Below are 56115 nucleotides of genomic sequence, written 5' to 3' on the forward strand. Positions count from 1 at the left end.
TTGCGAAGAAGCCCAGCCCAAGCGCTGCACTCGAAAGCAATCCTTGATTGGCTTCAGCCCATGGCCAGGCACCATTGGCGTCGCAGATCCGCTCCCAGATCCATTTTAAGAACAGCGACAGATGCATGGCGCGTGACTACATCCGATGTCGCTGTTGCTTCCAGCAAGCGAAAGGCGAGGCTAAATAATTCTAGCTTTTCGCCTCATGCTCACTTTTCTTATTTTCCACTATCCGATGAAGTTCTTCAAGCAATCGCGCTTGATTGCGCTCATCAGAAGATGGCGCTCCAGTCTTTCCAAAGAAAGCAGCCTTTAGGTCATCTTCTGTAATTAATGCGCGCGCCCGATCAAGAGAGATCTGAGTGGAAGTTTCCTGCTTAAATGCTCCAAGCTCGTGCTCAATATATACATCTGCGAATTTGCGAGCCTCATCGAGATCCTTCACTTGATGCAGCGCGGACCTCGCTTCAGCCTCAAATCCCAATCTCTGGAAAAGCGGATAGTTATAGTTGCGGAGATTATCGGCGCCGCGAGCTGTAGAGCCCGAGACGATCATTAGAGAATATCCGGAGTTCTGGCCGAATGCTTCGTCAAACAAATATCGAACGTCTTGCAAAAATGACTGCACGCGAGCAACGGGAACGCCGCTGGAAAAAATCGCCTCAACCTCGTCTAAGCAAATCATGACGCCGTTGAACAATTTTTGCTGGCGGGCGAGCGCGAACAGCTCGGTCATTACGCGGATCATTAGAGAGCCGCTAGAGAGGCGACCTGAAACTCGGAGATAGCGCCGATCAGTTGAGGTAAGCGTTTCTCCAACTATCCAGCGACGGCAGACATCTAGTAAATTGGCGAAGTCGTAGCGCTGGCTCTGATCTTGGGGGACGTAACCGTCTTTCCCAGCCTCCACAAGTTTTAGAAGCGCATTCCGAAGGTCGATCTGGCGAATAGGTCCGAGTTCACCGTTCTCGATGCGATTTACGATAGCAGACAAAAGATCGTGCTCTCCAACAAGCTTTACGTGCTCATCAGCAGCTCGGAAAATCTCTTTAACCAACACTATCGCGGAGCCAGTCCCAGCGAGGAACTCCACCGTCACGATTGGCAGGTTATTTTGTTTAACTTCGTATTGGCAATGGCGCTGGAAGTGCGACTTTCCCTGGCCCGTTCCGCCTAAGACGGCGAGGCTACGGCGCGCAATCTCCGGGCCGGCAATAGCGGTAACGCCAGCGGCGAATTTTTTGATCGCCTCTTCCTGATTGTAGATGACCTCGGGATAGATCGTTCGAGCGGGCGGGAATGGATTTCTCCGCATTCCATAGCTCGCAAGAAATTCGTTTTTCTGGGGCTCGCCGCTGACGACGCCCTTCAGCAGGTTGCCTAGCGTAGAAGTCATCGCGCGGGCCCTTCTACGGTCAAGACTGGGCGCTCTCCAAGGTACAGACGATCAATCACTACCGGTTCTGTCCGAACTTTGTCCAATGGGCCAGTGATCGCTTCGTCGCGCGAAACCGGCTTGCCGCCCGCGGCCGGCTGGAACGTGTAGTCTGGCAACGATCTGGCCGCTACAAACTTTTCGAGCCGCTGCTTGGCCGCCCACGGGCTCATACGTGACAGCTCGCAAAAGCGAGGTAGGAGGTCGATGACCTTCGCGATCCCGACGGACGAAACTTCGACAAAAGCCTGCTCGAACGCATCCGTGGCGTCTCGATCTGTCGGCCGGTTCGAGCCATCAAAGATCGCGTCGCCGTTCGACCAGGCTTGGCCCAGCAAAATATGGAAACGCGGGAGGCGCTCGCTTTCTTCGAGCCCGGCGCGACCAACGATCTCGTGGACGAGCGGGACAATTTCTTGTCGCGCCACCGTTCCTCGCTCCTTCAAGACCGTGAGGAACGACCTGTAGGCCTCCCATCGTTCCAGGATCGAGCTAACCGCGTCGAGATCATCCGTCACCAGCGCCGTCTCAACGGTGTCGACGTCTTTGGTGGGGCGAAACATCGTGCCAGACTGATCCAATAGGCCAATGCGCCGCAAAATTTCGACCGGCCGTTTCGCCTTGTCCAATGAGATCGAGTCTTGATCGAGGGCGGCGACTATCTCCTCAACCGTGCCACCACCGATGCGGCGAGCAGCGGCCAGCATGCGCAACGTTTGAGGCAGCGAGGCCCTCGGAATCGGTGTCGCAATTGGAGCCGACGCCTTCGGCGCGGCGGATCGTGAGCGCTTCCCGTCGGCCGCAGGATTCGCGCGACCGATGGTAGGCGTCGCGCTAACAACGGCCTCAACCACCGGCACCGAACCGCCCCTTGCGTTCGCTTCGCCTTCAGCCGCAACAGAGGGCACATTGTCCGGTATCGTCGCGACTACTTCGTGAACGACAGGTTCAAACGAGCAAGTGAGAGTTTCGCCCGCCCATTCTGTTGGCGTCTTTCCAGGCCAGTAGCATTCCAATGTGGCCACAGGGTTCTTCGCAATCGAAATTCTGACCGTGCCGAACGCGTGTGTAAGCTCCCACGCCAAAGCGCGTAGTGGCGCCCCCACGAAACCGCGTGCTAGTGCGTCATATCGCAGACATTCAACCGGTGCATCGCCCAGAACCAGGCTCGGGACAAACAGAGTTTCGATGCCCTCGGCCGAAAGGACGCGAGCAATATTTACGTCAGAGGTGACTACTCGCCGTGCCGTCCGCGAACGCATCGACCGCAGCACGTTGTGGATCGCCTCAATTATCAGTCGATCTTCAAGTACATCACTTTGGTCCGGATCACTGCCCGAAGAAGAAGCCATTTTTTGGTAGCGAAGCAGCGACGGGTCAATTTCGACGACCTGGCAGCGTCCTTTGTTTCGCTCAAGAAGCCCTAAGGCACCGTTTACCAATCCACGTGATCTAAGAACTTTACTTATATTGGTGATATTGAATTTATTAACTAACGATTTGATCGTTGCGTCACGTGCCTGAATGGTCGTGAGTGAGGCAACAACAGGCATAAGCCAAATAGATGGCCGATGCAGAACCCTGAGAAGCCAATGCACTGAACCATTGTGCAGAGCATTTGTATCAGGGACGATTACGACACCATCCTGCTCGTCCAATTTTATAAGTTGCTCAAGAAGTTCGAGCGGAACCTCCGGCTTCAATAGGCCAACTCGGCCTAAAACTAGAGCCAACGTGTCTTCAATCGTTCTGACGCGACGGGCTGCGTCTTCAGCTTCGGTTTTTCCCGTGCCTTTCGGCACGCCTGAAATCAGCTTTGAAAACGTATAGAACTGTTCCGACGAACTGTCTTCAGTCGGAATGTTCGCCGCATGTACTTGGAGTAATCCAAGTTGCACCCACTCGCTTGGCTGGAGGTGAGTTGAATCATTATAGGCGACGGAATACGATCCGGCCGGCAGGTTTTGCAGGTGCCGGCCTTTACCGCACTGATCAAGAGTTAGGCGAACTCGAGTCATTCGACTCTGATCCAGATGCTGCTGTCCAACTGCAATTGCTCAATGTGGTCGATAACGGAACCACAAACCATTAACGCCGCCTTTGGCTCCGCAATTTCAATCGTCGCAATCCAGGGCTTGCCAACGCCGGGCTGAGGAGCACTAACGGCGCTGAACACGCCATATTCGTTTGCGTTCGCAGCCCCGCCTACGAGCGACTTGAAGTCTTCTAGCCGATACCATTCACCCGGATCCACGAGTACGCCAGCGGCATGCAATGCGGCTGCGGAGAGATCGTCCACGTTGGCGGCCCACAACTCGCGCCCCTTTGGCTCCAGTAGCCCGTCACCGTCGGGTTGCCCTTGCGGGTCAAAAATCCCCTCGCGCACTTTTATGAGCATCGTTCTACCAAGTGTATTCCCCCCATGGCCTTACGTAAGCCACGCCGCATCTTTGCACACCGTGCAAGCTTCACAACCTTTAGGTTCTTTGCGGCGTGAGCAAGATCGTCAAGCGATGGTGAGCGCTAAGCGCGTCGCCCATCCATGCTGACCAAGGTGTAGGAGAGTTTTTAGGTGGAATGCTCCTGAGGGATCGACGGCCAGATAAAAGCACCGCCGTCGGTCTACGTCCGAGGCGTTGCGGGGGTTGGGCTGGCGCGTGGCTGAACCGACGGCGCTCATTTTGCGCGTCTGGCGCTTTTTCCCCGATGATCAAGGTTTTCAAGACCCGCCGCGCCGTCGGTGTGCCCTGGCGTATTTTGGGGGGCCGGCCGGCGTGGAAGGGCCAGCCGTTCGCCAGGCCCTCAAGGGCGGCTTCGCCGTCGCCTGCGGCGATGGCCTAGCGGCCCCCCTTGACCGCCTGTCGCCCGGCCGGCTGTGGCTCGGCGTGCGGCTTAAGCCGCGAGAGGTCACCAAGTGACCTACGGCTGTCCGGTTGAACTTGGCGCGCCAGATCAATGGTCCGGGTGATCATGCCGAGCGCCGCCGCGAGGTGCGCCTCGACGGCGGCGGGTTCGATCTTCAGGCGGCGTGCGATGTCGCTGTAAGTCAGGCCCCTGAAGCGGCTCAGCACGAAGACGTCACGTTCCCTCTCGGGTAGACGCAGGATCGCATATCGGCACAGGTCAATCTCGTCATCAGGGTCGAAGCTGGGTCCAGCCCACAGAGACGGATGACGAAGGCGCCAGAGTTGCGCCGGCTCCAACGGCCAGAGATTCAAAGTCCCGTACATCCGCCATGCCTCCCGGTCCGCAAGGCTGCGTCGCCCCATCCCTGATCGCCAGTCGCGCGGGTGACGGCAGCGATTAGCGCTCGAACCGTTTCGCAGGCTTCGGGCCAGGATGCCGACGCTATCGCATCCGGGGGCATCACCGCGATGGCGTGGACCTGATAGTAAGGGCTGAGAAGCGCAGCAAGCGCTGGAAGCTCAGCGGGCGCGCCGTCAAAACCGGCTCGCCGGGCGCACCTCAGCGCCCTGGCCAGATCGTGGCGGATGTGAACCCGGTTCCAGTCGTCGCTGATCCCGCGATGGAGCAGATAGGCCTTGAGCGCCAGTTCGATCGCTATCGCCAGGAAGTAGCGGGTCGCCTCTGGGTGACGGTCCAGCGCCGCCACGGCCGCCTCGTGGAAGCCCGCAGCATTCCGGCGGAAGGTGTGCGCCAACGGGCGATCGGCGCCGTCGCGCCGCCTGGGAGCGCGGCGGATCATAGCCGACCGGAAAGAACCGCAAGGTCACGAACGGCTCGGACGATCAGTCCATGGGCCTCCGGGTGATCCTCCTCGAAGATCAGGCCGCCCGCTACCGACAGGTTGGCGACAACCGCCTCGACACTCTTAGCCGGAGCCGGCCGCATCGCCTTGAGAAGGGTTTGGTTCTCTTCCTCCAGCACATCCAACCGCGCGTCGATCTCGGCGAGTCTGGCGCCCTCGGGGATGGCGGCCCGTTCATCGCCTGACAGGCGATACCACCTGCGCTTTTTGATCAGCCAACCTTCAAGGTTGCCCCACTCGGTTTGAAGGCGCTTGCGCTCGTCATCCACGGCGAGCCAACGCTGACAAATGGCAAGGGCGGGATCACCCTGCGCGCTGGCCGACGCGAGACCGGCGACCAACGGCGTCGCAGACCCGCCGGCCAGCACGGTACGCCTTGACGGTTCAAACAGGCGCGCAGGCGCGCTTCCCGCCTTTCGACGTGAGCTCATGGCGATAACCTTGTATGTTGATTGCTTAGCTTCTGTGAATCATCTCATACAAGTCGAAACGTATCACATGAGTCGTAACGTATCAATTAGCGCCGCGCAAATTCGAGCGGCACGGGCGCTTGTTGATTGGAGTGGTCCGAAATTGGCCCAGGCGTCGGGCGTTTCGATTCCAACCATTCGTCGCATGGAAAGCGCGGTCGGACCTGAACGTAGCTCGGTGGTCAACGTTGAGGCCGTGCGGCGCGCTCTTGAAGAAGCTGGGGTAGTGTTTCAAGCGGCGGATGACGTCGCTGGCGCAGGTGTACGGTTGAAGAAGTAAGGGTACCACCCAGCACACTCAGCACACCGGCCTTCGCGCGCAGCGGCTAGGACCTAAGCGACCTATTGGGGTCAGGTCGGCGGCTCAGCTTGCTTCCGGATTTGCCGATTCCACGAAATTTCACGCCAAAATAGCCGTATATCGTGCTTCCGTATTGCTTCCGGGCAGCTGAAAATCGTCCGCCATCAGACGGTATAAAATATCAACTTATTGATTTTATTGAGGTTTTTGGCGCACCCGACACGATTCGAACGTGTGACCTTTGCCTTCGGAGGGCAACGCTCTATCCAGCTGAGCTACGGGTGCTTCCGCCTTGCGGAAGCGCGGTCTTAGCCGAAAGGCCGCGCCGGCGCAAACGGGTCTTGTCAGCCTTTCGCCAGATAAACGAAGCGCAGGATGAACAGGGCCGCCAGGACCAGTAGCAGCCAGTCGCCCTTGCCGATCTTGCCGGTCAGCAGCCGCAGCGCCGCGTAGCTGGTGATGCCGAACGCCAGGCCGTTGGCGATCGAGAAGGTCAGCGGGATGGTGATCAGGGTCAGGAAGGCCGGGATCGCCACCGTCGGATCGGCCCAGTCGATGTCGGTCAGGCTGCCGACCATCATCGCGCCGACCAGGATCAGGGCCGGGGCGGTGGCGGCGGCCGGGATGGCCTGGACCAGGGGGGCGAAGAACAGGGTGGCCAGGAACAGCAGGCCGACGACGACGGCCGTCAGGCCGGTGCGGCCGCCGGCCGTGACCCCCGAAGCGCTCTCGATATAGCTGACCACCGTGCTGGTGCCGGCCGCGGCCCCGACCATGGTCGCCGCCGAATCGGCCAGCAGGATGCGGTTGAGGCGGGGGATCGAGCCGTCCGGCGCTTGCAGGCCGGCCTTCTTGGTCACCGCCACCAGGGTGCCGACATTGTCGAACAGGTCGACGAACAGGAAGACGAAGATGATCTCGAGCATGGCCAGTCCAAGGCCACCCTTGAGGTTGAACGCGCCCATGACGTCCATCTTGAAGGCCGTGGCGGTCAGGTCGGCGAGGCTGGAGGTGGCCGGGACGATCTTGGCCAGGCCCAGGGCCCAGCCGGCCGCGGTGGCCAGCAGGATGCCGATCAGGATCGCGCCCTTGACCCGCCAGGCCTGCAGTACGGCGATCAGGACCAGGCCCATGATGGCGACGGCGGCGGTCGGGGTGGTCAGGTCGCCCAGGGCCACGGTGGTGGCGGGACTGGCGACGATGATTCCCGCCTCCTTCAGACCGATGAAGGCGATGAACAGCCCAACTCCGGCGGCGACGGCCGAGAACAGCGGCTTGGGGATCGCTCCGACGATCATCTGGCGCACCCCGGCCAGGGTGAGGATCAGGAAGGCGACGCCCGACAGGAAGACGCAGCCCAGCGCCACCTCCCACGGCACGCCCATGCCCTTGACCACCGTGTAGGTGAAATAGGCGTTCAGCCCCATGCCCGGGGCCAGGGCCAGCGGGTAGTTGGCGATCAGCCCCATCAGGATCGAGCCGAAGCCGGCCGCCAGGCAGGTGGCGGCGGCCACGGCGGCCACCGGCATGCCGGCCTCGCCGAGGATCGCCGGGTTGACCACCACGATATAGGCCATGGTCATGAAGGTGGTGACGCCGGCCAGCACCTCGGTGCGGACGTCGGTGCCCTGGGCCTTGAGGCCGAAGAAGCGATCGAGCATGGCTATTGGCTCCGGCCGGGGGCTTGGGTGTTGGTGGAAGCGGGGGCGGTGGGAAGGGCGATCGCGTAGCGGTCCCAGTGGGTGATCAGTTCGTGCGCCACCACGCCGCCGACCCGGAAGGTGGCGGCAAAGGCCGCGGCCGCGCCCTCGTCGTGGAACACGCGCGGGAAGGTCGGCTGGTCGAGCGGCGGGCGCGAATAGTTGCTGGCCGTGCGCAGCACCAGCACGCGGCGTCGGTCGATCCGGCCGCCGGCGGCATGGGCGTCGAGCACGTCGAGGATCCCCTGGTCTTCGCAGTCGGTCATGGTGAAGGTTCCCGCCCCGTCGGTCCACAGCTTGACCCAGTCGCGGGCCCACTGGGTGCGGCGGGCGCCGTGCCAGAACCGCACCGTGCCCAGGGCGTCGCCCACCAGCACGAACGGCGGCCGTTGCGCCAGGGGCTCGCCCGCATAGCCGCCGCGCAGGCCTTGCAGCGCAGCGGAATCGGGCAGCTTGACGTCGCGGGTCAGGCCGTAGGCCCAGTCGACCAGGCCGGCGTCCAGCGTCCAGACCATGGCGCTGGAGCCCTCGGCCTTGCCCTTGACGTTCGGGCGCTCGGCGTCGTTCGCATAGAGGCCGTAGGGCCAGTCGGCCGGAATCTCGCGGTCGTCGACCTCGTAGATCGGATCGGCGTCGACCACGTATTTCGCCCAGGCGGCGCTGCCGACCGAGGCGGCGGCGGGATCGACCCCGGCGATGCCGCTGACGATCCAGTAGGCCTTCGACAGGTCGAACTGGTCCGAGAGGATCAGGGCGGCGACACTCTCGCGAGTCCGGCCGCGCATGTCGCTGACGATGGCCAGCACGCCGTCGTCGGAATAGCGGGCGAGGTGGCGAACGCCGGGAATGGCGATCTCATGTTTCAGCGGCCAGCCCTCGACCCAGGGCTGGAACTCGCCGGCGAAGTCGCCGGTGTCGGCTCCGATCTCGAAGGTGGTGACGATCACCACCTTGATCGGCAGCGGCTTGGCCTGGGCGACGACGCCCAGGCCCAATGCGACGGCCAGGGCCATGAGAAGCGAAAACCACCGTGCGCGCATGCCGACCCCAACTCGAAAACCGGCGGAGAAAATTGACCGGCGCGGCGCGCGGCGCAATCGGCAAACTTGACCGACGCCTGGACGGGGCCTCGCGGCGCCCGATCCCGGGCGTTCCGGCGGGGTCTGACGGGGAAAGGCGCAGCGGGCTCGCCTCGACGCCCGGGTCGCCGCTAGGGTGGCGGCGAATCGCCACCGCTTCGAAAGTCCGCCATGCGCCTGTTCCTGACGCTCCTGCTGCTGGCGCTCGCGCCCGCCCCCGTCCAGGCCGCCGAACTGCTGGACCCGTCGCCGCGCACGGCGGTGATCAGCGCCTTCCCGCCCGAGATGGCGGCCCTGGAGGCGGCGACCACCGACAAGCAGGAATTCACCGCCGGCGGTACGCGCTTCGTGACCGGCGCGCTGGAGGGCAAGCCGGTGGTGCTGTTCCTCAGCGGCATCAGCATGGTCAACGCCGCCATGACCACCCAGGCAGGCCTGGACCGCTTCAGGATCGAGCGCATCGTGTTCTCTGGCGTGGCCGGCGGGGCCGATCCCGAACTGGAGGTCGGCGATGTGGTGGCGCCCGACAGCTGGGTGCAGTCGTCGGAGATGGCCTATGCCCGCGAGGTCCCCGGCGGCTTCGCCCCGACGCCTGGCCTGACGGATGGAAGGCAAAGCTTCGGCATGATGTATCCGCGCGAGGTCACGGTGCATCGCGACCCGGCCACGCCCGAGCACCTGAAGATCTTTCCGGTCGACGCGGCGATGCTGGAGGTGGCGCGGACGAGCGTCGCCGGGCTGAAGCTGCGACGCTGCGCCGCCGACCAGTGTCTGACCAAGCCGCCCAAGGTGGTGGTCGGCGGTGTGGGCGGCTCGGGCCCGGTGTTCGTCGACAACGCCGCCTTCCGCCAATACGCCCACGAGGTGTTCGGGGCCCGGGTGCTGGACATGGAAAGCGCCGCCGTGGCCCAGGTGGCCTATGTCAACAAGACGCCGTTCATCGCCTTCCGCAGCCTGTCGGACCTAGCCGGCGGCGACCCGGCGGGAAACCAGTTCCCGATCTTCCTGCGCTTCGCGGCGGACAACAGCGCCACCGTCGTCAGAGCGTTCGTGAAGGCTTTGCCTTAGCGGCTAGGTCCTCCCCCTCTGGGGGAGGTGTCGGCGAAGCCGACGGAGGGGGGAAGTGATCCGCCGCCCGACGTCTCCCCCCACCGGCCCATTCGGGCCGCCTCCCCCACAGGGGGAGGGCTTTCGCGCCTCTAGGTCTTCAGCGGATCCTTGGCGTTCGGATCGCCATAGGTCAGCGACACGAACACGTCCTCCAGATCCGGGTCCTCGGTCGCGATGTCCTTGATCTTCAGCCCCTCGGCGCGCACCGCCGCCAGCACCTGCTCGACGCTGGACTGGCCCGTGCGGTAGGACACGGAGAACGCTCCAGCCCCGCGCAGCCTGGTCTCGAAGCCCGGCAGCAGCGGGGCGGCGGTCACCGGCTCTTCCGGCGTCACCACCACGTTGCGGATGTCCATGCGCTTGAGCAGGGTCGCCGTCGGCTCGTTGACCACCACCTCGCCGCGATTGACGATGGCGATCTGGTCGCACAGCTCCTGGGCTTCCTCCAGGTAGTGAGTGGTCAGGACGATGGTCACGCCCAGCTGGTTGAGGCCGGTGACATAGCTCCACAGCTGGCGGCGCAGCTCGACGTCGACCCCGGCGGTCGGCTCGTCGAGGATCAGCACCGGCGGCATGTGGACCATGGCCTTGGCCACCATCAGCCGGCGCTTCATGCCGCCCGACAGCTGGCGGACATAGGCGTCGGCCTTGTCGCCCAGGCCCAGGGCGTTGAGCAGCTCGTCGGTGCGGCGCTCGTTCTTGGGCACGCCGTAGAAGCCGGCCTGGACCTCCAGCGACTCTCGGGGGGTGAAGAACACGTCGGCGGCCAGTTCCTGCGGCACCACGCCGATCGCGGCGCGGGCGTCGCGCGGGCGCTCGTCGATGTCGCGGCCCCAGATCCGGACCGTGCCGCTGCTCTTGCGGGTCAGGCCGGCCAGGATGTTGATGAAGGTCGACTTGCCCGCGCCGTTCGGGCCCAGCAGGCCGAAGATCGAGCCGCGCGGCACCTTCAGGTCGATGCCGTTCAGCGCCAGCTTTTGCGGCGCGGTCTTGCTGGCCGGGTAGGTCTTGAACAGGCCTTCGGCCTCGATCGCGTAGGCGGGCAGGTCCATGGAACGTCCAGATGGGTCCCCCAACGCAGGGATGGCGGGACAATAGAGAAAGGAACGCGCGGCGTGAATTGACGGCGGCGCGACAGGTCGCATAGGTATGCCTGCATCGCCGCCACGCCAAGGCCGCGTCTGGAATTCAAGGGTTTTACCAACATGGCGCGCAAGGCCAAGACCGCGGTGTCCACCGCTCCCACCGCCATGGAACCCGTCGTCACGGAGGTTGGCGCCGGTCCCGCGCTCGAGACCATCATGGTCCGCTCGCACCGCATCGCCTGCGACGGCGTCGGCGGGGCCCTGGGCCATCCGCGCGTCTGGCTGGAGATGGGCGCGGCCGGTTTCGTCGACTGCCCCTATTGCGACCGCCGCTTCGTCGCCACCACCGCCGCCGGTCACGACGAGAGCGAACGGTTGGCCCCGGGGGTCTACGAAGGCTCCGGCGGCCACTAGATGGGCGACGAGCTCTCGCCCCTGCAACGCGCCGAATCCCTGGCCAAGGCCTGGGAAGCCGCCGAATGGCCGCACGAGGCCCCGGTGCTGCGGGCCATCGCCATGCCGTCCGACACCAATCCCGAGGGCGACATCTTCGGCGGCTGGCTGCTGTCGCAGATGGACCTGGCGGCGGCGTCGATCGCCTTCCACCGCGCGGCCGGCCGCTGCGCCACCATCGCCGTCGACGGCATGACCTTCATCAGCCCGGTGTTCGTCGGCGACGAGGTCAGCCTGTTCGCCCGCGTCGTCCATGTCGGCCGCACCTCGCTGAAGGTCGAGGTCGAGGCCTGGCGCCGCCGCCGCGACGGCGAGCAGGCCCACAAGGTGACCCAGGGCGTCTTCACCTTCGTGGCGATCGGCGAGGACCGGAAGCCCCGGCCGCTGCCTTAGGCGACGCCTCCGCCCCCTCGCCGCGACAGACCGCGAAGCGGTCAGGTGGGGGCAAGTGTTCGCGGGCACGATGTTGGCGGACATGACTCTACGACCTCGGGCTTTCGCGACGAGCGGATGGGGAGGCGCGGAGCGGTCCGGGCCGAGCCCGGATGACCGTGGGTTTGTGTATGCGTTTCGGCTAGACCTGACCGCTCCGCCGAACCGTTGTTCTCAAGGGACGGCGACTGAGGGCTTGTTTCATCCCGGTCGACGTTCCCCCTCGGACGGGCAGGATCAAAGTCGCCCGGAAGGGGCCGTCAGCGACTCCGACAGATCCTGGAACAGGCCGGTTCGCCCGCCCCAGGCCTTGGATCCTTCTGAGACCCGCCGCCCAAGCCGATCCGCCCGCCAGGCCAGCCAGGCCCCGCTCGGTTCGATCCCCATCGCCTGCTTGGGCCGGTACCAAGAGCCCTCCCCCGCGATGGGGACAGCCATGATTGTGCGGGAGGTTTGAGCGCCGAGGACTTGTGACGCTGATTATTTTTCAGGAGGCTGGAAAGGTTGGAGTTCTTCGTGGCGCCGGCGGGGATGGACGCTGCTGGATCCCCGCCGGGGACATGCTCTCACGGCAAGGTCTCGACCAATCAACCACGAACCATGGGGTGAGTGCGTGTCCCCAATGACATCCACGGCGTTGCAATGACGGCCCGATACCAAGCTCAACGGATCGGTTGGGGACACGCACTCACCCTGACCGCCCCGCGAACCGGGCCGGCGTCCGACCGTGAGAGCGCGTCCCCGGCCACGTACGGCCACCACCCCTGACGTTATCCGCCAGCGGCGAGGCCGCGCCTTGAAACCTTGATGGCGAGCCTGCTCCGGCGTCTGGCTATGAGGAATGTGTCCTGAGCCCTAAGGGGCGTCATGAACCCCCAGCAGGGTGGAGGCAGACAGTTCCGGCGCCACAACGGCGAGGTCGTAGCCGCGGATGAGCGCGCGCCATTCAGGCGTCAGGGCTTCCAGATCGGCGCTGCGCAAACGGCGCAGATCCACCAGGAACCAATCGCCCGGCGGCGTGCCCGACGGGCGGGCCAGCATCACATCCTTGGACCAGTCGCTGTCCTTGCCCGTGGTCGCATCGAAGTTGTGCACGGCCACTTGGCGGCCGACCCCGTTGTATCCGGCTTCCACGCCTCTCGCGCCGGCGACGATGAGGTTGAGGGACTTCACGCCCTCTCCGTCGGCATGTTCAGCGACGAAATTGCCCAGGTCGCGCTGGCCGAGTGGATTGTAGCCCTTGTAGAGATGGTAGGCGCCGAACTTCATCAGTAGGCGTGCCCGCGGCGCCTCGGCAAAATGCGTCACCAGCGTCCGCTTCATCAGCCGCGCCCTGCGCCCGTTCGGATCGCCACTGCGGGACTGCGAGGCCTGATAGATGGCGCGTGTTTCGCGCAAGGCGGCGAACAGCGCCTTGGCCCGGTCGCCGCCGTCCTGGTCGATGGCTGTCCCCGCCTGATCTAGCGTCGCATCGGTGGCCTTGAGCAGGAACAGGTCCATGGGTGAACCGGAGGTGAGCGCGGCCTGCATCGCCGTCCGCTCCTGTTCGGCCAGCGCTTCGATCTGGGCGCGGGCGAGCGGTCCTGGACCGGCCGCCAGCATCTGTTCGAACAGATAGCCGCTCGTGCCGAGGAACTCCTGGTCCAGCCCCCACAGCTTGAAGTCCGGCCCGGCGAAACCCGCGCAATCGGCCGCCGTCTGACCCTCGTCGCGGCTGTTGAGGAAGGCCATGGCGTCGGGATGGGAGCTCATGAAGTCAGAAATCTGCTGTTCCCGGTTCGGCGCTCTCAGCCGTGCGTTGACCACTCCGGCGGCCTCCGGCCCGATCTCGACGACCATGGCCGTCAGGCCGCCGGGCGCCATCAATCGACAGACGTTCGTGGTGAAGGCGGGGATCTCGCGCGAAAAATGGCTCTCGCCGACGAGGACGTACCGGCTGGCGTCTATAGCCTCCGATAGTATCGCGGCTCCCGGACCCGAGAAGCCCTCCGGCCGGACGGTTAGCGGCGACCCTGCCTGCGCCAGCCGGTCCGCGAACGAGAGCGACGCAACGGGTTCGGCGTGGGCGGAAGCCGCGCACAGGGTTGCGAGCGCCAAGGCCGCCGCAATCGATTTCAGCTTCATATCAATCACCCCTGTTATGTGAAGCTTCCTTGCGGCGGTCTCTGAAAACCACAAGTGAAATCGTGGTCACAAGTCTCCTCGCGGCCTGAAATCGGGCGCGCACCGAATGAGTGCGAAGGGCCGGAGCAGTCTTCGACCGGACTAGACACCGCCCCCTCGCCAGCGCCATATCCGCCCATGCGCGACCACGACGCCGACGTCATCATCGCCGGAGCCGGCATGGCCGGAACCACCCTGGCGCTCGCCCTGGCCTCGGCCGGGGTCCGGCCGCTGCTGGTCGATCCGCAGCCGTTCGACGCCCAGCTGGCCGAGACCTTCGACGGGCGGTCCTCGGCCATCGCCTATTCGTCGTTCCGCCAGTGGCGGACGATCGGGGCCGGCGAGGCCTTGGCGCCGCACGCCCAGCGCATCGAGCAGATCCTGGTCACCGACGGCAAGGCGCCGGGCCCGAGCACCGGCGGGCCGTCGCCGTTCTTCCTGCGCTTCGACAGCGCCGAGATCGCCGACCGTTCGGACGGCGAGCCGCTGGGCTATCTGATCGAGAACCACCAGATCCGCGCCGCCCTGGCCCGGACCGTGCTCGACAAGAACATCACCGTGCTGGCCCCGGCCGGCGCCACGGGGCTGGAGGTCACCGCCGCCGGCGCGACCCTGGCCCTGACCGACGGTCGCACGCTGTCGGCCCCGCTGGTGGTCAGCGCCGAGGGCCGCAACGGCGTGCTGCGCAAGGCCGCGGGCATCGGCGACATCGGCTGGAGCTATGGCCAGAGCGGGGTGGTGGCCACGGTGCGCATGCAGCACCCGCACCAGGGCGTGGCCCACGAATATTTCCTGCCCGGCGGTCCGTTCGCTATCCTTCCGCTGACGGACAATCGCGCCAGCCTGGTGTGGACCGAGAGCACCGACCGGGCCGAGGCGCTGCGCAACGCCTCGCCGGAGGCCTTCCACGCCCATCTGATGCGGCGGTTCGGCGAGTTCCTGGGGACGGTCGAGATGGCCGGCCCGACCTTCGTCTACCCACTGTCGCTGTCGCTGGCCGAGCGGCTGGTCGCCCCGCGCCTGGCCCTGATCGGCGACGCCGCCCACGGCGTGCACCCGATCGCCGGCCAGGGCTTGAACCTGGGCCTCAAGGACGCCGCCGCCCTGGCCGAGGTGGTGGTGGAAGCCCTGCGCAACGGCGAGGACATCGGGGCCGAGGCGACCCTGGAGCGCTACGCCCGCTGGCGGCGGTTCGACAACGTCTCCAACGCCCTGGCCTTCGACGGCTTCGTGCGCCTGTTTTCCAACGACAACCCGTTGCTGCGCCTGGCGCGTGGCGTCGGCATGGCGGCGGTCAACCGCATCGCCCCGGCCCGCCGGTTCTTCATGCACGAGGCCGGCGGCGGAGTAGGCGACCTGCCCAAGCTGCTGCGCGGCGTGGCGATTTAACAGTCCTCCCCCTGTGGGGGAGGACCTGCGTCAAACCTTCACCACCCTTGGACGCGGATCCATCGGCTAGTCTTCCAGGCTGCGGGCTTCCTCGGGCAGCATGATCGGCACGCCGTCGCGGATCGGATAGGCCAGCTTGGCGGCGTTGCTGATCAGTTCGCCCCGGGCGCGGTCATAGAACAGCGGCGCGCGGGTGACGGGACAGACCAGCACCTCCAGCAGACGCGGGTCGAGATCGGCGGGCGGGGGCGGGGGAGCGGCGGTCATGGCGGCAGTTGTAGGCGGTTTTCCGGCTGATGAGAACTCCCTCCCCTTCATGGGGAGGGTGGCGGCGAAGCCGACGGGTGGGGCTTGATGAGTCAGCAGACCCCACCCACCAGCTTCGCTGGTCCCCCCTTCCCCGCAAGGGGGAGGGAAAGGGGTTTTCACTGCAGCATCGTTGGGTCTTCGTCGTCGCCCTTCGCCGCGTCGATCTCCAGCAGGGCCACCAGGGTCTCTCGGCGATCCGTCAGGGTCGGCGCTTCCAGCAGGGCCTGTTTCTCGACCGGTTCGAACGGCAGGGCCATGGCCAGGCTGTTGATCAGGGCGTCGGAGGGGGCGGCCTCGGCGCTGCTCCAGTCGATGGCCAGGCCGCGGTGGTCGAGGTAGCGGCGCAGGGCCCCGAGCAGGGCCTCCCCGTCGCCGCCCGAGGTCGCGCCTTCGGCCCCCTCGCGCAGGTCGGCCTCGAAGGGCGTGAAGTCGGCGCGCACCTGGCGATAGGGCCCGCGGCTGGGCAGCTCGGCCCCGACCCGGAACCGGCAGACCCCGGTCAGGGTGACCAGATAGCGGCCGTCGCTGGTCTCGGCGAAGCTGGTCACCCGACCGGCGCACCCGACCGGCGCCAGGTTGGGCCGTTCGGGATCGCCGCCCGTCCGGGTCTGGACCATGCCGATGACCCGTTCGCCCGACATGGCGTCGTCGAACATGTTGAGGTAGCGCGGTTCGAAGATGTTGAGCGGCAGCTGGCCGCCGGGCAGCAGCAGGGCGCCGTCCAGCGGGAACACCGGGATCACCAGCGGCAGGTCGTCGGCCTTTCGATAGACGCCCGGCATGGGCAGGCTCCTTGGCTGCGGCCTAGCTAAACAGGATAGACGACAATCGCTTACGACCCGACTTCGCCACTTCCGAGGCGTAGCCGGCGGCTTCGAACACGGTCAGCAGCTGCTTGCGCGCCGCTTCATCGCTCCAGGTCCGGTCGCGCTCGATGATGGTCAGCAGGTGGTCGGAAGCCTCCTGCAGGCGGCCGACGCCCGCCAGGGCCTTGGCCAGTTCGAAGCGGGCCTCGTGGTCGCCGTCGTCGGCGGCCAGGCGCTTCTCGAACGGCGCGGTCTCGGACGGCGCGTCCTGGGCCAGGGTCAGGGCCGCGCGGACGATCTCCAGGTCTGGATCCTTGGCGCCGGCCGGGGCGGTGGCCGCGACCTCGGCCGCGCCCTCCAGGTCGCCGCCGTCCAGGTAGCAGCGGGCCAGGCCGCCGATCGCCTTCACGTTGGTGGGATCCATCTGCAGGGCCTGGGCGAAGGCCTGGGCCGCGCCACCGAGATCGCCCAGGTCCAGCGACTCCTTGGCCATGGCCAGCAGGGCGTCGATGTCGCTCTCCGGCGGCGGGCCGGCCAGGCGCTCGATGAATTGCTTGATCTGGCTTTCAGGAACGGCGCCCTGGAAGGCGTCGACCGGCTGGCCATCGACGAAGGCGTAGACGGAGGGGATCGACTGCACCCGAAGTTGGCCCGAATAGCCGGGGTTCTTGTCGACGTCGATCTTGACCAGCTTGACCGCGCCGCCGGCAGCCGCGACCGCCTTTTCCAGGGCCGGGGTCAGCTGGCGGCACGGGCCGCACCAAGTGGCCCAGAAGTCGACGATCACCGGCTGGACCTTGGAGGCCTCGATCACGTCGGCCAGGAAGCTGGCGTCCGTGCCGTCCTTGATGTGCTCGCTCTTGGCCGCGCCGCCGGCGGGGATGGGAGCGGGTTTTTCGCCGATCAGGGTCATCTCGTCTCTCGTCACGTGGGGTCTTCAACGCATGGGGCGGCGATTGGATCGGACCGGGCGCCCGTCTTGTGCGTCAGTCCCAGGCGGCCAAGATGGTCTTTCGGACGCGGCTTCGCAATCGGCGCGGGCCGCTTATTGGACCACGCTCATGGCCGCGAAGTCCACGACCAGGGGCTCGATCCCCAGCGCCGCCAGGAACCGCCGGAAGCCGTCCTGCGAGACGGTCGTGGTGGCGTCGTTGTTCAAGGGGTGGAAGTTGACCGGATCGGCCTTGGCCAGGGCGGCGTCGAGCACGAAGCGCACGCGGCGTCCCGTGTCGTTGATCAGGCCGAAGGCCGTGACCGAACCCGGCGTCACGCCCAGGGTCTCCTCCATCAACCCGGCGGCGCCGAACGACAGCCGGGCCGAGCCGATCACCGTGTGCAGGCGCTTGAGGTCGATCATCGTCTCGCCCAGGGCCGAGATCAGCCACAGCTGGCCCTTGGCGTCCTTGAGGAACAGGTTCTTGGTGTGGCCGCCGGGCAGGGCCGCCTTGATCTCCAACCCCTCCTCCACCCGGAACACCGGCGGATGATCGAGGGTGGAATGGGCGACGCCGTAGGCGTCGAGGAAGGCGAAGAGGTCGGCGCGGGTCTTCATGCGGGCCTTTTAGGATAGGCCGAAGATGCGTTCGAGCACGAAATCCACGCGGTCCTCGACACGGGCGCGGGGCAGATCGACCAGGGTGTAGCCCAGCTCCGCATAGACCTGGGCCATGACGGCGTGGGTCCGCACCGCCTCGGCGAAATCTTGCTTGCGCTCGGCGTCGTTGGTGAAGATCTCCGGCCAGGGCGGGGCGATGAACACCAGCGGGTCATAGCGCAAGGTCAGGGCCGCGGCGGCGAGATCCTCCGGGATCGACAGGCCGCACAGTCGCAGATAGCCGACGATGTCCGGCACGCCTCGGTCGAAGAACACCGGCCCGGCGAGCAGCGCGGCATGGTCATGGACGCGGCTGTCCAGCGACAGCATCAGGCGGGCATAGGCCTTTCGGTCGGCCCACGGCAGCGCCGTCCCGCCGGTTTGCACCTGGTCCTGGATGATGGCCCTCCCGGCTTCGAAGGCGCGAGGAAGGCCTCGTCGCTCGAGGCCGTCGATCAGCGAGGTCTTGCCCGCCCCCGGTCCTCCGGTGACGACAATGCGGCGGGTTGGCGAAGGTTTCATGGGAACGCCTTTCGGTCGTGATGGGATCGGCGTGCTGGACGGGCTCGCCCCTGGGGCGCTAGAGCAGAAGCAACAGGGAGAACAGACGGGCATGGAACTGGAGTGCTACCCCACCGAGAACCGCCCGCCCGAGATCGTGCCGGGTCGGCCGCAGCGGGCCTGGATGGACCATTTCGCCGACCGTCATCCCTATCGCTGCCTGCCGCTGACCATGGCCAACACCACCGGCTGGGAAATTCTCTGTCCGGTCGGCTTCTCCGCCACCTGGGACGGCGGCGCGCACCAGAACTGCATCACCTTCAAGGCCGACCACCCGCATCCGGGGTTCAATGACTTCGTCAAGTCGCACTTCTCGCGCGGCACCGTCACCTTCCACACCGGCTACCTGTTCCGCACCCCGCCGGGCTGGTCGATCTGGACCATGGGTCCGCCCAACCACATCAAGGACGGCATCCAGCCGCTGGCCGGGCTGGTCGAGACCGACTGGCTGCCCTTTCCCTTCACGATGAACTGGCTGTTCACCCGCCCGGGCACGGTCCGCTTCGAGAAGGGCGAGCCGTTCTGCTTCTTCATGATGATCCAGGACAAGCCCCTGGAGCAGGTGCAGCCGGTGATCCGGTCGATGAACTCCAACGTCGACCTGCGCAAGCAGTACGACGCCTGGGCCGCGCAACGCGGCGAGTTCAACGCCCGGATCTTCAAGCGCGAGCCCGAGGCCATGAAGGAAGCCTGGCAGCGCTTCTACTTCAAGGGCGAATATCCCGAGGAGGTCGAGGCTCCGGCCCCGCAGGCCCACGTCAACAAGCGCCGGCTGAAGGCCCCGAAACTGGGCAGCTGAAGCCCTAGAGCGCCCGGCCTGATGGCATCAGGCCGGGCGCTCTAGCCTTTTTCTTGGCGCGTTTTCTTCACGCGAACCGGTATCCACTTCGCTTGAAAACGCTCTAGCGTCCCGTCGGCGAGGGCGGCGGGCGCGGCGAGGACCTCGCCGGTCCGCCCTGCCGGTACAGCGACACCCGAACGGTCTCGTCGGGCTGGCGCCAGACGCCGTCGATGCGGCCGGAATTGGTCAGCCGTCCCTCGAACACGCCAGAGATCTGGCGGAACTCGATGTGGACGGTGTCGCCCTCGACGCGCAGGGCGCTGGGCTTGAGCCGTTCGCCGCCGAGGGCCTGGTTGACGGGGCGGGTTTTCACCCGGGCGCGCGGGCCCGGCTCGAACACCAGCTCCACCCAGACGGGTTCGGCGGTTTCGAGCACGCCGGTCCAGGCTCCGGCGAAGGCGGACTGCGACTGCGACCAGGCGGCCGGGGCGACGGCCAGGGTCGTCACGGTCAGGCCGGCGGCCAGCCAGGGGCGGATCGTCATGAGCACTCTCTTTAAGGTGTCGATGGGGAGACGTCGATGGCCGCGACACGCGCGGCCGTCGCGCGCGGACCTGGAGCCTCCGACCTGATTGCATCAGGCCGGGGGCTCTAGCCTTCTGTTTTGGCGCGCTTTCTTCACGCGAACCGGTGTCCACTTCGCTTGAAAACGCTCTAGAAGTGGACGACGCCGCCGATCGACAGGCGGGTTTCCTTGGAGTCGATCTTCAGCTTGTCGCCACCCTTGAAGGTCGCGGTCTTGTCGCCGTAGCTCACCCGGGTGAGTTCGCCGCGCAGGCCGAAGGTTTCGCTGAGCTTCTGCTCGTAACCGACGCCGTAGACCATGCCCTGCTGGGTCAGGGTCTTCTTCGAGCCCGGAACCGAGGCTTCCAGCTTGCGGCGCTCCAGTCCGACCTTGCCGTAGAGCAGGCCGCTCTCGCCGAGCGCCATGCCGACCCGCGCGGCGCCGCTGTAGCGGAACTTGGGGTCCAGATGGACCTTGGTCGCGCCGAAGGTCTTCGAGGACTCACCGCCGCCGCCGCTCAGCGCGCCCTCGGCGCCCAGATAGAGGTTGCCGCCCAGAACCGTGCCGTAGCCCGCGAAGCCGCCGAAGTTGAAGCCGGTCTTGTCGGACGAGCCCTTCAGGGCCGGGCCGGTGGTCGGGGTGTAGATCAGTTCGTTCTTGGGCTTGGCGTAGCCGACTTCGCCGCCGACGTAGAAGCCGCCCTGGTCCTGGGCCAGGGCCGGGGTGATCGCGACCGCGGCGAGGGCGGCGGCGAGGCAGAGGGTCTTCATCATTTGAAACTCCATGCATTTGCGGAGGCCGACGACACCGCCAACCCGAAGCCAGGCCTTGGTGAAGGCTGCGCGTGGAGGGATTGCGCGCGAAGCGTGGAGATCGCGTGGGGATGACCTTAAGAGTTATTCATTTGCCAGAGGGGCGCTCGGAGGGCCTGCATCCCCCCTTGCCCGCGGTGTTTCACCGAGCCTCGGCGCGATCTCCACGATCTCTCGACACTCGCGGCCTAGAACTTCTTGTTTTTACGCATTTTCTTCACGCGGACCGGTAGCCGCTTCGCTCGAAAATGCTCTAGCCGCCCCTGTTTCAGGAACCGACGATGGAAAACGCCCTGATCTGCGTGGTCGAGGACGACCCCGATATCGCCCACATCCTGCAGACCTATCTCGAGCGCGAGGGCTTGCGCGTGGTCTGCGCCGCCGATGGCGAGGCCGCCCTGCTGCAGCACCGCAGCCTGAGCCCAGCCCTGATGCTGCTGGACGTCAACATCCCCAAGAAGGACGGCTTCGCGGTGATGAACGAGGTGCGCCGGCGCGGCGACACGCCGGTGATCTTCACCACCGCCATGGCCGAGGACATCGACAAGCTGACGGCCCTGCGCATGGGGGCCGACGACTATGTGGTCAAGCCGTTCAACCCGGCCGAGGTGGTGGCCCGGGTCAAGGCGGTGCTGCGCCGGGCCAATGGCGGCGGGCGCTCGGGCCTGCTGCGCCAGGGCGTGGTCGAGGCGGACCTGGCGGCCCACGTGGCGCGGGTCATCGACGGGGAAGGCGGCCATACCGTCCTGACCCTGACGCTGAGCGAGTTCCGCATCCTGGTCCAGTTCCTGAACGCCCCGATGCGGGTCTGCAGCCGCGGCGAGATCCTCGACGCCTGCCTGCCCGACAGCGAGGCCCTGGAGCGCACGGTCGACAGCCACGTCAGCAACCTGCGCCGCAAGCTCGAGGCGGCCGGCGCCGTGGGCTACATCATCAACGTGCGCGGCGTCGGCTATCGCCTGGCGGTCCCGCAATGAAGCCGGCTCCGACCCTGGCCCGCCAGCTGGGCTTCGCCATCGGCGGCATGCTGACCTGCGCCGTGATCTTCATCGCCAGCGCTTCGGCGGGCGTCGACTACTTGATCGAGCTCGAGCTGAAGAGCCGCCAGCCGGCGAACCTGCTCCGGGCCATCGAGGCTCTGGACCAGAACCGCCTGCCGGCCAACGAGGACATGCTGGCCCTGATCAAGCTGACGTCCGAAGAGGGGCCACGGGTCGTCGCACTCAGCTACACCGGGGTCGCCCTGCTGACGCTGGTCTGCATCGCTCTGAGCGTGTTCATCGCCCGCCACATCGCCCGCCGGCTGGCCGCCTCGGTCAATCTGGTCGCCGACGGGGCCCAGCGGATCGCGGCCGGCGATTTCGCCCACCGCATCGTCGCCCCACCCAAGCTGACCCGCGAACTGCGGAGCCTGATCGACAGCTTCAACACCCAGGCCGAGGCCCTGGAGCGTTCCGAACGCCAGATGCGGTTCAGCACCGCCTCGGTCGCCCACGAACTGCGCACGCCGTTGACCGTGTTGAGCGGCTACATCCACGGCGCCCTGGATGGGGTGTTTCCGCGCGACGACAACCACATGCGCGCTCTGCTGACCCAGGTGGAGGACCTGTCGCGGATCATCGACGACCTGCGCACGGTCAGCCTGGCCTCGTCGGGCGCCCTGGTCCTGGAGATCGGGTCCTGCGACCTGGCGGCCGAGGCGCGCTCGGTGCTGGAGATGACCCGGCCGCAGTTCCTGGTCGCCGACATGGTCGTCGACGCGGCGCTGCCCGAGACCTGGGTCCGCGCCGATCCGGCCCGGGTGCGGCAGATGCTGCTGGCCGTGCTCGACAACGCCCGGCGCTACGCCGCCGACGGGCGATCGCTGAGCCTGCGCGTCCAGCGCCAGGGCGAAACCGGCGTCCTACTGATCGCCGACCGCGGGCCGGGGTTCCCGCCGGACGGCGAGCAGCGGGCCTTCGAATGGTTCTGGCGGGCCGACCTGTCGCGCACCCGCGCCACAGGCGGATCAGGGCTGGGCCTGGCGGTGGTCAAGGCCCTGGCCGACGCCCATGGCGGCAGCGTCGGGGTCGGCAACCGGTCGAGCGGCGGGGCGGTGATCGAGCTGCGCTTCCCGCTCGATCCCGCCGCTTTGGACGGGTGCGAGGACGGCCCCGACGGACATGGCGTCCTCGAACTGGCCTCGACCCCTCACTTGATCGCGCCCCTCACTTGATCGCGCCCCTCACTTGATCGCGTAAGCGATTACCTGGTCGCCGATCGGCGTTCCCATGAAGTGATGGCCGCCGGTCATGATCACCACGTACTGCTTGCCGCCGACCGCGTAGGTCATCGGGGTGGCCTGGCCACCGGCCGGCAGCACGTCCTGCCAGACGGTCCGGCCGGTCTTCAGGTCGATGGCCCGGATCAGGTTGTCGGTGGCGGCCGCCACGAACACCAGGCCGCCGGCCGTGACCACCGCCCCGCCGTTGTTGGGCGTGCCGATGGTCAGCGGCAGGCGCGAGGGCACGCCGAACGGGCCGTTGGTGCGGGCCGTGCCGAATGGGCGGTCCCACAGGGTCTTGCCGGTCCGCAGGTCGATGGCCCGGATGCCGCCATAAGGGGGCTCCTTGCACAGCAGGCCGGTCAGCGGCAGGCGCCAGCCGGCGTTGACGTCGATGGCGTAGGGCGTGCCGACCTGCGGGTCGCCCGCACCCTCGGCGCCCGTCTTCATCGAGCCGCCGCGAGCCTCGCCGCGCGGGGCCCAGCCCTTGGCGTCGGCCTCCTTGCGAGGGACCAGGCGGTTGTAGTTGGGCATGTCGTTGTAGTTGGCGACGATCACGCCGCGGCTGGAATCGATGGCGATCCCGCCCCAGTCCGAACCGCCGTTGTAGCCGGGATACTGGATGTAGCGCCGGTCGGCGACGGGCGGGGTGTAGAAGCCGTCATACTTGGCGCGCTTGAACTGGATGCGGCAGACCATCTGGTCGATCGGCGACATACCCCACATCTGGCGCTCGGTCAGGTCGGGCTTGCGCAGGGTGTGATAGGTCGAGAACGGCTGGGTCGGCGAGCGTTGCTCGGGCTCCAGCCCGCCCTGCGGCACGGCCCGCTCCTCCACCGGAACCAGCGGCTGGCCGGTGCGGCGGTCGAGCACATAGATGTCGCCCTTCTTGCTGGGCAGCACCACGGCCGGGACCGGGCCGGCCGCGGTCGGGAAGTCGACCAGGGAGCCTTGCGAGCCGAGGTCATAGTCCCAGACGTCGTTGTGCACGGTCTGAAAGCTCCAGCGCGGCTTGCCGGTGGTCACGTCCAGGGCGACCAGCGAGGTCGAATATTGCTTCTCCAGCGGCGAGCGGCCGCTGCTCCAGTAATCGGCGGCCGAGACGCCCAGTGGCAGGTAGACCAGGCCCAGGGCCTCGTCGCCGGTCGCCGTGGTCCACATGTTGGGCGTGCCCTTGGTGTAGGTCTCGCCAGGCGGCGGCCGGTCGGGGCGGTCGGGGCGGGCCATGTCCCAGGCCCAGCGCAGGGCGCCGGTCGTGGCGTCGAAGCCCTGGATCACGCCGGACGGCGCGTCGCGCCGCTGGCCGTCCAGCACCTGGTGGCCGACGACGATCACTCCGCGCACGATGGTCGGGGCCGAGGTGATCGACAGCATGCCGGGCGCGCTGGGGCCGATGCCGTCGGCGGTCAGGATCTGGCCGTCCTGGCCGAAGTCGGCGCAAGGGACGCCGGTGCGGGCGTCGACGGCGATCAGCCGGGCGTCCAGCGTGCCCTCGATGATCCGCGTCGCGCAGGCCTGGCCGGGCTTGGCGTCGGGCGCGGCGTAGTAGCTCACGCCCCGGCAGGCGGCGGTATAGGGGATGGCTTCGTCCTGGACCTTGGGGTCGTGGCGCCAGCGGGTCTGGCCGGTGGCCGCGTCGATGGCGATCATGATGTTCTTGGGCGTGCAGACATAGAGGGTGTCGCCGACCTTCAGCGGGGTGTTCTCGGCCCCGTACTTGCCGTCGGCGGCGGCGCTGGGCATGTCGCCGGTGCGGATCATCCACAGCCGCTCCAGCTTGCGGACATTGATCGGGTTGAGCTGGCCGAGCGGCGAATAGCGCTGGCCGGCATAGGTGCCGCCATAGGCCGGCCAGTCGACGCCGACCCGCAGCAGGGAGGGGTCGTTGTCGGTCATGGCGGCGACGGCCGGCAGGGGGCCGTCGACCTTGGCCTGGTTGGCCTTGGCCACCACCACGCCGCCAACGACCAGGAACACCACAAGGCCCGCGAGGCCGACCAGGGCCTTGCGTCGTCCGGGCGGGCCGGGGTCGAGCACCGGCAGGGCGGCCAGCACCAGGACCAGCAGCACGGTGGGGGCGACGACCCGCGGCGCCAGGGCCCAGCCGTTCAGCCCGACCTCCCACAGCGCCCACGCCACCGTGGCGACATAGACGCCGACATAGATCCAGGCGCCCAGCGCCCTGCGCCGCACCAGCATCGCCCCGGAAGCCAACAGGCCCAGACCCGCCAGGACATAGTAGGGCGAGCCGCCCAGCACCGCCAGCCAGGCGCCGCCGATCGTCAGGGTCAGGCCGATCAGGGCCAGTACGACGCCCAGGAGCCCGACGACCCAGCCGCCCGCCCCCCTTCTGGGTGATGCCACGGACGCCATGCGGTGCTCCAAGCTGAACAGTCTTGTGAGGCACAACAGTGCGTTCGCCGCGATGGTTCCGTGGGTGGTGATCCGGAAGCTGGATCTCTGCAGAATACTCTGCTTGACAGAGTGAATGATCCGGAACACTCTGTGCTACAGAGCGGCTCACCGCTCCTGCCATGGAGGCCCCGATGGGCATTTCGAGAACCGAGGCGGCGTCGGCCCTGACCGACATCGAACGCACCGCCGGCCGCAGTCGCGAACTGAGAGGCTATCAGATCGCCGGGCCGATCCTGATGGTCTGGGGCGTGGTCTGGGCGATCGGCTACAGCGCCATGGGCCTGCTGCCGGTCGAACGGTGGGGCCTGGTCTGGCTGCCGCTCGACGTGGTCGGCCTGACGGCCACCGTCCTGCTGTCGCGGCGGCCCCGGACGAACGGCCAGGCCGGCAAGACCGGCATGGGTTGGCGCATCGGCGTCGGCTCGATGGCCGTCGCGGCCTTCTTCGTCGGCACTTATACGGTTTTCCAACCGACCACGATCGAGCCCGCCATCGTCTATCCCGGACTGGTCACCGGCCTCGTCTATACGATGGTTGGCGTCGCCTTCATGCCGCGCTTCTTGTGGATCGGCGCCGCGGTGTTCGTGGCCAGCCTCGTCGGACACTTCTTGTTTCAGCCGTGGCTGGCCTTCTGGATGGCGGCGGTGGGCGGCGGGGGCCTGATCCTGGCCGGCCTGTGGCTGCGGAGGGCGTGAGCGTGGCGGAACTGGACGAGCTGATCCACCAGCCCCTGCGGCTGAAGATCATGGCCGCTCTGCATGCCGAACACGGCGAGCCGCTGGAGTTCTCGCGGCTGAAGGCCATCACCCTGGCCACCGACGGCAACCTGGGCAGCCACCTGACCACCCTGGAAAAGGCCGGCTATGTCGAGATCGCCAAGGATTTCGTCGGCAAGAAGCCCCGCACGCGGGTGGCGATGACCCCGGCGGGGCGCCAGGCGTTTCGCCGCCATGTCGACTATCTGCGCGAGGTGGTCGAAGGGGTGAGCGGGGACTAGGTTTCCGCCCAGTCATCCCCTCACGTCTGTCATCCCGGAAACGGCGAAGCCGTTATCCGGGACCGCCGGAAGCGCTTGCGTTCACGCGTCGGTCCCGGATCTTCGCGCTGCGCGCTCGTCCGGGATGACAGCTGAGATCAAACCGCCTTCACCGCCGAGACGATCGACTTCACCACCTTCTTGACCAGGGCCAGGTCGTCGCCCTCGGCCATGATGCGGATCAGCGGCTCGGTGCCCGACGGGCGCACCACGATGCGGCCCGTGCCGTTCAGCTGGGCCTCGCCGTCGGCGATGGCTTCCTTGACCGTCTTGGCCTCCAGCGGCTTGCCGCCGGCGAAGCGGACATTTTCCAGCAACTGCGGCAGGGGCTCGAACTGGCGGCCCAGGGCGCTCATCGGCTTGCCGGACTGGATCATCACCGCCAGCACCTGCAGGGCCGCGATCAGGCCGTCGCCCGTGGTCGAGAAGTCCGACAGGATGACGTGGCCCGACTGTTCGCCGCCCAGGTTGAAGCCGCCTTCGCGCATGCGGGCCATCACGTAGCGATCGCCGACGCTGGTGCGCTCCAGCTTCAGGCCGTTATCGGCCATCAACCGCTCGAGGCCGAGGTTGGACATCACCGTGGCCACCACGCCGCCGGCGTTCAGCCTGCCGGCCTTGGCGAAGGCCAGGGCGATGATCGCCATGATCTGGTCGCCGTCGACCACCACGCCCTTCTCGTCGCAGATCACCAGCCGGTCGGCGTCGCCGTCCAGGGCGATGCCGATGTCGGCGCGGTACTCGCGCACCAGCTTGGCCATCGCCTCGGGATGGGTGGAGCCGCATTCGGCGTTGATGTTGGTCCCGTCCGGCGAGACGCCGATCTCGATCACCTCGGCGCCCAGTTCGTAGAGGGCCGTGGGGGCCACCTTGTAGGCCGCGCCGTGCGCGCAATCGATGACGATGCGCAGGCCGGCCAGGCTCATCTGGCGCGGGAAGGTGGCCTTGACGATCTCGACATAGCGGGCCTGGGCGTCGTCGATGCGCTTGACGCGCCCGAGGCCGCGCGGCGGCGCCAGGCCCTCCTGCAGGCCCTCGTCCATCAGGGCCTCGATCTTCAGTTCCTGGTCGTCCGACAGCTTGTAGCCGTCGGGGCCGAACAGCTTGATGCCGTTGTCGGCGAAATCGTTGTGCGAGGCGCTGATCATCACGCCCAGGTCGGCGCGCATCGAGCGGGTCATCATCGCCACGGCCGGGGTTGGCAGGGGACCAAACAGCCGCACGTCCATGCCGACGCTGGCGAAGCCGGCGACCAGGGCCGGCTCGATCATGTAGCCCGACAGCCGGGTGTCCTTGCCGATCACCACCAGGTGGCGGCGGTCGTCCTGCGAGCGGAACAGCTTGCCGGCCGCCAGGCCGACCCGCAGGGCGACCTCGGCGGTCATCGGATGCTTGTTGGCCTGGCCGCGGATGCCGTCGGTGCCGAAATAGGCGCGCTTGCTCATGGTCGTCTTCCGGATCGCTCGGTTAGGCCGTCTTCGGAGCGCGAAACGATCCGAAATGCAGATTTATGAGGGCAGGGTCTGCACGAATGCTAAAGCCCGGCCATGAAATATCCGCTTCGACAGCAATAGTCTGGTCGACGCGTTCTACAAAGGATCATGGCCCATGTGCGGCATCATCGGCATCGTCGGAACCAAGCCCGTCACGGAGCGCCTGATCGACAGCCTCAAGCGGTTGGAATATCGCGGCTACGACTCGGCCGGCGTCGCCGCCGTCGTGGACGGGAAGGTCGAGCGCCGGCGGGCCCAGGGCAAGATCAAGAACCTGGAGGCGGTGCTGGTCGAACAGCCCCTGGTCGCCCAGAACGGCATCGGCCACGTGCGCTGGGCCACCCACGGCGCGCCCAATGTCGGCAACGCCCACCCCCACACCGCCGGCCGCGTCACCCTGGTGCACAACGGCATCATCGAGAACTTCGCCGAGCTGAAGGCCGAGCTGAAGGCCGCCGGCCGCGCCTTCGAGAGCGACACCGATACCGAGGTCATCGCCCACCTGGTCGACGCCGAGCTGGCCACCGGCCTGGCGCCGCTAGACGCCTTCAAGGCCACGCTGGACCGCCTGACCGGGGCTTACGCCCTGGCGGTGCTGATCGAGGGCGCCGACAACCTGATCCTCGGCGCCCGGCGCGGCAGTCCGCTGGTGGTCGGCGAGGGCCAGGGCGAGATGTTCCTGGGCTCCGACGCCCTGGCCGTCGGCCCGTTCACCAACCGGGTGATCTATCTGGAGGAGGGCGACTTCGTGGCCCTCGACCATGACGGCGCCCAGATTTTCGACGTCACGGGCGCGTCGGTCCAGCGCCCCGTGAAGGTCGTCCCCGCCTCGGCGGTGATGATGGAGAAGGGCAACTACCGGCACTTCATGGAAAAGGAGATCCACGACCAGCCGGAGGGCTGCCAGCGGACGATCGCCGCCTATGTCGACGCCCTGACCGCTCGCACCGCCATGCCCGGCGGCCTCGACTTCAAGGCCCTGGAGCGCATCCAGATCGTCGCCTGCGGCACCTCCTACATCGCCGGGGTGATCGGCAAGTACCTGATCGAGCAACTGGCCGATCTGCCGGTCGACGTCGAGATCGCCTCGGAGTTCCGCTATCGCCAGCCCGCCCTGCGGCCGGGCTCGCTGGTCATCGCCATGTCGCAGTCGGGCGAGACCGCCGACACCCTGGCCGCCCTGCGCTACTGCAAGGCCAAGGGCATGAAGAGCGCCGTGGTGGTCAACGCCCAGGAGTCCACCATGGCCCGCGAGGTCGACGTGGTCTGGCCGATCCATTGCGGACCCGAGATCGGCGTGGCCTCGACCAAGGCCTTTACCGCCCAGGTCAGCGTGATGATCGCCCTGGCCGTCGCCGCCGCCAAGGCGCGCGGGACGATCGACGCCGCCGAGGAGCAGCGCCTGGTCAGGGTGATGCTCGAGGCCCCGCGGCTGATCGCCGAGGCCATCGGCCTGGAGGACAGTCTCAAGGAGATCGCCGCCGAGATCGCCAAGGCCCGCGACGTGCTCTATCTGGGTCGCGGCCCGATGTCGGCCCTGGCCCTGGAAGGCGCGCTGAAGCTCAAGGAGATCAGCTACATCCACGCCGAGGGCTACGCCGCCGGCGAGCTGAAGCACGGTCCGATCGCCCTGGTCGACGACCAGACCCCGATCATCATTCTCGCGCCCTATGACAGCTGGTTTGAAAAGTCGGCCTCGAACATGAGCGAGGTGATGGCGCGCGGCGGCCAGGTGGTGTTCGTCACCGACCCGCAAGGCGCCAAGCACGCCCCGGCCGGGGCCCGGGTGGTGGTCACGGCCCCGGCCAGCGACCCGCTGGTCTCGGCCCTGGTGATGTCGGCCCCGATCCAGCTGCTGGCCTACCACGTCGCCGTGCTGAAGGGCGCGGACGTCGACCAGCCGCGGAATTTGGCCAAGTCGGTGACGGTGGAATGATCCTTGGAGCCGCTCATCCCCGCGAAAGCGGGGACCCAAGCTGAGTGTCCGTCTGATCGCAAGACGACTGCCGATCAGCAGTTCAAGGTTTCGTAGAGGTCAGCCCACGTCGGATTGACCGCCTCGATCATCTGGATTTTCCAGGCGCGATTCCATTTCTTGATCTGCCGTTCGCGGATGAGCACGCCTTCGCGCGTCTCGCACAGCTCGTACCAGACCAGTCGGCCGACGCCGTACTTGGACGTGAAGCCCTTGCGGACCTTTTCCCGATGCTCCCAGATCCGCCGCGCGAGGTCGTCGGTGTGACCGCAATAGAGGGTGCCGTAGGGCTTGCTGGCGAGCAGGTAGACGGCAAACATTCTGTCCATAATGCGCTTCCCGAGTAGGAACATATCATGAACAATACTCAACTCCACCACAACCCGACTATCCCCGCGAAAGCGGGGACCCAAGCTGAATTGGCCGGGCAACTCCTGTCCGCAGATGTTCTTGAGGCTGAAGGTCCGCTTGGATCCCCGCTTTCGCGGGGATGATCGGATTTGGGGTGCGTCTAGCTGGCGCTACGCCAGCTTCGAGTTCCGCGCCGAATAGCCGAAGTACAGCACGCACGCCGCCGCCACCCAGACGCCGAACAGGATCCAGGTGTCGAGCGGCAGTCCCACGATCAGGTAGCCGCAGAACGCCACGCTGAGCGCCGGGACCACGGGATAGAACGGCACGCGGTAGCCGCGCGGCAGGTCCGGCTGGGTGCGGCGCAGGATGATCACCCCCAGCGAGACGATGGCGAAGGCGATCAGCGTGCCCATGCTGGTCAGGTTGACCAGGGTGTCGAGCGGCACGAAGGCGGCCAGCACGGCGATGAAGGCCGCGACGATATAGGTGTTGAGGTCCGGCGTCTGGGTCCTGGGGTTGACCCGCTGGAACAGCTTCGGCAGCAGGCCGTCGCGGCTCATGGCGTAAAGGATGCGGGTCTGGCCGTACATCACCACCAGGGTGATGCTGAAGATCGAGACGATGGCCCCGACGCAGAGGATCAGTGAGGTCCAGGCCTGGCCGGTCAGGTTGCGCAGGATCACCGCCAGCCCGGCCTCCTGGCCGGCGAAGGCGGTCCAGGGTTGGGCCCCGACGGCGGCCAGGGCGACCAGGATATAGACCGCCGTGACGATCAACAGGCTGAGGATGATGCCCAGCGGCAGGGTGCGGCGCGGGTCCTTGACCTCGTCGCCGGCCGTCGAGACGGCGTCGATGCCGATGTAGGAGAAGAAGATCGACGAGGCCGCCGCCCCGATCCCGGCCACGCCCATCGGCGCGAACGGCTTGAGGTTCTCGGCGTGGAAGCCGCTGAAGGCGATGACCACGAAGAACAGCAGCACCAGCAGCTTGAGCACCACCAGCACGGCGTTGACCGTCACCGACTCCTTCACTCCGCGCAGCAGCAGCACCAGGCAGGCCCCGACCAGCACCACGGCCGGCAGGTTGAACACCCCGCCCGCCCCCGGGGCCTTGGCGATGGCGTCGGGCATCCGCCAGCCGATCAGGTCGGAGAACATCTCGTTCAGGTATTGCCCCCAGCCTACGGCGATCGCCGAGGCCGACACCGCGTATTCCAGCAGCAGGCAGGCCCCGACGATGAAGGCCACGAACTCGCCCAGGGTGGCGTAGGCGTAGGAATAGGACGAGCCCGACACCGGGATTGTCGAGGCCAGCTCGGCGTAGCACAGGGCGGTCAGGGCCGCGGTGATCCCGGCGATCACGAACGACACCACCACCGCCGGGCCGGCGGCGGGCACGGCGGTGGTCAGGGCCACGAAGATGCCGGTGCCGATGGTGGCCCCGACCCCGAGCATGGTCAGCTGGAACAGGCCGATCGAACGGTGCAGGCCTTCCTCGGGCAAATGTTCGCCGCCCTCGGCGATGACCCGCCCGACCGGTTTGCGCCGAAACAGGTCGGCGGCGCGAAACTGACCCATGGATACCGGCCCCAGCCTTGGGGTCCCAGGATGCGACCGCCTTTGCGGCGGCTAACTACCCTCGGGCGGCGTCGAACATCAACCGTGCAGACCGTCCTTGATCGCCTGCTTGACCCTCAGGCCAGGAACCTCGGTGAACACCAGGTCGTCGCGGCCGAAATAGCCCTTCTGCCGCCTGGCGCACCAGTCGGTGGTGACGATCACGTAGTGGTCCTTGGCGGGCGGCCGCGTCGGGGCGCCGTAGACGAAGTCGCCGGTGCGGCGTGCCAGCGGCAGGTCGCCGTCCTGATTGGCGCGCGACAGGATGTCGGCCAGCACGGCGGCGCTGACCTGCGCCTTCATCATCGCGCCGTCGAAACGGACCACGGCGTCGTAAGCGTACTGGGTCAGGTCGCCGGCCGGCAGGCCCGTGCCCAGCGTGGTGTGGCCCATGAAGCCGACGTCGGCTCCGGCCGCCCCGGCCATGAGCGTCGCCACCGTCCGGCCGGTGTCGCCCAGCGACAGGGCCTTGGGGATATGGGCGACCACCGCCGTCTCGGCCGGGGTCAGCTGAGCCTTCAGGGTCGCGGCGACCAGGGCGGCCAGGGCCGGGTCGGCGGGTCCGGCCGGATCGACATGGACGCGCTCGATGCGGATCGGCGCGGCCCTGTCCGCCAGGTCGATCGTCGCCACGCTCAGCGGCTCGCCCCAGGCGCCGGTGTGGACATAGCGGGTGCGGCCCTGGGCGTGGTCGAAGGCCAGGTGGTCGTGGCCGCCCAGGACCAGGGTCCCGTCCGGAATGGCCGGCAGGATCAGTTTGTCGGCCGGCAGGCCCGCATGGCTCATGACGATCAGGAAGCCATCGTCGGGCGCGGCCTTGGGCAGGTTGGCCGCCGCCCAGGCGGTCGGGTCCTGAACGGACAGGGTCGGGCGGATGTCCTTGGGATAGGTGTCGAGCGAGTTGGTGGCGATGCCGACCAGGTGGACCGGGAAACCGAGGTCGAGGGTGGCCCGCGACGTGGCGGCCGGCCGGCCGGTGCGGGCGTCGACGATGTTGCTCAGCACGGTAATGCCCAGGGCCCGGGCCCGGTCGATGGTCTTGGCCTGGTCGTCCACCAGGTCTGCGTCGTGGTTGCCCAGGTTGATGACCACCGGCGCCAGTTGGGTCAGGGCCTCCAGGAACGCCCAGTCCAGCGCGCCGCCGGTGCGCTGGGCCACGACGTTGCCGTGCTCGAACAGGTCGCCGTCCAGCAGGATCAGGCTGGGCGCGCGGTCGCGGTGGACCACCCGGCGCATGGTCTCCAGCAGCGGCGCCAGGCGGCCATAGGCCGAGTGCAGGTCCGACAGCATCAGGATGCGGGCCTTGCCGCGCTGTCCCGCCGCCAGGGCCGGTCCGCCGGCCAGGCTCGCCAGCCCGACACCGGCCAGGACCCGCAGGAGAAGTCGCCGCGAGGCCGCGTTCGAACCGGTCATGCCAGCCGTCGCTCGCCGTCGACCATGTAGTCGCGCGTCACCGGCAGGGCGCCGACCTTCTTGGCCACCTGGATCTGGAAGACCATGTGGCCGCCGTAGCGGAAGCCCAGCTCGGCCCCGCACAGGTAGAATTCCCACATCCGCCGGAACCGCGCGTCGAACATCGCCGGGATGTCCGGATCGGCCAGGAACCGCATCCGCCAGTGCTTGCAGGTCTCGGCGTAGTGCAGGCGCAGGATCTCGATGTCGGTGATCCACAGGCCGGCCTCCTCGACCGCCTTGACGATCTCCGACAGGCCCGGGATGTAGCCGCCGGGGAAGATGTATTTCTGGGTGAAGGCGTTGGTCGCGCCGGGGCCCGACATCCGGCCGATCGAGTGGATCACCGCGCTGCCGTCGTCGGCCAGCAGCTTTTTCACCGTCTCGAAATAGGTGCGGAAATTGGGGGCGCCGACGTGCTCCAGCATGCCGACCGAGACGATGCGGTCGAAGGTCTCGTCGAGGTCGCGATAGTCGGTCAGCCGAAACTCGACCTGGTCGGACAGCCCGGCCTGCTCGGCCCGCTCCCGGGCCAGGGCCAGTTGCTCGGTCGACAGGGTGACCCCGGTCATCTTCGCCCCATGGTCGGCCGCCAGGGTCAGGGCCATGCCGCCCCAGCCCGAGCCGATGTCGAGCACCTTCATGCCGGGCGTGATGTTCAGCTTGGCGCCGATATGGGCCTTCTTGGCGACCTGCGCCTCCTCCAGCGTCATGTCGGGACGGGCGAAATAGGCGCAGCTGTACTGCATGTCGGTGTCGAGGAAGCGGCGGTAGAGTTCGTTCGACACGTCGTAGTGGTGGGCGACGTTGCGGCGCGAGGCGATGCGGTCGTTGATAGACTGCACGCTGCGCTTGAACGCCTTTCGCGTGCGGGTCAGCCACGAGCCGCGCTTGGGCGTGCGGCCGCCGCTCTTGCCGACGATCTCCAGCAGGTCCCACAGCGTGCCCTGGTCCAGCGTCAGGTCGCCGTCCATATAGGCCTCGCCGAGGCCCAGGCTGGGATTGGAGACCAGGCGGCGCAGGCCCTTGCCGGTGATGCGCATGACCACCGGAGGGCCCGAGCCGTCGCCGGCCGTCTTCACGGAACCGCCGGGGAGGTGGACGGTCAGGTTGCCCACCTTGACCATTTTGTTCAGCAGAGCTTCGATCATGGCCGCGACCCTAGCGCGAGGGTCGCGGGCAAGAACAGATCGAAATTTTCGTCCGTCTCCCCTTGCGAAACGACGCCCGCGAACCGGTCAGCGCTCGCTGTCGAGGTGGGCCATCTGGGCTTCGGCGTAGCGCGTGCCGGCCGCCGCGTCCCTGGGCACGGCCCGTTCGATGGCGGCCAGGTCGTCGGCCGACAGGGCGACGTGCAGCGCGCCGAGCGACTCCGTCAGGCGCGTGCGGGTGCGCGCCCCGACCAGCGGGATGATGTCGTCGCCCTGGGCGGCGACCCAGGCGATGGCGATCTGGGCGATGCTGGCGCCCTTGGCTTCGGCGATCGTTCGCAGCGCCTCGACCAGGGCCAGGTTCCTGTCGACGTTGTCGCCCTGGAAGCGCGGCGAGAAGGCGCGGAAGTCGCCCTTCTCCTGCCCCTGGTTCCTGTCCCAATGGCCGCTGATCAGGCCGCGCGACAGCACGCCATAGGCCGTCATGCCGATGCCCAGCTCGCGCAGGACCGGCAGGATCTTGTCCTCGAGGCTCCGCGAGATCAGCGAATACTCGATCTGCAGGTCGACGATCGGATGGACGGCGGCGGCCTTGCGGATGGTCTCGGCCCCGACCTCGGACAGGCCGATGTGGCGCACATAACCGGCCTTGACCAGGTCGGCGATGGCGCCGACCGTGTCCTCGATCGGCACGTCGGGATCCAGGCGGGCCGGGCGATAGATGTCGACATGGTCGACGCCCAGGCGCTGCAGCGTATAGGCCAGCGACGTCTTCACCGCCGCCGGACGGCCGTCGAAGCCGATCCAGCCGCCCGCCGGGTCGCGCTGGGCGCCGAACTTGACGCTGAGGATCGCCTGGTCGCGCTTGTGGCCCTTCAGCGCCTCGCCGATCAGCATCTCGTTGTGGCCCATGCCGTAGAAGTCGCCGGTGTCGATCAGGGTGATCCCGGCCTCGAGGGCGGCGTCGATCGTCGCCAGGCTCTCGGCGCGGTCCGAGGGGCCGTACATGCCCGACATGCCCATGGCGCCCAGGCCCAGGGCCGAGACGACGGGGCCGGTCTTGCCGAGTTGACGCGTTTGCATGGTGAGGTCTCCGTGAAAGGGCGCGGGGGAGCACGCCGAGTTCGATGGAGCGGACTATGCAGCGCCGCCTCGCGTGCGATAATCCGTTCATTATTGCACGAGCTGTTCGGAAATTCGCACAATGGCCCAGCCCGACCTCGCCGATCTCGACGCCTTCACCGCGGTGGCGCGGGTCCGCAGCTTCCGCGGCGCGGCGGCCCTGCGTGGCGTGTCGCCCTCGTCGCTGTCGGAAGCCCTGCGCCGGCTGGAGGCGGCCCTGGGCGTGCGGCTGCTCAACCGCACCACCCGCAGCGTCACCCCCACCGAGGCCGGCGAGCGGCTGCTGGCCCGCCTGACCCCGGCCCTGGCCGATGTCGGCCTGGCCCTGGACGAGGTCAACGCCTTCCGCGACAGCCCGACCGGGGTGCTGAAGCTCAACGTGCCGGGCGCGGTGGCCCGCATCGTCTTTCCCGACCTGATCCCGCGCTTCCTGGCCGCCCATCCCGGCATCCGCGTCGAGGTCACCGCCGAGGACAGCTTCGTCGACGTGCTGGCCGCCGGCTTCGACGCCGGGGCCCGCTACGACGAGCGGCTGGAGAAGGACATGATCGCCATACCCCTGGCGGGGCCGCAGCGCTTCGTGGTGGTCGGCTCGCCGACCTATTTCGCCGAGCACGGGCGGCCCACCCACCCGCGCGAGGTGCTGAGCCACCCCTGCATTCGCCACCGCTTCGCCAGTGGGGCCAGCTACGCCTGGGAGTTCGAGAAGGAAGGCGAGGTGATCCGCGTCCAGCCCGAAGGCCCGCTGATCACCACCAGCGGCGACCTGGAACTGGCCGCCGCCGTGGCGGGCGTCGGCCTGCTGGCCACCTTCGAGGGCTTCGCGGCCGAGCTGATCGCGGCGGGCAAGCTGGAGACCGTGCTCGACGACTGGCTGCCGCCGTTCAGCGGGCCGTATCTCTATTATCCCAGCCGTCGGCACATGCCCGCGCCGCTACGGGCGTTCGTGGATTTCGTGAAGGCGGAGAAGAAATAAGAAATTCTGTCCCTCCCCCTTGCGGGGAGGGGGGCGGCGAAGCCGACGGGTGGGGCAGGTGCAGGGCGCCCATTCCTTAGGCTCAATGCGGCGGCTCCCCCACCCGACCCCTTCGGGGCCACCCTCCCCGCAAGGGGGAGGGAAGGGCTTGGGATGCAGAACCCGTCCAGAGCGGGTGAAATCTCCCCCCAACCCGCTACGCTGAGCGCCGTGTTAGAAACCCTGTTCTTGCTTCCGCGCGCCCCTGGGCGTAACGGGTCCGCTCCCGCCGCCGCTGGCGGGCTCAGATACAGAAATTGGAGGCTGCGATGGGTTACCGGGTCGCCGTGGTCGGCGCCACGGGCAATGTGGGCCGTGAGATGTTCAATATCCTCGAGGAACTGAAGTTCCCCGTCGAGAAAATGCATGCCATCGCCTCGCGTAAATCCATCGGCGTGGAAGTCTCGTTCGGCAGCCAGATTCTGCACTGCGAGGACCTGGAGCAGTTCGACTTCTCCAAGGTCGACATCGTGCTGATGAGCGCCGGCGGGTCGATTTCCAAGGCCTGGGGCGAGAAGATCGGCGCGGCCGGTCCGATCGTCATCGACAATTCCAGCCACTTCCGGATGGATCCGGACGTGCCGCTGGTGGTGCCGGAAGTGAACCCCGACGCCGTCAACCACCTGCCCAAGAACATCATCGCCAACCCCAACTGCTCGACCGCGCAGCTAGTGGTGGTGCTGGCCCCCCTGCACGCCGAAGCCAAGATCAAGCGCGTCGTCGTCTCGACCTACCAGTCGGTGTCGGGCGCGGGCAAGGAAGGCATGGACGAGCTGTGGGAACAGACCAAGGGCGTGTTCGTCCTGGGCGCCCCGGCTCCGAAGAAGTTCACCAAGCAGATCGCCTTCAACGTCATCCCCCACATCGACTCCTTCATGGAGGACGGCTTCACCAAGGAAGAGTGGAAGATGATGATGGAGACCAAGAAGATCTTGGATCCGTCGATCAAGCTGGTCGCCACCTGCGTGCGGGTGCCGGTCATGGTCGGCCACGCCGAGGCGGTCAACATCGAGTTCGAGACCCCGTTGGACGAGGACGACGTCCGCGAGATCCTGCGCGACGCCGACGGCGTGTCCGTCGTCGATAAGCGCGAGGACGGCGGCTATATGACGCCCAAGGAAAGCGCCGGCGAGTTCCCGGTCTATGTCTCGCGCATCCGCACCGACCCCACGGTCGAGAACGGCATCGTACTCTGGTGCGTGGCCGACAACCTGCGCAAGGGCGCGGCGCTGAACGCCGTGCAGATCGCCCAGCTCCTGCATGAGCGCGGCCTGATCAAGCAGAAGACGCCGGCTTAAGACGACCCTCGTCGTCCCCGCCCGCGGCGGGGACGACGATGGACCAGCCTTCGGGACCGGACATCGCGCCCCTCGCAAGAAGCGGGCGGACGACAGGGGATCTCCCTGTCAGATCCTTCCGAAAGGCTTTTCCCATGGTTTCCAGCACTGCCCCGGACACCAAGCCGGCCTATATCGCCGGCGTGGCCTGCTATGGCCTCTGGGGCTTCCTGCCGCTCTATTTCCACCTGCTGCACCAGTTGGGCGTCGGCTCGTGGGAGATGATCGCCCACCGCACGATGTGGTCGGTGCTGTGGGCCGGCGGCCTGGTGCTGCTGGCCAAGCAGGGCGGCCAGGTGGCGGCGGTGCTGCGCCAGCCCAAGACCCTGGCCATGCTGGCTCTGTCGACCCTGGCGATCTTCGGCAACTGGACGATCTACGTGTTCGCGGTCAACGCCGGCCACGTGATCGAGGCCAGCCTCGGCTACTACATCAACCCGCTGATGAACATGGCGGCCGGGGCGCTGCTGTTCCGTGAGCGGATGAGTCTGGAAGGCAAGGTCGCCATCGGCCTGGCCGCGGTCGGCGTCGCCATCCAGACCCTGGCCCTGGGTCACCTGCCGATCGTCTCGCTGGGCCTGGCCCTGACCTTCTGCGTCTACGCCATCCTGCGCAAACAGGTGAAGGCCGACGCCCAGACAGGGCTGTTCATCGAGTGCGCCTATCTGGCCCTGCCGGGGCTGGCCTATGTCTGGTACCTGCAATCGAGCGGCGCCGGGCACTTCGGTTCGGGCGTTCCGGTGTCGAGCCTGCTGATGCTGGCCGGCCCGGCCACCGTCGTGCCGCTGGCGCTGTTCGCCTGGTCGGCCCGCCGCCTGCCGCTCAGCGCCGTCGGCTTCCTGCAGTTCATCGCCCCGACCATCCAGTTCCTGCTCGGTGTCGCCCTGGGCGAGGCCTTCACGCCGCTGCGGGCCTTGTCGTTCGTGTTCATCTGGCTGGGCGTGGCGGTGTTCGCCTATGGGGCGTGGAAGCGGACTCGGGTGGTGGCGGCGGTGTGATCAAAGCGCGTCATCCCCGCACATGCGGGGATGACGGCGTTATGTGAGGGGCTAGGCTGGCGCTTCACGTGAGCCGCCGCATGCCGACCCGACGATCCCTGCTCGCCACCGCCGGCGCCCTGGCCATGACCGGCGGCGCGGACGACGACTTCGCCGCCCTGCTGAACGGCGACGGCGACCCGCAAGCCGCCGTCCCGGCCCTGGCCGGCGTCGCCTTCCGCGGTCCGACCCGCCCGGCCGTGCTGACCGTGGCCCGTGGCCTGGCGCGGGTATCCGCCGACCGGGCGATGACGCCGGACTCTCCGGCCCGCATCGCCTCGATCTCCAAGCTGGTCACGGCCATCGGCTTCATGACCCTGGTCGAGGCCGGCAAGGTCGGGCTGGACGACGACGTGTCCGACATCCTCGGCTGGGCGCTGCGCCATCCGCGCTTTCCAAAGGCGGTGATCACCCCGCGCCGCCTGCTGTCGCACACCAGCGGCCTGCGCAACGGGCCCAGCTATCCCGTCGCCTTCGGCCGTCCGCTGGGCGCCGCCCTGACGCCGGGCGGCGCCCAGTGGGACGACGGGGCCTGGTTCGGTCCGGCCAGCGAGCCGCCCGGCGACTGGTTCGCCTATGGCGACGTCAATTACGCGGTGGTCGCCCAGCTGATCGAGCGGCGGTCGGGCCAGCGCTTCGACCGGTTCATGGCGTCGCGCGTCTTCCAGCCCCTGGGGCTGAGCTGTGGTTTCAACTGGAGCGGCGTTCCCCAGGCGGCGCGCGACCGGCGCGCCGTTCTCTATCGCAAGGCCCCGTCGGACGACGGCCCGTGGAACGCCGCCGGGCCGTGGGTCGCCCAGCTGGACGAAACCCTGCCGCCGGCGCCCCAGGCCGCCGTCCGGGTCGCGCCCGAGGCGGCCGGCCGCGCGCTCGACGGCTATGTTCCCGGCGAGAACGGCTTCGTCTTCGCGCCGCAGGGCGGCCTGCGGGCCTCGGTTCGCGACCTGGAGGCGCTGGGTCGGGTGCTGGCGCGACGCGGCGCGCCGATCCTCAAGGCCGCGACCTTCGCGACCATGGCCGCGCCCGCTTGGCGCTTCGATCCCGCGCGTCCGAACGGCGAGGGCTATGGCGGCCTGATCCGCGCCTACGGTCTGGGCGTCCAGACCCTGACCGGCGGCAAGGGCGGCGATGGGGGCGGCGACGGGGGCGACAACCCCTTCGACGGCTGCGAAGGCTGGATCGGCCACGCCGGCGACGCCTACGGCCTGACCTCCGGCCTGTGGGTCGACCCCGGGAGCGGCCGGGGCATGGCCTATCTGCTCACCGGCCAGGCCGCGCCGCTGAAGCACAACCGGGGGCGCTCGATGCTCACGCGCCAGGAGGAAGCCATGGCCGCGCGGCTGGCCAGGGCCTGAAGTGCGCGGGCTGGGCAAGCCGCCTTGGCTGATCCATGCTCGGCCCATGACCAGCGCCCTGCATCCCCCGTGCGACGAAGGCGTCATTCGCGCCAGCCCTTGCCCCGACCAGCCCGCGCCGCACAAGCGCCTGGCCCTGGCGGCCACCGTGCTGGGCTCGAGCATGGCCTTCATCGACGGTTCGGTGGTCAATGTCGCCCTGCCGGCCATGCGGACCGCCCTGAAGGCCGACGCCGGGGAGGTGCAATGGATCGTCAACGCCTACCTGCTGCTGCTGGGGGCGCTGGTCCTGATCGGTGGTTCGGCTGGCGACCGCTATGGGCGGCGCAGGGTGTTCGTCCTCGGCGTCGTGCTGTTCGGCCTCGCCTCGCTGGGCTGCGCCCTGGCCCCGGACGCCGGCTGGCTGATCGCCGCCCGGGCCGGGCAGGGGATCGCCGCGGCCCTGCTGGTGCCGGCCAGCCTGGCCATCCTCGGCGCGACGTTCAGCGACGCCGAGCGCGGCGGGGCGATCGGGGCCTGGGCCGGGTTCGGGGCGGTGACCGCGGCGGTCGGCCCGGTGCTGGGCGGCTGGCTGGTCGACCACGTGTCGTGGCGGGCGATCTTCCTGATCAACCTGCCGCTGGCGGCCGCCACCGTCTGGCTGGCGCTGGCCGCCGTGCGCGAGAGCCGCGACCCGGACGTCGACCGCCTGGACTGGCTGGGCGCGGGCCTGGCCGCCACCGGCCTGGGCGCGGTGACCTGGGGCCTGACGGCGGTCGGCGAACGCGGCTGGGGCAGCGTGGCGGTCTGGGCCGCCCTGGCGGCCGGCGCGGCCCTGCTGGCCGCCTTCGTGGTCAGCCAGGCGCGCCAGAAGCACCCGATGATGCCGCTGTCGCTCTATCGTTCCCGGACTTTCAGCGGCGCCAACCTGCTGACCCTGGCGCTGTATTTCGGCCTGACCGGCGCGCTATTCTTCCTGCCGTTCGAACTGATCGCCCGTCATGGCTATTCGGCGGCCGGGGCCGGCGCGACCCTGCTGCCGCTCTCGCTGGTGATGGGCGCGCTGTCGGGCGTGGCCGGCAAGGCAGCCGACCGGTTCGGGGCCCGGCCGATGCTGACGGTCGGCCCGATCCTGGCGGGCGTCGGCTTCGCCCTGCTCGGCGCGCCGTGGCTGGGCGGCGGCTACTGGACCGGCGTCCTGCCGGCGATGCTGGTGCTGGCGGTCGGCATGACCATCAGCGTCGCGCCGTTGACCAGCACGGTGATGGGGGCGGTCGCCGCCAGCCACGCCGGCGTCGCCTCGGGCGTCAACAACGCGGTGGCGCGGATCGCAGGCCTGCTGGCCGTGGCGGTGCTGGGGCTGGTCTATTTCGCGCCCGGACCCCAGGGCTATCCGTGGGTCATGGGGATCAGCGCGGTGGCGGCCGTGGCGGCGGGGATCGTCGGCGCGCTGATGATCGAGGCCAAGCCGGCGCCCAAGGCCGTCTAGAACCGCTTGGCCACGCCCACCACCAGTTCCAGGTCCGGCGTGTCGCGGTTGAGGCCCAGATAGGCCGAGGCGTCCAGTTGCAGGTCCGGGACCGAGGCCGGGGTCCAGCCGGCGGTCAGGTCGAAGCTGGCCGAAGTGACCCGGCCGGCGGGGTCGTCGTCGACGTCGGCCCACAGCTCGACGCCCAGCGACACCGGACCGAACGACCGGCCGACGCCGACGGCCCCCGCCAAGCCCGCATGGCGTCCCGAACCGTCGGCGTCGGGGCGCACGTCCAGCTCCGGCGACAGGGCCAGCGACCAGTCGCCGTTCAGCGGCATGGAGATCGGCGCGATCACCCCGCCCTGCCACTTGCCGCCGCCGATCCCGTCGGCCCCGGTCGGCGCGGTCACGAACGGCTGCAGCGCGACGGAAAGGCCGTCGCCGCCGGGATTGCGCAGCGACCAGCGCAGGGCCAGCCCCAGGTCACCCGTGCCGTCGATGGTGGATGTCGCGCCCGTGGCCCGGTCCTTCTGGCGCACCCGTTCGTGGGCGGTCCAGCTGAGCTGGCCCTCGACGGTCGGCGTCAGGCCCAGGCGCAGTTCCAGCGACCCGAAGGCGGTGTCGTCGGTCGAGGTCCCGCCGCCCCGGCTATAGGCGGCGTCGGCCAGGCCGAGCTCGGCCTGGAAGCGGCCGACGTCCAGCACGCAGGGCGGCGAGCCCTTGCCAGGTCGGTCTGGGCAGAAATCACGCGGGGCGCTCTGGGCCAAGGCCGCGCCGCCCGCCGGCAGGGTCATCGCGGCCGCCAGTCCCATGATCGTCAGAAGCCCGCGCATCGTCACCGTCCCCCTGGGTCGTGTTACAATGCGCCGTTGGCCGCCTGGATCAACCGCACCGCGCGCGCGTCGCCGATCAACTCGCTGCCCTGTTTATTCATGACATAGGCCCCCGACACCCCGCGCGACGGATCGGCGAAGGCGCAGGAGCCGCCCCAGCCGCTGTGGCCGAAGGCCTCGGGCGTCGGGCCGTAGAACAGGTTGGGCGTGTTGCGCATGAAGCCCGCGCCCCAGCTGATCACATAGGGCAGGACCAGGTCCTGGCCGACGATCCGTTCGGCGCTGGCGAGGGCGATCGCGGCCGGCGACAGCACCGGCATGCCGTCCAGTTCGCCGCCGGAGGCCAGGGCGCCCATCAGCCGGGCCAGGGCCGGGGCGGTGGCGTGGCCGTTGGCCGACGGGATCTCGGCCCGCCGCCACTCGGCCGTGCCGCGTCCGCCCGGCGCCGCCCACTTGGTCATGAAGGCGGCCTTCACCGCCGCGTTCATCGCGCCGAACTTTGGCAGGGCCGTGGGGCGCATCAGCTCGGCGCAGCGGGCGTGTTCGCTGTCGGGCAAGCCGATCCACAGGTCCAGGCCCAGGGGGACGGCCAGGTCCTCGCGCAGCGCCGTCCCCATGGTCCGGCCGTCGACGCGGCGGAAAATTTCGCCGGCGATGAAGCCGAAGGTCACGGGGTGGTAGCCGCTGGCCGAGCCGATCGGCCACAGCGGGGCCATGGCCGCCAGCTTGGCGCAGGTGGCGTCCCAATCGAACCAGATGGCCGGGTCCTCTTCCTCGGGGAAGCCCGACAACCCGTCCTGGTGCGACATCGCCTGGCCGACCGTGACGTCCTGCTTGCCGGCCTGGGCGAATTCCGGCCACACCGAGGCGACGGTCTGGTCGTAGGTCAGTCGGCCCTGGTCGACGAGGCGGGCGATCAGCAGGGCGGCGACCGCCTTGGTGGTCGAGAACAGCGGGGTCAGGGTGTCGGGACCGAAGGCGACCTCGCGCTTGCGGTCCGCGTGGCCGCCCATCAGGTCGACGACGACCTCGCCGTGGATGGCCAGCGAGAACCGCGCGCCCAGTTCGCCGCCTCCCTCGAAATTGGCGGCGAAGGCGTCGCGCACGGCGGAAAAGCGGTCGGGGCAGAAGCCTGTGATGTCGACGGTCATGGGGAGGGTCTAACCCGACCGCCCATACCTGTCATCCCGGACAAGGCCCGCAGGGCCGCCGATCCGGGACCGCCGGAAGCGCTGGCGTTCACGCGTCGGTCCCGGATCTTCGCGCTGCGCGCCAGCCCGCCGTCAGGCGGGCCGCTTACGCGGCCCGAGGCCGGGATGACAACCGTGGTGGCTAGGCCAGCCGCTCGATCCGCACGGTCGGCGAGGTCTGCTTGATCCGCGCCGCCATGGCCACGATCGGCAGTTCCGGCGCGTTCCAGATATTGGCCGCCGTCACCGTTTCGGCGACGCCGCCCACCGCCCGGGCCAGGCCGTAGGAGATGGTCTGGCCTTCGAGGATCGAGGCGGCGTAGAGGGCGGTCAGCAGGTCGCCGGCCCCGTTGGGCGCGCGCACCGCCTTGGCGTGGGCGGCCAGCCAGGCCTCCTTGCGGTCGGCATAGACGACGCCGATCTCATTTCCTCTTTGTACGGACGACACCAGGGTCGGTTTGTTCAGCAGGCGGGCGGCGCGGACGGCGGCCTGGGGTTCGCGGGCGTCGGTCCCGGTCAGGTGCTGCAGCTCCCAGGCGTTGCAGGCCACCACGTCGGCGCGCGGGATCAGTTCGGCGGCGATGGCCTCGGCCACCTCGGCGGGCACATAGAGGCCCTTGCCGGCGTCGCCCATGGTGGGGTCGACGACGATCGTCGGCTTGCGCGCCGGAGCCTGGGGCGCGCCGCCCTCGCGTGGCGCGGCGCGTACGGCGTCGATGCTCCGGGCGGCGGCCCGCACCTGGGCGGCGGTGGCGAAATAGCCGGTGATGACCATGTCGGTCTGGCTGAACAGGCCGTTGGCCTCGATGCCATCGAGCATGCTCTCGATCAGCTCGATCGGCACGGGCGCGCCGCCCGGAATGCCCCAGCCGGGATGGCGGCCATACAGCACGGTCGGCACGATCATCGAATCGATGCGGAACTGCACAAGGGCGGCGGCCTGGGCCGACGCGCCGACCCGGCTGCCCGCGACATGGCTGGAAATGATCAAGGCTAACGGCATGACAAGCGGCTTAGCCGAGCAATGAGGCCTTGAATAGGGTGGTCGCGATTGACGCGACGGCAAGTTGGCGGAACGGCGTTATCGATTTATTCGAACCCTGCAACCTGCCCGATTGCCCACGAAAAAGGCCCGCCGCGTTTCCGCGGCGGGCCCTTCCTCGTTCACCGTGAGGCGAACGCCTAGTAGCGGTAGTGGTCCGGCTTGAACGGGCCGTTTTCCGGCACGTTGATGTACTCGGCCTGGTCGGGACGCAGCTTGCTCAGCTTGGCGCCCAGCTTGGCCAGGTGGAGAAGGGCGACCTTCTCGTCCAGGTGCTTGGGCAGGGTGTAGACGTCGTTCTTGTAGGCCGTCTTGTTGGTCCACAGTTCGATCTGGGCCAGGGTCTGGTTGGTGAACGAGGCCGACATCACGAACGAGGGGTGGCCGGTGGCGTTGCCCAGGTTCACCAGGCGGCCTTCCGACAGCAGGATGATCTTCTTGCCGTCCGGGAACTCGATGTGGTGGACCTGCGGCTTGATCTCGTCCCACTTGAAGTTCTTCAGGCCGGCGACCTGAATTTCCGAGTCGAAGTGGCCGATGTTGCAGACGATGGCGTTGTTGCGCATCGCCCGCATGTGCTCGACGGTGATGACGTCCTTGTTGCCCGTGGCGGTGACGAAGATGTCGGCGCGGCCGGCCACGTCGTCCAGGGTCTGGACCTCATAGCCTTCCATCGCCGCCTGCAGGGCGCAGATCGGGTCGATCTCGGTGACGATCACCCGGGCGCCGCCTTGGCGCAGCGAGGCGGCCGAGCCCTTGCCGACGTCGCCGTAACCGCAGACCACCGCGACCTTGCCCGACAGCATGACGTCGGTGCCGCGACGGATGGCGTCGACCAGCGATTCCCGGCAGCCGTACAGGTTGTCGAACTTGGACTTGGTGACGCTGTCGTTGACGTTGATGGCCGGGAACGGCAGTTCGCCCTTGGCGGCCATCTGGTACAGGCGGTGGACGCCCGTGGTGGTTTCTTCCGACACGCCGCCGATGGCTTCGCGGATGGCGGTGTAGAAGCCCGGCTTCTCGGCCAGATAGCGCTTCATGACGGTGTAGAGGGCTTCTTCTTCCTCGTTGGTCGGGTTGTTGAGGATCGTGGGATCCTTCTCGGCCTTGGGGCCCAGCACGCAGAGCAGGGTCGCGTCGCCGCCGTCGTCGAGGATCAGGTTCGGATAGCCGCCGTCGGCCCATTCGAAGATCTTGTGGGCGTATTCCCAGTACTCGACCAGGTTCTCGCCCTTGAACGCGAACACCGGCACGCCCGAGGCGGCGATGGCGGCGGCGGCGTGGTCCTGGGTCGAGAAGATGTTGCACGAGGCCCAGCGGACGTCGGCGCCCAGCGCGGTCAGCGTCTCGATCAGCACGGCGGTCTGGATGGTCATGTGCAGGCTGCCGGCGATGCGGGCGCCCTTCAGCACCTGGCCCGGGCCGTATTCGGCGCGGGTGGCCATCAGACCGGGCATTTCGGTCTCGGCGATGGCGATTTCCTTGCGGCCGAAATCGGCGAGCGAGATGTCCTTGACGATGTAGTCGGCCACGGTCGGCTCCTGCGGTCGGGGGATGTGTCTTGCGCGGTCTATAGCGCGACGCGACCCTTCTCGCAATTAAGGCATAAGGATTTCTTTATATGAGTCGCCCGCCCGGCGGGTGTGTCACCAGAATCGCTTGGCCTCGGCGAAGGTGACATAGGCGCCTTGGGCGTCGGCGAGCAGCGCCGCCTCGCGTTCGGGCCCGCCCGCCGTCAGCCGACCGGCGGCGAAGGCGGCTTCGGGATCGTCGCAGGACAAGGCCACCTCGTGGGCCAAGGCCTCGCGGACGGCCAGGTCGTTGAGCACGCCGAGACTGTCCTGCAGGACCTTGGTCGCCTCGACGAAGCGGGCCACGCGCTTGGGATGGTCGGGAAACAGGCTCGCCAGGTCCTCGACCGCGTAGCGCAGCTTCTTGCCGCGGATGCGAAGATGGTGACGGTCCTCGGGACTCAGGGCGGCCAGGTCGCGGCCATCCTTGAGGATCCGCCGACGGCTCTTGTCGAGGACCTGGACGGCGAAGTCGGCGGCGGAGCGGTCGCGGCGCTTTCCGAGGCGCTTGTCGGTGGTCCAGGCGCCGGCCTCCAGCCAGGCGGCGGCGTCGATGGCCAGGGCGCGGAAGCGGACGCTGTCGACGGCGACGGCGGCCCGGTCGTAGGCCTGGGTCTGAGCCGTCAGCAGGGCCTTGCCGAAGGCGGCGAGGGCGCGGGCGCCGTTCTCGGCCGTTCCGTTCGCCTCACCTTCGGCCTGGTCCTGAGCGGCCTGACTTTCGATCGCCTGGTCCTCGGCGGCCGGCCGCCAGACGTCGGCGATGAACACGTCGAGTTCGCGGGCCGCGCCCAGTTCGTCGGCCAGCCATTTCAGTTCGGTCTTGACGTGGCGCGCCGCCGGGTCGCCGGCCAGGAGCTTGAAGGTCGAGAGCAGGGCGCGGAACCGTCGGGCCGCCACCCGCAGCTTGTGGACCCGCTCGGGACCGGGCCGGGTCCGCAGGGTCTCGGCGGCGGCGCACAGGCGGTCCAGCGCCGCGCGGCCCAGGGCCTGCAACGCCTCGCCGGTGGTCGCCTCGGGGTCCAGCGTCGCCTCGGCGCGCGGCCCCTCGGCCTCGTTCAGCGCCAGGGCGTAGCCGCGCTCGGCCTTGCTGACCAGCGACAGGCGCAGCGGCGCGTGGGCGGCCAGGTCGCGGGCCAGGTCGAACAGCACCCGCGCGGGACCGGCCTTCAGCTCCAGCTCCAGCTCGCTGACCCCGGCCCGGCGGTCGTCGGCCAGCAGTTCGCCCAGGTCCAGCGCCGCCTCGATGGTCGCCCCGTCTCGCTCGATCAGCCGGGTCACGCGGCGGACATTGGTGGCGAACACCGGGGTCAGGGCGTCGCCGTTGATGACCTTGGCGGCCGGGGTCTTGGCCAGCAGGTCGCGGTCCGGCTCGGGGCCGACCACCGCGCTCTCCCATTCGCCGCGCGCGAAGACGCCGCCGGACGAGGCCGATTTCAGGGTCTGCTTGCGGCCGTTCTCGCCGTCGCGAATCCGCAGGCCGTAGCCCGCCTTGCGCAGGGCATGGTCGGCGGTGTCGAAATAGGTGGCGTCCAGCTGCCGAACCGCCTCCCGTCCCTCCAGACGGGCCAGGATCTCGGACGAAGCCTCCGGGGCGATCAGGAACTTCAGTTCGATTTCGTGATCCATGCGCGGACTATAACTCGGGCTGGCCGGTTTTGCTCCAACCGGGGATGGCCGAAGGGCCCTCGCACGCTGGCCGTGCTTGCCAATCGTGATGACCGAGTCCAAACCTGCGCGCCATGACGCAGATCAATCCCGCCGAGCCCCGCCACGACTGGACGCTTCCCCAGGTGGAAGCCCTGTTCGACCTGCCCTTCATGGAACTGGTGTTCCAGGCCGCCACCGTGCATCGGGCCGGGTTCGATCCCTCCGAGGTGCAGCTGTCGCAGCTGCTGTCGGTCAAGACCGGCGGCTGCGCCGAGAACTGCGGCTATTGCAGCCAGTCGGCCCACTTCAAGACCGGCCTCAAGGCCGAGAAGCTGATGGACGCCGACGTCGTCATCGCCAAGGCCCGCGAGGCCCGCGACGGTGGAGCCCAGCGCTTCTGCATGGGCGCGGCCTGGCGCGAGCTGAAGGACCGCGACCTGCCCAAGCTGGCGGCGATGATCGGCGGGGTGAAGGCCCTGGGCCTGGAGACCTGCGCGACCTTGGGCATGCTGACGCCGGAGCAGGCCAGGCAGCTGAAGGACGCCGGGCTCGACTACTACAACCACAACCTCGACACCGGCCCGGAATATTACGGCGACGTGGTCACCACCCGCACCTACCAGGAGCGGCTCGACACCCTGGCGCACGTCCGCGACGCCGGCATGAGCACCTGCTGCGGCGGCATCGTCGGCATGGGCGAGGCGCGGCGCGACCGTGCCAGCCTGCTGCACCAACTGGCGAGCCTGCCCAGCCACCCCGACAGCCTGCCGGTCAACGCGCTGGTGCCGGTGGCCGGCACGCCGCTGGGCGACAAGGTCAAGCGAGAGGGCGAGATCGACGGGCTGGAGTTCGTGCGCACGGTGGCCGTGGCCCGGATCGTCTGCCCCAAATCGATGGTCCGCCTGTCGGCCGGCCGCGACGACATGAGCCGCGAGCTGCAGGCCCTGTGCTTCATGGCCGGCGCCAATTCGATCTTCGTCGGCGGCAAGCTGCTGACCACCCCGCTGCCGGGCCAGGACGAGGACAGCGCGCTGTTCCAGGACCTGGACCTGCGACCGATGGGGTCGGCCAAGGCCGTGGCGCCGGAAAGCGTGGCGGCGGAATAATCCGAGGCGATTTCGCAAGACCCTCCCCCTGTGGGGGAGGCGATCGCGTAGCGATCGGTGGGGGGAGTCTTAGGATCGTCGATCTAGGTTCCGGCGTCGCCCGACTACGCCCCCCTCCGTCGGCTTCGCCGACACCTCCCCCACGGGGGGAGGACCTGAAGAACTACCGTTCCTCGTCGAACCTGTTCGCCACCAGCTCCGTCAGCGCCTCGACCGCCGCGTGGGCTTCGGGCCCCTCGGCGGCGATGTCGATGGTCGAGCCGATGCCGGCGGCCAGCATCATCAGGCCCATGATCGAGCGGGCGTCGACGCTGGAGCCGTCGCGGGCCACCGTCACCTCGGCGTCGAAGCCGGAGGCCAGCTTGACGAACTTGGCCGAGGCGCGGGCGTGAAGCCCCCGTTCATTGACGATTTCGACCGTGCGCGTCGCCATCATCCCGCTCATTTTTCTCCCGCGAGCACGTAGGAGGCCACGGAGATGTACTTGCGTCCAGCTTCCTGGGCATGGGCGACGCAGGCCGGCAGGGCCTCGCGCTGGCGCACGCTGGCCAGTTTGATCAGCATCGGCAGGTTCAGGCCGGCGATCACCTCGGCCTTGGTCTGCTCCATCACCGAGATGGCCAGGTTGCTGGGCGTGCCGCCGAACATGTCGGTCAGCAGAATCACCCCGCCGCCGTCGTCGACCGCGGCGCACGCCTTCAGAATGTCGGACCGGCGACGTTCCATGTCGTCTTCCGGACCGATGCAGATGGCCTTCACCGCGCCTTGCGGTCCGACCACGTGCTCCATGGCGGAGACGAACTCCTCCGCCAGACGCCCGTGCGTGACTATCACGAGCCCGATCATGCCTGATCTCTCAAACGGGATCCCCTAACCCGTGGCGGCTAGGGAGGCGCCGCGCGGGCCGTCTTGATACGCTTGTTAGTCGGTGACTCCAAGATGCTCAAACATCCGTCCGATTTTCCCCGGCGCGGCGGGTTCCAAAGGCCACAGGTCGAGCACCGGGACGGAAACGCCCTCGATGGTTTCGAATATGGGCTCGGGCATGCGCTCCACCGCCTGCGGCCGAATCGCGCATCGCACGAGCAGACGCACGCGGCACAACGACAGGTGCGCCTGCGGCAGGACGCCCAGGCCCCGCACCTCGATCAGCCCGGCCAGGGCGTCCGGCGCGCGGCCGAACAGCTTGCCGTTCGAGGCGAACACCAGGGCGTAGTCGTCGGACACCAGGCGGAAGCCCTCGGCCAGGGCGCGGAAGGCCAGGTCGCTCTTGCCGACCCCCGACGGCCCCTCGATCAGCGCGCCGCACCAGTGGCCGGCCACGCGACGCGCGATCATTCCAGCGTGGCGGATCATTCGCGGGCGCCTCCCGGATGGTGGCCGTGATGGTGGTTTCCGGCCTCGGGCAGCTCGACCCGGAACCGGGCCCCGACCACCTGGCCGGCGGCGTTCTTGCGGTTCTCGGCCCGCATCGCGCCGCCATGGGCCTCGACGATCTGGCGGGCGATCGACAGGCCCAGGCCCGAATTGCCGCCGAACGCCTTGCCCTTGGGCCGCGAGGTGTAGAAGCGCTCGAAGATGGTCTCGAGGTTTTCCTTGGGGATGCCCGGACCGTCGTCGTCGACCGTGACGATCAGCCGGCCGTGGTCGCGGACCAGGGCGACGCGCACCTCGCCGTCGGCGGCGCTGAACGAGCGGGCGTTGTCGACCAGGTTGCGGAACACCTGGCCCATCGGGGTTTCGCGGGCCATCACCCGGGCGTGCTGCGGAGCGACCTTCTCGTCGAAGGTCACCCGCACGCTGCCGGGCGCCTCGCCGGGCCGCCACTGGGCCTCGTAGAGGTGGATGACCTCATGCAGCAGCAGGTTCAGCTCGAACGGCCGCGGCGCTTCGCGCGACAACTCGGCGTCCAGTCGCGAGGCGTTGGAGATGTCGGTGACCAGGCGGTCCAGGCGGCTGACGTCCTGTTGCAGGATGCCCAGCAGCCGGGCGCGGGCGGCGGGGTCCGACACCAGGTCCAGGGTCTCGATCGCCGAGCGGATCGAGGTCAGTGGGTTCTTGATCTCGTGGGCCACGTCGGCGGCGAAGCGCTCGATGGCGTCCATCCGCTCCGACATCGAGTCGGTCATCTCCTCCAGGGCCCGCGACAGGTCGCCCAGTTCGTCCTTGCGGCCGGAGATGTCGGGCAGGGAGATGGCGCGCGCGCCCTCCAGCCGCACATGGTCGGCGGCCCTGGCCATGCGCAGCACCGGCTGGGCGATCAGGCGGTTGAGCAGGAAGGACGAGATCAGGGTGGTGGCCACCGCGATCAGGGCGAAGGGCAGCAGCGCCTTGCGCTCGGCGGAGATGATCTGGTCGACGTCCCCGGCCTCGAGGGTCAGGACGCCCAGGACGGCCCGGACATGCTGAATGGGGATCGACACCGACACCACCCGCTCGCCGTTCTCGGCCCGGCGGGTGCCGGCCACCGGCTCGCCCAGGCGGGCCTGGGCGATCTCTGCGGCCAGCGCTTCGCGCGCCGCTTCCACGGCCTTGGGTTTGGCGTCGGGGTCGCGGGTCGGCAGCCCGAACTCCGGCTGGCCCGGCTTGCGGGCCGGCGGCAGCTCGCGGGACTCCACCCGGTCGGCGACGACGTAGGAGTCGGCCAATTGGTTGCCCTGGGCGTCGAACAGCCGGGCCCGCTGCGAGCGTGGGATGAACAGGCCCTGCAGGATGTCGCTGGCCCGGTCGGCCTCCAGCTTGGGCTCGGGGTCGCCCACCGTCGCGGCCAGGTCGATGACGTTGGCGATCAGCTCGCCCTGGGTGGTCAGGCTGTCGATGCGGGTCTTGATCAGCCCGCTGCGCAGCTCGTTGAGCACCAGCGCCCCGCCCAGCAGGATGGCCAGGGCCAGGACGTTGAGCCCGATGATCAACCGGCCCAGGCGCGAGCCCCTGGGCCAGGTGAAATTGGGCCAGCTGAAATTGGGCCAAGCCAATTGCGGCCAGGTCAGCCGGCGTTTCGGCCGGCCGTGCTCGCGGTCCTGGTCCTTGGCCGATCCCATGGCGGGATCAGGATTCGCGATAGCGGTAGCCGACGCCATACAGGGTTTCGATGGAGTCGAACTCCGGATCGACCTGGCGGAACTTCTTGCGCATCCGCTTGATGTGGCTGTCGATCGTGCGGTCGTCGACATAGACTTGATCGTCGTAGGCGGCGTCCATCAGGTTGTCGCGGCTCTTCACGAAGCCCGGGCGCTGAGCCAGGGATTGCAGCAGCAGGAACTCGGTGACCGTCAGGCGCACCGGCTTGCCGTCCCACAGGCTGTCGTGCCGCGCCGAATCCAGCGTCAGCTTGCCGCGCTTCATGATCTTGGAATTGGCCGAGCCGGGAACCACGCCCGGTTCGTCTTCCTCGGGCCGGGCCCGCCGCAGCACGGCCTTGACCCGCTCCAGCAGCAGGCGCTGGCTGAACGGCTTGTGGATGTAGTCGTCGGCCCCGAGGTTGAAGCCGAGGATCTCGTCGATCTCGTCGTCCTTGGAGGTCAGCATGATCACCGGGATCTCGGTGGTCTGGCGCAGGCGCCGCAGCACTTCCATGCCGTCCATGCGGGGCATCTTGACGTCGAGGATCACCAGGTCGGGCGCCTGGCTCTCGACCGCGTCGAGCCCCGAGGCGCCGTCATAGTACGCCTTCACCACGTGACCATGGCTTTCCAAGGCCAGTGAAACCGAAGCGACGATGTTCTCGTCGTCGTCGATGAGAGTAATATCGGCCATCGAGCCTTATCGGTCCTTTCGCTTTCCGCCGATACTAACGACCGGCGAGCCCCCCTACAACGCATGGGGCGGCTAAGCTTTCCCCGCCTTTTGCGGTTGCAGCATGGCGTCATTGCGGCCGGACGGCCCGATACACCGGTCCGGCAACCTCGCCTTAAGGTCTCATATCCCATAACGGACGCTCGGGGAGCCCTTAGCCCATGAGCGATCAAGTCCATTACGAGCTGTTCGTGCGCCGCAAGCCCGGCGCGCAATGGACGCTCGACATGGCGACCGAAATCCGCACCCACGCCCTGGCCACCGCCGAGGAGGCCCTGGAGCAGGGCCGGGCGATCGCCGTGCGGGTGAGCAAGGAAACCCTCGACCCCGAGAGCCGCGAATACAAGTCGATCTCGATCTTCACCAAGGGCCAGGTCGACGGCGGCAAGCCCAAGAAGGTGCAGGAGGACCTCGACCCCCTCTGCGTCCAGCCCTCCGACCTCTACACCGCCCACGCGCGCGACCGCATCGGCCGTCTTTTGGAAGCCTGGCTGGCGCGGCATAACGCCACGCCGTTCGAGCTGCTGCACCGTCCCGACCTGGTCGAAAAGCTGGAAGCCTCCGGCACCGACCTCCAGCACGCCCTGCAGAAGATCGCCATTCCCGAGGCCGAGGCCCGGGGCATGTCGGTCCATGAGCTGATCCGCACCTTCCAGGGCCTGGTCGAGCGCACCGTCGCCAACCTGATGAAGGCCTTCAAGAAGGGCGCTCTGCCCGACCTCGACAAGGAAGGCTTCGCCCGCGCCGCCGAGCGCCTGGCCACCGATCCCGACCGCGCCTTCCTGCTGGGGGCCGGCGTCGCCGCCTCGATCGCGCCCGGCAAGAACTGGTCCGAGAAGATCGCCCGGCTGCTCGACCTGGCCGACGCCGCCCCGACCGACCCCAAGGCTCGGGCCGCCGCCCTGGCCGCCATCGAGACGCCCCTGGCCGAGATCATCGGCTCCAAGGCCGGCATGGCCGACCTGCTGGGCGCTAACGACGCCGACCTCGGCACGACCCTGGCGGCCATGACCCGCCTGGCGGGCGGCGCCCAGGTCGAGGCCCTGATCCGCGTCGAGGCCGGGGTGCGCCACTGCATGCCCGAGCTGTCGGGCACCGCCAAGCGCCTCAGCCAATGGCTGACCGGCGACGACTTCCCCGCCGTCCGCTCGTCGATCGCCCACCGGGTGCTCAAGGAACTAAACGGCGTGCGGCGCCTGCGGCCCGCCGACGCCGAGTCCGAGATCGAACACCTGCGGGCCCTGGCCATGAGCCTGACCGCGGCCGCCGGGCGCATCCTGCCGCCCGAAGACATCACCAGCGCCTTCACCACCCGCTCCAAGACCCTGCTGAACGGCGAGTTCATCGAGGCCCTGCTCGGCCGCGACCGCTCGTCGCGCGAGGAGGTGCAGATGCTGATCCGCCTGGCCGAGAACGTCATGGGCGCGGTCAACAAGCGCATGGCGGCCCGTTGGCTGTCGGCCAACATCCAGGCCCTGCGCTTCGAGCGCGAGCTGCGCCAGGGGCCCGACTCGGCGGCTTCGAAGCTGGCCTCGCTGGCCGGCCTGCAAAAATCCCTGATCCGTTCGGGCTTGGTGATCGAGGACTACGAGCCGCTGTGCGCCAAGCTGGGCGACCTGGGCGGCCTGGTCGAGACCGACGCCCGGCTGCTGACCATGCTGGTCCGCGCCCCCGCCCCCCTGCCGCAGAAACTGGCCCTGCTGATCAAGCTGGCCATGGGCGAAGCCGGCCCCACCGGCCCGGTCGCCGACAAGGCCCGCCTCGAGGCGATGAAACTGGCCCGCGCGCCCGAGGTCCGCGAGGAACTGGCGGGCTCGCCGGAGACCATGGACCTGCTCAAGGGCCTGGTGCAGCAGCAGAAGGCGGCGGCTTAGCGGCTCATCGGCATTCCGCGCTGGGCCACCTAACCCGTCTCCGAACCCTCCTTTCGTCCGTCATTCCCGTTATTATTTAGCGAACAAGCCTGTCCCCAAAGCGGCTGGATCGGTGATGGACTGTGATTGGGGCGTGGGTACTGTCGGCGGTGTTAGGTGGCCTCGCTGCCCACGGCGCAAGCGGTGAAGCCCTTTGTGGGAAGGTTATAAAATGAGCACATTGTGGTCGTGTGGCGACGTCCGCTTACGTCAGAGTAGTCAACGCGAACGCGCACGACAAAAATCTTAACTCCGCTCTTGAGGCCTTCCACCTCGGATTGGGTCAAAGCCGATCCTAAGATTTTCGGCTCTATGGTTCGCATGGTCCCCGGAAAGACGGCCTCAGAAGCACAGGTCTCACATTCTTTGAGAGCTTCATAAGGCGACGTCCTCTCCATTATCTCCCACTTGGTAAACGACCTAACTTTGATAGCGGGGCTTTTTCCCGTATTGGATATTTGTGTGTGCGCGACGAAGTCTTGGCCAACGACAAAATCGAAACTGTTGGGAACGGTGGCGGCGCTAATCCATGCGCGATCCGCATCCAGCAAAACCTTGACTTGATCGCTGCTGGATTGCGCGAGCCTGCCAGTCGCGCCGCTAGCCGCCGACGCTGCGTGCGCCTGAGCGATGGCGGCGTCGGCGCTCGCCTTGATAGAGACCAGTTGGTCGGCGCTGCTGCGAGCCAAAGCAGCTGTGCTACTGGCCTGCTGGCCAGCAACGATGATAAGTTTATCCTGCCGGAGGTCGGATTGCGCGCCGTCAATGGCGTCCTGAGTCCGCTGCGCCTTCATTTCCTTGAGCTGGCCGTGGGAAATCGCAACGCCAGCGATGGCTGCTATTGCGGCAATGAGGCTGGCGACGAACCCGGCAATTTCGATTGGCTTCGATGGATCACGTTGCGACGGGTGGTTTGCTGGGGAGCCGTCATGCCATTCTAGTTCTGGTTTTTGAAGAGCCTTATCAGGTCCATCAACATCCACTTGATGCTGTTTAGGCGCATACTTCCTATTGCCCGCTGCTTGCCGGCCTTTGCCATCTTTGCCTGGCTGATCGGCGTCGGTCTGGGTTGCGCCTAGTCCAAGCGCAGGCTTGTCGCCCCTATCGCGGTCAGAGCCGCCAGTGGAAACCAT

At 67.8% G+C, this 56115-nt stretch carries 53 protein-coding genes and 1 tRNA gene (1 of these 54 running past the window's edge); 17 read left to right on the forward strand and 37 right to left on the reverse strand.

The features are described from left to right. The 10 genes from ASD79_RS24155 to ASD79_RS22475 all read right to left on the reverse strand — a co-directional run. Positions 1–127, reverse strand: partial view of a hypothetical protein gene (locus ASD79_RS24155; RefSeq protein WP_156400631.1) — the 5' portion only. The gene continues 506 nt to the left of window position 1, outside the view; only the first 127 of its 633 coding nucleotides appear in the window; it begins with the start codon at positions 125–127; its stop codon lies off the left edge, out of view. A 63-nt stretch (positions 128–190) separates the two neighbouring features. Beyond that, positions 191–1396, reverse strand: a complete 1206-nt coding sequence (locus ASD79_RS24160) for a BREX system ATP-binding domain-containing protein (RefSeq protein ID WP_156400632.1) — start codon at positions 1394–1396, stop codon at positions 191–193. Next, on the reverse strand, positions 1393–3453 hold the full coding sequence (locus ASD79_RS24165; RefSeq protein ID WP_156400633.1) for a hypothetical protein: 2061 nt from the start codon (positions 3451–3453) through the stop codon (positions 1393–1395). The genes ASD79_RS24160 and ASD79_RS24165 overlap by 4 nt, the downstream gene beginning before the upstream one ends. After that, entirely contained in the window at positions 3450–3833 is a 384-nt protein-coding gene (locus tag ASD79_RS22445) for a hypothetical protein (RefSeq protein ID WP_056725831.1), read from the reverse strand. Before ASD79_RS22445 ends, ASD79_RS24165 begins: the two co-directional genes overlap by 4 nt. A 439-nt stretch (positions 3834–4272) precedes the next feature. Next, positions 4273–4665 carry a sigma factor-like helix-turn-helix DNA-binding protein gene (locus tag ASD79_RS22450; protein WP_056725833.1) on the reverse strand — a complete coding sequence of 131 codons (393 nt, stop codon included), beginning with the start codon at positions 4663–4665 and terminating at the stop codon, positions 4273–4275. After that, positions 4650–5096: a hypothetical protein gene (locus ASD79_RS22455; RefSeq protein WP_235524563.1), complete on the reverse strand. Its 447-nt coding sequence runs from the start codon at positions 5094–5096 to the stop codon at positions 4650–4652. The genes ASD79_RS22450 and ASD79_RS22455 overlap by 16 nt, the downstream gene beginning before the upstream one ends. A gap of 41 nt (positions 5097–5137) precedes the next feature. Beyond that, on the reverse strand, positions 5138–5635 hold the full coding sequence (locus tag ASD79_RS22460; protein ID WP_082585066.1) for a hypothetical protein: 498 nt from the start codon (positions 5633–5635) through the stop codon (positions 5138–5140). Positions 5636–6183: 548 nt separating this feature from the next. Next, positions 6184–6260 (reverse strand) — tRNA-Arg (locus ASD79_RS22465). A gap of 59 nt (positions 6261–6319) precedes the next feature. Next, positions 6320–7636, reverse strand: coding sequence for an NCS2 family permease (locus tag ASD79_RS22470; RefSeq protein ID WP_056725838.1), 1317 nt, complete (start codon positions 7634–7636; stop codon positions 6320–6322). A 2-nt stretch (positions 7637–7638) separates the two neighbouring features. After that, the gene (locus tag ASD79_RS22475) at positions 7639–8715 is read right to left on the reverse strand and encodes a purine nucleoside permease (protein ID WP_056725840.1); all 1077 of its coding nucleotides are present in this window, start codon (positions 8713–8715) and stop codon (positions 7639–7641) included. A gap of 210 nt (positions 8716–8925) precedes the next feature. Between ASD79_RS22475 and ASD79_RS22480 the strand changes: the two genes are divergently transcribed. Beyond that, positions 8926–9822: a 5'-methylthioadenosine/S-adenosylhomocysteine nucleosidase gene (locus ASD79_RS22480; RefSeq protein ID WP_056725842.1), complete on the forward strand. Its 897-nt coding sequence runs from the start codon at positions 8926–8928 to the stop codon at positions 9820–9822. A gap of 131 nt (positions 9823–9953) precedes the next feature. Here the strand turns inward: ASD79_RS22480 and ASD79_RS22485 are convergent, their stop codons facing one another. Then, a complete protein-coding gene (locus ASD79_RS22485; RefSeq protein ID WP_056725844.1) occupies positions 9954–10916 on the reverse strand; it encodes an ABC transporter ATP-binding protein in 963 nt (320 codons plus the stop codon). Between the two features lie 153 nt (positions 10917–11069). Between ASD79_RS22485 and ASD79_RS22490 the strand changes: the two genes are divergently transcribed. Both ASD79_RS22490 and ASD79_RS22495 read left to right on the forward strand, forming a co-directional pair. Then, the gene (locus tag ASD79_RS22490; RefSeq protein ID WP_082585068.1) at positions 11070–11363 is read left to right on the forward strand and encodes a zinc-finger domain-containing protein; all 294 of its coding nucleotides are present in this window, start codon (positions 11070–11072) and stop codon (positions 11361–11363) included. Then, positions 11364–11795, forward strand: coding sequence for an acyl-CoA thioesterase (locus tag ASD79_RS22495; protein WP_056725847.1), 432 nt, complete (start codon positions 11364–11366; stop codon positions 11793–11795). Between the two features lie 894 nt (positions 11796–12689). On the opposite strand, the gene ASD79_RS22500 is transcribed toward ASD79_RS22495, so the two are convergent. Continuing rightward, a complete protein-coding gene (locus ASD79_RS22500; protein WP_156400634.1) occupies positions 12690–13958 on the reverse strand; it encodes a hypothetical protein in 1269 nt (422 codons plus the stop codon). A gap of 177 nt (positions 13959–14135) precedes the next feature. Between ASD79_RS22500 and ASD79_RS22505 the strand changes: the two genes are divergently transcribed. Then, on the forward strand, positions 14136–15386 hold the full coding sequence (locus ASD79_RS22505) for a UbiH/UbiF/VisC/COQ6 family ubiquinone biosynthesis hydroxylase (protein WP_056725850.1): 1251 nt from the start codon (positions 14136–14138) through the stop codon (positions 15384–15386). A gap of 66 nt (positions 15387–15452) precedes the next feature. On the opposite strand, the gene ASD79_RS22510 is transcribed toward ASD79_RS22505, so the two are convergent. From ASD79_RS22510 to ASD79_RS22530, 5 genes are all read right to left on the reverse strand, one after another. Next, complete coding sequence (locus ASD79_RS22510) at positions 15453–15653, reverse strand: Trm112 family protein (RefSeq protein ID WP_056725852.1); 201 nt, start codon at positions 15651–15653, stop codon at positions 15453–15455. A 158-nt stretch (positions 15654–15811) separates the two neighbouring features. Continuing rightward, positions 15812–16477, reverse strand: a complete 666-nt coding sequence (locus ASD79_RS22515) for an LON peptidase substrate-binding domain-containing protein (RefSeq protein ID WP_056725855.1) — start codon at positions 16475–16477, stop codon at positions 15812–15814. A 22-nt stretch (positions 16478–16499) separates the two neighbouring features. Continuing rightward, a complete protein-coding gene (locus ASD79_RS22520) occupies positions 16500–17414 on the reverse strand; it encodes a co-chaperone YbbN (protein WP_056725857.1) in 915 nt (304 codons plus the stop codon). Between the two features lie 132 nt (positions 17415–17546). Continuing rightward, complete coding sequence (locus ASD79_RS22525) at positions 17547–18053, reverse strand: prolyl-tRNA synthetase associated domain-containing protein (protein ID WP_056725859.1); 507 nt, start codon at positions 18051–18053, stop codon at positions 17547–17549. Positions 18054–18062: 9 nt separating this feature from the next. Continuing rightward, on the reverse strand, positions 18063–18617 hold the full coding sequence (locus ASD79_RS22530) for an AAA family ATPase (protein ID WP_056725861.1): 555 nt from the start codon (positions 18615–18617) through the stop codon (positions 18063–18065). A 91-nt stretch (positions 18618–18708) separates the two neighbouring features. Between ASD79_RS22530 and ASD79_RS22535 the strand changes: the two genes are divergently transcribed. Further along, complete coding sequence (locus ASD79_RS22535) at positions 18709–19455, forward strand: DUF6065 family protein (protein ID WP_056725863.1); 747 nt, start codon at positions 18709–18711, stop codon at positions 19453–19455. 103 nt (positions 19456–19558) lie between these two features. Here the strand turns inward: ASD79_RS22535 and ASD79_RS22540 are convergent, their stop codons facing one another. After that, positions 19559–19981 (reverse strand): hypothetical protein, encoded by a 423-nt coding sequence (locus ASD79_RS22540; protein WP_056725865.1) that lies wholly within the window; start codon positions 19979–19981, stop codon positions 19559–19561. 170 nt (positions 19982–20151) lie between these two features. Further along, entirely contained in the window at positions 20152–20775 is a 624-nt protein-coding gene (locus tag ASD79_RS22545; RefSeq protein WP_056725867.1) for a porin family protein, read from the reverse strand. A gap of 320 nt (positions 20776–21095) precedes the next feature. Here ASD79_RS22545 and ASD79_RS22550 point away from each other — a divergent pair, with 320 nt between their 5' ends. Next, on the forward strand, positions 21096–21791 hold the full coding sequence (locus tag ASD79_RS22550; RefSeq protein WP_056725869.1) for a response regulator: 696 nt from the start codon (positions 21096–21098) through the stop codon (positions 21789–21791). Continuing rightward, positions 21788–23029, forward strand: coding sequence for an ATP-binding protein (locus ASD79_RS22555; protein ID WP_056725871.1), 1242 nt, complete (start codon positions 21788–21790; stop codon positions 23027–23029). The genes ASD79_RS22550 and ASD79_RS22555 overlap by 4 nt, the downstream gene beginning before the upstream one ends. Before the next feature lie 9 nt (positions 23030–23038). On the opposite strand, the gene ASD79_RS22560 is transcribed toward ASD79_RS22555, so the two are convergent. Next, positions 23039–25450: a membrane-bound PQQ-dependent dehydrogenase, glucose/quinate/shikimate family gene (locus ASD79_RS22560; RefSeq protein ID WP_056725874.1), complete on the reverse strand. Its 2412-nt coding sequence runs from the start codon at positions 25448–25450 to the stop codon at positions 23039–23041. Positions 25451–25623: 173 nt separating this feature from the next. Between ASD79_RS22560 and ASD79_RS22565 the strand changes: the two genes are divergently transcribed. Both ASD79_RS22565 and ASD79_RS22570 read left to right on the forward strand, forming a co-directional pair. Continuing rightward, complete coding sequence (locus tag ASD79_RS22565; protein ID WP_056725876.1) at positions 25624–26187, forward strand: hypothetical protein; 564 nt, start codon at positions 25624–25626, stop codon at positions 26185–26187. 2 nt (positions 26188–26189) lie between these two features. Further along, positions 26190–26489, forward strand: coding sequence for a transcriptional regulator (locus ASD79_RS22570; protein ID WP_056725878.1), 300 nt, complete (start codon positions 26190–26192; stop codon positions 26487–26489). Positions 26490–26626: 137 nt separating this feature from the next. On the opposite strand, the gene glmM is transcribed toward ASD79_RS22570, so the two are convergent. Next, positions 26627–27973 (reverse strand): phosphoglucosamine mutase, encoded by a 1347-nt coding sequence (gene glmM, locus ASD79_RS22575; RefSeq protein ID WP_056725880.1) that lies wholly within the window; start codon positions 27971–27973, stop codon positions 26627–26629. Between the two features lie 163 nt (positions 27974–28136). Here glmM and glmS point away from each other — a divergent pair, with 163 nt between their 5' ends. After that, a complete protein-coding gene (gene glmS, locus ASD79_RS22580; protein WP_056725882.1) occupies positions 28137–29957 on the forward strand; it encodes a glutamine--fructose-6-phosphate transaminase (isomerizing) in 1821 nt (606 codons plus the stop codon). Positions 29958–30031: 74 nt separating this feature from the next. On the opposite strand, the gene ASD79_RS22585 is transcribed toward glmS, so the two are convergent. From ASD79_RS22585 to ASD79_RS22605, 5 genes are all read right to left on the reverse strand, one after another. Then, positions 30032–30325 carry a GIY-YIG nuclease family protein gene (locus tag ASD79_RS22585; RefSeq protein WP_200952347.1) on the reverse strand — a complete coding sequence of 98 codons (294 nt, stop codon included), beginning with the start codon at positions 30323–30325 and terminating at the stop codon, positions 30032–30034. A gap of 192 nt (positions 30326–30517) precedes the next feature. Then, the gene (locus ASD79_RS22590) at positions 30518–31927 is read right to left on the reverse strand and encodes an APC family permease (protein ID WP_056725886.1); all 1410 of its coding nucleotides are present in this window, start codon (positions 31925–31927) and stop codon (positions 30518–30520) included. Between the two features lie 78 nt (positions 31928–32005). Then, entirely contained in the window at positions 32006–33379 is a 1374-nt protein-coding gene (locus ASD79_RS22595) for a metallophosphoesterase (RefSeq protein WP_056725887.1), read from the reverse strand. Continuing rightward, a complete protein-coding gene (locus tag ASD79_RS22600) occupies positions 33376–34569 on the reverse strand; it encodes a cyclopropane-fatty-acyl-phospholipid synthase family protein (RefSeq protein ID WP_056725889.1) in 1194 nt (397 codons plus the stop codon). The genes ASD79_RS22595 and ASD79_RS22600 overlap by 4 nt, the downstream gene beginning before the upstream one ends. An 87-nt stretch (positions 34570–34656) precedes the next feature. Further along, complete coding sequence (locus ASD79_RS22605) at positions 34657–35652, reverse strand: aldo/keto reductase (RefSeq protein WP_056725890.1); 996 nt, start codon at positions 35650–35652, stop codon at positions 34657–34659. Positions 35653–35773: 121 nt separating this feature from the next. On the opposite strand from ASD79_RS22605, the gene ASD79_RS22610 reads away from it, so the two are divergent. From ASD79_RS22610 to ASD79_RS22630, 5 genes are all read left to right on the forward strand, one after another. Beyond that, positions 35774–36667, forward strand: a complete 894-nt coding sequence (locus tag ASD79_RS22610) for a LysR family transcriptional regulator (protein WP_056725892.1) — start codon at positions 35774–35776, stop codon at positions 36665–36667. Positions 36668–36975: 308 nt separating this feature from the next. Further along, on the forward strand, positions 36976–38004 hold the full coding sequence (locus ASD79_RS22615) for an aspartate-semialdehyde dehydrogenase (RefSeq protein ID WP_056725894.1): 1029 nt from the start codon (positions 36976–36978) through the stop codon (positions 38002–38004). A gap of 134 nt (positions 38005–38138) precedes the next feature. Then, a complete protein-coding gene (rarD, locus tag ASD79_RS22620; protein WP_056725896.1) occupies positions 38139–39041 on the forward strand; it encodes an EamA family transporter RarD in 903 nt (300 codons plus the stop codon). An 80-nt stretch (positions 39042–39121) separates the two neighbouring features. Next, positions 39122–40435, forward strand: coding sequence for a serine hydrolase (locus ASD79_RS22625; protein WP_056725898.1), 1314 nt, complete (start codon positions 39122–39124; stop codon positions 40433–40435). 46 nt (positions 40436–40481) lie between these two features. Further along, on the forward strand, positions 40482–41903 hold the full coding sequence (locus tag ASD79_RS22630; protein ID WP_056726056.1) for an MFS transporter: 1422 nt from the start codon (positions 40482–40484) through the stop codon (positions 41901–41903). Here ASD79_RS22630 and ASD79_RS22635 read toward each other — a convergent pair. From ASD79_RS22635 to ASD79_RS22655, 5 genes are all read right to left on the reverse strand, one after another. After that, positions 41900–42718 carry a transporter gene (locus ASD79_RS22635; RefSeq protein ID WP_056725900.1) on the reverse strand — a complete coding sequence of 273 codons (819 nt, stop codon included), beginning with the start codon at positions 42716–42718 and terminating at the stop codon, positions 41900–41902. The genes ASD79_RS22630 and ASD79_RS22635 overlap by 4 nt on opposite strands. A 23-nt stretch (positions 42719–42741) precedes the next feature. After that, on the reverse strand, positions 42742–43869 hold the full coding sequence (locus ASD79_RS22640) for a serine hydrolase domain-containing protein (protein ID WP_056725901.1): 1128 nt from the start codon (positions 43867–43869) through the stop codon (positions 42742–42744). Between the two features lie 181 nt (positions 43870–44050). Further along, the gene (locus ASD79_RS22645; RefSeq protein ID WP_056725903.1) at positions 44051–44911 is read right to left on the reverse strand and encodes a PfkB family carbohydrate kinase; all 861 of its coding nucleotides are present in this window, start codon (positions 44909–44911) and stop codon (positions 44051–44053) included. Positions 44912–45090: 179 nt separating this feature from the next. After that, positions 45091–46482 carry an adenosylhomocysteinase gene (ahcY, locus tag ASD79_RS22650; protein WP_056725905.1) on the reverse strand — a complete coding sequence of 464 codons (1392 nt, stop codon included), beginning with the start codon at positions 46480–46482 and terminating at the stop codon, positions 45091–45093. A 114-nt stretch (positions 46483–46596) separates the two neighbouring features. Further along, on the reverse strand, positions 46597–48147 hold the full coding sequence (locus tag ASD79_RS22655) for a CHAD domain-containing protein (protein ID WP_056725907.1): 1551 nt from the start codon (positions 48145–48147) through the stop codon (positions 46597–46599). Positions 48148–48260: 113 nt separating this feature from the next. On the opposite strand from ASD79_RS22655, the gene bioB reads away from it, so the two are divergent. Continuing rightward, a complete protein-coding gene (bioB, locus tag ASD79_RS22660; RefSeq protein ID WP_056725908.1) occupies positions 48261–49274 on the forward strand; it encodes a biotin synthase BioB in 1014 nt (337 codons plus the stop codon). A 163-nt stretch (positions 49275–49437) separates the two neighbouring features. Here bioB and ASD79_RS22665 read toward each other — a convergent pair whose 3' ends face one another. The 5 genes from ASD79_RS22665 to ASD79_RS22685 all read right to left on the reverse strand — a co-directional run bounded on the left by ASD79_RS22665 (position 49438) and on the right by ASD79_RS22685 (position 53030). Further along, positions 49438–49719, reverse strand: coding sequence for an HPr family phosphocarrier protein (locus ASD79_RS22665; RefSeq protein WP_056725910.1), 282 nt, complete (start codon positions 49717–49719; stop codon positions 49438–49440). After that, the gene (locus ASD79_RS22670; protein WP_007666567.1) at positions 49716–50120 is read right to left on the reverse strand and encodes a PTS sugar transporter subunit IIA; all 405 of its coding nucleotides are present in this window, start codon (positions 50118–50120) and stop codon (positions 49716–49718) included. The genes ASD79_RS22665 and ASD79_RS22670 overlap by 4 nt, the downstream gene beginning before the upstream one ends. A 75-nt stretch (positions 50121–50195) precedes the next feature. Next, on the reverse strand, positions 50196–50630 hold the full coding sequence (locus tag ASD79_RS22675) for an HPr kinase/phosphorylase (RefSeq protein ID WP_056725913.1): 435 nt from the start codon (positions 50628–50630) through the stop codon (positions 50196–50198). Continuing rightward, positions 50627–52315, reverse strand: a complete 1689-nt coding sequence (locus ASD79_RS22680; RefSeq protein ID WP_235524564.1) for a stimulus-sensing domain-containing protein — start codon at positions 52313–52315, stop codon at positions 50627–50629. The genes ASD79_RS22675 and ASD79_RS22680 overlap by 4 nt, the downstream gene beginning before the upstream one ends. Before the next feature lie 7 nt (positions 52316–52322). Then, positions 52323–53030, reverse strand: a complete 708-nt coding sequence (locus ASD79_RS22685; RefSeq protein ID WP_007666586.1) for a response regulator transcription factor — start codon at positions 53028–53030, stop codon at positions 52323–52325. A 200-nt stretch (positions 53031–53230) separates the two neighbouring features. Between ASD79_RS22685 and ASD79_RS22690 the strand changes: the two genes are divergently transcribed. After that, entirely contained in the window at positions 53231–54943 is a 1713-nt protein-coding gene (locus ASD79_RS22690) for a hypothetical protein (RefSeq protein WP_056725915.1), read from the forward strand. Positions 54944–55095: 152 nt separating this feature from the next. On the opposite strand, the gene ASD79_RS22695 is transcribed toward ASD79_RS22690, so the two are convergent. Then, positions 55096–56115: a hypothetical protein gene (locus ASD79_RS22695; RefSeq protein ID WP_156400636.1), complete on the reverse strand. Its 1020-nt coding sequence runs from the start codon at positions 56113–56115 to the stop codon at positions 55096–55098.

Origin of the sequence: Caulobacter sp. Root655, assembly GCF_001427665.1 — a bacterium.
In the GTDB taxonomy this organism is placed as follows: Bacteria; Pseudomonadota; Alphaproteobacteria; order Caulobacterales; family Caulobacteraceae; genus Caulobacter.

Coding starts and splice junctions, on each gene's coding strand:
- ASD79_RS24160 (WP_156400632.1), bottom strand. CDS start 1,396: ATGACTTCTACGCTAGGCAACCTGCTGAAGGGCGTCGTCAGCGGCGAG.
- ASD79_RS24165 (WP_156400633.1), bottom strand. CDS start 3,453: ATGACTCGAGTTCGCCTAACTCTTGATCAGTGCGGTAAAGGCCGGCAC.
- ASD79_RS22445 (WP_056725831.1), bottom strand. CDS start 3,833: ATGCTCATAAAAGTGCGCGAGGGGATTTTTGACCCGCAAGGGCAACCC.
- ASD79_RS22450 (WP_056725833.1), bottom strand. CDS start 4,665: ATGTACGGGACTTTGAATCTCTGGCCGTTGGAGCCGGCGCAACTCTGG.
- ASD79_RS22460 (WP_082585066.1), bottom strand. CDS start 5,635: ATGAGCTCACGTCGAAAGGCGGGAAGCGCGCCTGCGCGCCTGTTTGAA.
- ASD79_RS22470 (WP_056725838.1), bottom strand. CDS start 7,636: ATGCTCGATCGCTTCTTCGGCCTCAAGGCCCAGGGCACCGACGTCCGC.
- ASD79_RS22475 (WP_056725840.1), bottom strand. CDS start 8,715: ATGCGCGCACGGTGGTTTTCGCTTCTCATGGCCCTGGCCGTCGCATTG.
- ASD79_RS22480 (WP_056725842.1), top strand. CDS start 8,926: ATGCGCCTGTTCCTGACGCTCCTGCTGCTGGCGCTCGCGCCCGCCCCC.
- ASD79_RS22485 (WP_056725844.1), bottom strand. CDS start 10,916: ATGGACCTGCCCGCCTACGCGATCGAGGCCGAAGGCCTGTTCAAGACC.
- ASD79_RS22490 (WP_082585068.1), top strand. CDS start 11,070: ATGGCGCGCAAGGCCAAGACCGCGGTGTCCACCGCTCCCACCGCCATG.
- ASD79_RS22495 (WP_056725847.1), top strand. CDS start 11,364: ATGGGCGACGAGCTCTCGCCCCTGCAACGCGCCGAATCCCTGGCCAAG.
- ASD79_RS22500 (WP_156400634.1), bottom strand. CDS start 13,958: ATGAAGCTGAAATCGATTGCGGCGGCCTTGGCGCTCGCAACCCTGTGC.
- ASD79_RS22505 (WP_056725850.1), top strand. CDS start 14,136: ATGCGCGACCACGACGCCGACGTCATCATCGCCGGAGCCGGCATGGCC.
- ASD79_RS22510 (WP_056725852.1), bottom strand. CDS start 15,653: ATGACCGCCGCTCCCCCGCCCCCGCCCGCCGATCTCGACCCGCGTCTG.
- ASD79_RS22515 (WP_056725855.1), bottom strand. CDS start 16,477: ATGCCGGGCGTCTATCGAAAGGCCGACGACCTGCCGCTGGTGATCCCG.
- ASD79_RS22520 (WP_056725857.1), bottom strand. CDS start 17,414: ATGACCCTGATCGGCGAAAAACCCGCTCCCATCCCCGCCGGCGGCGCG.
- ASD79_RS22525 (WP_056725859.1), bottom strand. CDS start 18,053: ATGAAGACCCGCGCCGACCTCTTCGCCTTCCTCGACGCCTACGGCGTC.
- ASD79_RS22530 (WP_056725861.1), bottom strand. CDS start 18,617: ATGAAACCTTCGCCAACCCGCCGCATTGTCGTCACCGGAGGACCGGGG.
- ASD79_RS22535 (WP_056725863.1), top strand. CDS start 18,709: ATGGAACTGGAGTGCTACCCCACCGAGAACCGCCCGCCCGAGATCGTG.
- ASD79_RS22540 (WP_056725865.1), bottom strand. CDS start 19,981: ATGACGATCCGCCCCTGGCTGGCCGCCGGCCTGACCGTGACGACCCTG.
- ASD79_RS22545 (WP_056725867.1), bottom strand. CDS start 20,775: ATGATGAAGACCCTCTGCCTCGCCGCCGCCCTCGCCGCGGTCGCGATC.
- ASD79_RS22550 (WP_056725869.1), top strand. CDS start 21,096: ATGGAAAACGCCCTGATCTGCGTGGTCGAGGACGACCCCGATATCGCC.
- ASD79_RS22555 (WP_056725871.1), top strand. CDS start 21,788: ATGAAGCCGGCTCCGACCCTGGCCCGCCAGCTGGGCTTCGCCATCGGC.
- ASD79_RS22560 (WP_056725874.1), bottom strand. CDS start 25,450: ATGGCGTCCGTGGCATCACCCAGAAGGGGGGCGGGCGGCTGGGTCGTC.
- ASD79_RS22565 (WP_056725876.1), top strand. CDS start 25,624: ATGGGCATTTCGAGAACCGAGGCGGCGTCGGCCCTGACCGACATCGAA.
- glmM (WP_056725880.1), bottom strand. CDS start 27,973: ATGAGCAAGCGCGCCTATTTCGGCACCGACGGCATCCGCGGCCAGGCC.
- glmS (WP_056725882.1), top strand. CDS start 28,137: ATGTGCGGCATCATCGGCATCGTCGGAACCAAGCCCGTCACGGAGCGC.
- ASD79_RS22585 (WP_200952347.1), bottom strand. CDS start 30,325: ATGGACAGAATGTTTGCCGTCTACCTGCTCGCCAGCAAGCCCTACGGC.
- ASD79_RS22590 (WP_056725886.1), bottom strand. CDS start 31,927: ATGGGTCAGTTTCGCGCCGCCGACCTGTTTCGGCGCAAACCGGTCGGG.
- ASD79_RS22595 (WP_056725887.1), bottom strand. CDS start 33,379: ATGACCGGTTCGAACGCGGCCTCGCGGCGACTTCTCCTGCGGGTCCTG.
- ASD79_RS22600 (WP_056725889.1), bottom strand. CDS start 34,569: ATGATCGAAGCTCTGCTGAACAAAATGGTCAAGGTGGGCAACCTGACC.
- ASD79_RS22605 (WP_056725890.1), bottom strand. CDS start 35,652: ATGCAAACGCGTCAACTCGGCAAGACCGGCCCCGTCGTCTCGGCCCTG.
- ASD79_RS22610 (WP_056725892.1), top strand. CDS start 35,774: ATGGCCCAGCCCGACCTCGCCGATCTCGACGCCTTCACCGCGGTGGCG.
- ASD79_RS22615 (WP_056725894.1), top strand. CDS start 36,976: ATGGGTTACCGGGTCGCCGTGGTCGGCGCCACGGGCAATGTGGGCCGT.
- rarD (WP_056725896.1), top strand. CDS start 38,139: ATGGTTTCCAGCACTGCCCCGGACACCAAGCCGGCCTATATCGCCGGC.
- ASD79_RS22625 (WP_056725898.1), top strand. CDS start 39,122: ATGCCGACCCGACGATCCCTGCTCGCCACCGCCGGCGCCCTGGCCATG.
- ASD79_RS22630 (WP_056726056.1), top strand. CDS start 40,482: ATGACCAGCGCCCTGCATCCCCCGTGCGACGAAGGCGTCATTCGCGCC.
- ASD79_RS22635 (WP_056725900.1), bottom strand. CDS start 42,718: ATGCGCGGGCTTCTGACGATCATGGGACTGGCGGCCGCGATGACCCTG.
- ASD79_RS22640 (WP_056725901.1), bottom strand. CDS start 43,869: ATGACCGTCGACATCACAGGCTTCTGCCCCGACCGCTTTTCCGCCGTG.
- ASD79_RS22645 (WP_056725903.1), bottom strand. CDS start 44,911: ATGCCGTTAGCCTTGATCATTTCCAGCCATGTCGCGGGCAGCCGGGTC.
- ASD79_RS22655 (WP_056725907.1), bottom strand. CDS start 48,147: ATGGATCACGAAATCGAACTGAAGTTCCTGATCGCCCCGGAGGCTTCG.
- bioB (WP_056725908.1), top strand. CDS start 48,261: ATGACGCAGATCAATCCCGCCGAGCCCCGCCACGACTGGACGCTTCCC.
- ASD79_RS22665 (WP_056725910.1), bottom strand. CDS start 49,719: ATGAGCGGGATGATGGCGACGCGCACGGTCGAAATCGTCAATGAACGG.
- ASD79_RS22670 (WP_007666567.1), bottom strand. CDS start 50,120: ATGATCGGGCTCGTGATAGTCACGCACGGGCGTCTGGCGGAGGAGTTC.
- ASD79_RS22675 (WP_056725913.1), bottom strand. CDS start 50,630: ATGATCCGCCACGCTGGAATGATCGCGCGTCGCGTGGCCGGCCACTGG.
- ASD79_RS22680 (WP_235524564.1), bottom strand. CDS start 52,315: ATGGGATCGGCCAAGGACCAGGACCGCGAGCACGGCCGGCCGAAACGC.
- ASD79_RS22685 (WP_007666586.1), bottom strand. CDS start 53,030: ATGGCCGATATTACTCTCATCGACGACGACGAGAACATCGTCGCTTCG.
- ASD79_RS22690 (WP_056725915.1), top strand. CDS start 53,231: ATGAGCGATCAAGTCCATTACGAGCTGTTCGTGCGCCGCAAGCCCGGC.
- ASD79_RS22695 (WP_156400636.1), bottom strand. CDS start 56,115: ATGGTTTCCACTGGCGGCTCTGACCGCGATAGGGGCGACAAGCCTGCG.